The following is a 56,011-nucleotide window of genomic DNA, read 5'->3' as shown; positions in this document are numbered from 1 at the left end:
GCGCCCGCCTCGACCTCGTCATCGTTCGCAAGGTCGGCGCGCCGGGCAATCCGGAACTCGCAGTGGCGGCGATCGTTGACGGCAATCCTCCGGAAGTGGTCCTCAACCGCGAAATCATCGAAGCCTACGGCTTGCAGGATGAGCAACTCTCAGCCTTGATTGCCCGCGAGAGGCCCGAACTGGAACGCCGCCGCGCGGTCTACAGGGCCGAACGGCAACCGCTTTCGGTGAAGGGAAAGACCGTGATCCTGGTCGACGATGGCGCCGCAACGGGCACAACTATGAAGGTTGCCGCGCGTGCCATCCGCCGCCGGTCACCCGCGCGGATCATCCTGGCGCTGCCCGTCGCCTCGCCGGAGGCCGTGTCGGATTTGTCTCGGGAGGCCGATCGGATTGTATGCCTTTCCCAACCGTCGCATTTCCGCGCGCTCGGCTTCCACTATCGGGAGTTCCATCAACTCGATGACGCCGAGGTGCTCGAACTCATGCGAAAATACGAAGGAGAAGGCATGCCAGCCGCCCAAAATGAGATGCTGTCCCGCCGTGCGCGGCCATCAGACTGATCCGCATCATTTCTGGAGCAAAATCATAGCTCGGCAATGATAATGGACGCGGCTGACCGCATTTTCGTTACGCTTTTGAACGGAGACCGCTATGATTATTCGAGAACTTTCCGCAGCCCAATGCACAGCTATTGTCGCAGCCAACCGTCTCGCACGGCTTGCCTGCTCGAGCGACAATCAGCCCTATGCCGTACCGATCTTCTATGCCTATGCCGACGACTGCGCCTATGCATTCACCATGCCCGGCCGCAAGCTGGACACAATGCGAGCCAATCCGAACGTGGCAATTCTGGTCGAGGAGAAAGGCGAAGGGCGGACCTGGCAAAGCGTTGTTGCCGAAGGTCTTTTCGAGGAATTGCCGGATCAGATCGGCCATAAGCGGTTGCGCGAACGCGCTTGGTCGCTACTCTCCAAGCATGTCGACTGGTGGGAACCTGGCGCATTGAAGCCGGCTCTGCCGCCGGCGGCCGACCACGCCCCGCACGTTTTCTTCCGCATACATATCACGCGCATGTCGGGGCGCGACGCTCTGGAGGCGTAAGGGGTTAAGCTCTGCCGGCCGGGAGCGGCGTGCGTAATTACACCATTACCGAGCCATGAAGAGTGGCACCGTAGGTTGATCCAGCATCGACTTGGTGACGCCGCCGAATCACCTCGTCCGACCAGGCGAGTTCCAGGCATTCTGCCGACACGTTGGCCGCAACCGTCCGGTGAGCACCGCGGCGCTGGCTGTTTGATCAGTTGTCGGATTTCGACCGGGTATTCTTGGCCGATCGCGCTATGGCGGCGTTGCGGCGGCGACGACATCGGCAAGCCAGGCTTGCGGGTCGGTTCCGTCAGACCCTCCCGAGTATTCAGGACTGCACGATGCCAGTTAAAGAACTGGGACGGGTGGATGTCCAGACGGCGCGAGATTGCCGAGACATTCGCGCCTGGCTCCAGGTGCCTCGGCCACCGCCCGTGCTTTGAATTCGTCAGACCAGCGTCGGCGTAGCTGCCGAGGCGGTTGCAGATTCAACGAATCCCGCAACCGGCCGGTTCCCATATGGCGTCCCTTATGCCGCCATGTCCTGCAGCGTTTGCCATTTGACGATGTCCACGCCGCGCAGACTTGGCAATCCAATGACACCCTTCTGCCTCAGCCTGGAGAAAACGCGCGAGACGGTCTCGATTGTGAGACCGAGATAATCCGCAATATCGGTCCGCGACATCGGTAGCTCGACCTGCCGCAATCCGCCCTGCCGCTCGCACATTTCAACGAGGAACGCAGCGACCCGTTCGATGGCATTTTGGCGACCGAGCACAAGAAGATGTTCCTGCGCTCGCACGAGACCCCGGAGCGCCATGGGCAGAAGCTCGATCGCACGATCGCCTTGGGATGACGTCGTACGCAGGGTCCGGATGCCGGTAGCGCAAATCGCCTCGGCGAAAAAATGATGGACCGTGTCGGCTTCGAAGCCGAAGACCTCCCCGGAGAGATGAAAGGCCGATATCTGGCGACGGCCATCCGCCAGCAGGCGATAGATCCGCACTGCGCCGAACTCGACCTTGTAAAGGCTTCCGCACGTCTCGCCCTGAGCATAAATCTCGGCGCCGGCCGGGTAGAAGGCTGGAGGCTGAACACCCCGGCCGAACGGCGGACAGGGTAGCTCGCCTGGGACGGGCCCATCATGTGCGTCGTATAGGAACTGCGATGTGTTCGGGCCGGCCATGATTGTCTCCCTCAGGTTGATGAGCAATCATTCGCGCATAATCCGACAGAGCGAAATTCGGTTATGTTCGTAAGGGATACTACGTAGCGGGTCATTGCTGACCTGCAATCACGTTCAACACCGCTTCGATCAACGGTTCACCGAGGAACGGCTTCGTGAGGTGCTTGGCGACGGGAAGATCGGGTGCGGAACGCAAAAGATTCAGCAACAGAATGACAGGTTTCCCAAAGCTGTCGAACAGTTCGCGCGACCGTTTCCAGTCGACAATCGCGTCGTCATCAACGACCGCGCATGCAGCATCGAGCGCGTCCGGCGACACAAAGGCCTCATCCACGTAGCGATGGAGGACGACCTTGAAGCCGCCGCTTTCCAGTGCGAAAGCGATGGAGTGCCCGAATGCTGCATCCGGAGCGACGACCAGTACATTCGCCGTTGCCATATCCACTTTTCCAAAGACCCGGCCCGACAGGGCCACCAATCGTGATTGATCCCATTGTTCGCGGCCGTCTGCATTGAGGTGGATCAAGAAAGGTCGTCTGGGCTAAGCCGTCGCCGCTCCAGAGCAGGGTCAGAGGAAGACGCGCATGGCGATGGTCATGCGCACCAGTTCGGGCAGGTTCCTGGCCTGCATCTTGGCCATGATATTGGCGCGATGGACCTCGACCGTGCGGGGGCTGATGCCAAGATCGTAGGCGATTGCCTTGTTGGGCAAACCAGCGACGACGCCTGACATAACCTGGCGTTCGCGCTCCGAAAGGAGATCAAGCCTGGCGGAAAGGGCAGCGGCGTCTTCGACGGGACGCGCGGTTTGTTCAAGCTGACTTGCGGCGCGTTTGATAGCCTCAATCAGCACCTCGTCTTCAAACGGCTTCTCGATGAAGTCGATGGCGCCGGCTTTCATCGCTGCAACAGCCATGGGAACGTCACCATGCCCGGTGATGACGACGGCAGGGATCATGGTACCGGTCTCGTTCAGCTTATACAAAAGCTCCACTCCGCTCATACCCGGCATCCTCAAGTCAGTAACGAGGCAGGCTTTGCCGATGGCCGGCGCGGAAGCGAGAAAGCTCGTCGCGGACTCGTGCACCCTGACCGTGAAGCCCACCGTGGTCAGGAGGAAGGCAAGCGACTTGCGCACCGGCTCCTCATCGTCGACCACGTGGACCACATAGCTGTCAATGTGCATCGGTAGTCTCTTTTCCTGCGATCGGGAGCGAGAACCGGAACGTGGCGCCGTCCGCGGTATTGCGGGTAACTGATATCTGTCCGCCATGCGATTCTATGATGCGTTTGGATATCGAAAGCCCGATACCCATGCCATTTGCCTTGCTGGTCACGAAAGGTTGGAAAAGGCGAGCCGCTATTTCGTCGGAGATGCCTGGTCCCGTGTCAGCCACCTCGATTATGACATGTCCGGGCCCGTCTTGCACCGTCCGCACTATCAGGTCTTGCTGATTGCTTTCACGCATGGCCTCGATGCTGTTGCGCATGAGGTTGATCAAGACCTGCTGGATTTGAACCTTATCGACCAGGACATTTTGTTCATCCGAAACAAACTCGAAGACTGACCGCACACCCTGCTGCCGTGAGCCGACGAGTGCCAGGGCCGCTGCTTCCTCGATGAGCTTGCGCACGCCTTCCGATGATTTCTCCGTTTCGCCCCGCGTGACGAATTCCCTCAGATGCCGGATGATCCCCCCGGCCCGCAGTGATTGTTTCGCCATCTCCTCCACGGCGTCCCTGATGCGGGTCGCGGTCGTATCATCTACATCCTTGAGGAAGCGGACACAGCCCTGGGCATAATTTGCAATGACAGCGAGTGGTTGGTTGAGTTCATGCGCGAGCGTCGACGCCATTTCACCGAGTTCGTTAACACGGGAGAGGTGCGCCAGCTCATTCTGGATTTGCTGCAATCGCGCTTCGGAGTCTTCGCGCTCGGTGAGGTCACGGATGAAGCCAGTGAAGAAGCGGCCAGCTGCTGATCTCATCTCGCCGACAAAGAGTTTCATCGGAAAGGTGGAGCCGTCCCTCCTGCGCCCTACCACAACACGATCGACGCCGATGATCCGCTTCTCACCGGTGGCCAGATAGCGATGGAGGTAGCCGTCATGCTCGCGGTGGTAGGGCTCCGGCATCAAGATGTGAATGTTTCGGCCAAGCACCTCAGCCTCGGTGTAGCCGAATTGTCGAACGGCGGCAGCGCTGAACGAATTGATAAGCCCATGCTCATCTATCACAACGGTCGCGTCTGGCACGGTGTCGAGGATTGAACGCAGGTGCGCCTCACGGGTCCTCAGCGCCTCTTCGGACTTGTCGAGGGCGCGGCGCGCGTGATGCAGCATTTCGCCCATCCATGCGATTGCCACCCCGACAAGACCGAAAACAAATACCTGTAGCCAGACGATCTGGTCGGCGCCGATAAAATAAACCGCACCCGCTATAGACAGGACGCATGCAAATAGTCCTGGACCGATGCCGCCGGCGATTGCCGCGACAAGAATCATGGGGACGAAGAGAATGAAGGTGGCGGTATTGCCGAAAGTACTCTGTAAGGCCAACCGGAGGATAAAAACGATTACAACCGCGACAACAGCCAGAAGATAGCCGGCCCTTCCTTCAAAGCGGCGGGAAAAGACAACCTGCAGGAAACGCCCCTGAAAGCCTGGCATATCTCTCGCCGGCATTTGCATTCCTTTCGGGGTCGCCACGGGGGCAATGCTTCTTCGCGGCGTGGCGCTTGATAAAGCGTGCGTCCTTCGAAATCGCATTTGATGAATATCAAGGTTACACCCGCAGCCATATGAAAGGAAGCATCTCAATTGCGTCAATGCTGGCAGTTGGCATGGACCGTAAGCTCGGCTTCGACAGCGGCTGTTGTCAGCGGGGCAGAGAACGTGATGCCCGGACTTGGCGTCGCGATCGTCAAGCGATCCGACACCGCCAAGGGTTTTGAGGTTCTGCCGAGGCGCGTGACTTAGCTTTCGTGCTACAATGATCTTGAGCCCGTATTCCCGGATGTGGGTTGCAGTGGCTTTGCGAAAACCAACATGGAAGTGGAGCAACTGATGACTGTTCAGAGGGTGAGAAATGGCCTTGTGGCCTGGACGATCGGCGCTATGATCATCTTCGTCGCGGTCATCTTTCTGGGCTACCGTATGATGTCCAGCGATTGCGCTCCAGTGACCATAGAACTGGGCGTGCTTGTTGTCATTCCAGCGGTCTATCTGGCGCTTATGTTCCTGACTTTGAGAGAGCAGGAATAGGGAAGCTTCGCCATGTCTATCGATAGTTGCGCTGGATCGTTCGCTAGCCGAACTGGGGTACGATGATGTTTTTCCGGGCATTGGCTGCCGATTTTGACGGCACAGTCGCTCTTCATGGCGGCGTCGATGGTTCCACGCTCGATGCACTCCTGCGGCTCAAGAAAACCGGTCGATACCTGATCCTCGTGACCGGGCGAGAAATCAACGACCTAAGACACGCCCTTTCACGACTTGATCTCTTCGATTTGATCGTCGCGGAAAATGGCGGGGTCATCTACGATCCTCAAGCGGATGATGAAGATGCGCTTGCTGCGCCGCCACCTGCCGCATTTGTCCAGAAACTGATGGAGCGGAAGGTTGAGCCGATCTCCATTGGTCGCACGATCGTGGCCACTTGGCATCCCCATGAAGGCGATGTTCTTGCCGCCATTGAGGAACTGGGCCTGGAACTGCAGATCATTTTCAACAAGGGCGCAATCATGGTCCTGCCGGGCGGGATCAATAAGGCGACCGGCCTCGCGGTTGCGCTGCGGCGCCTCGGTTTGTTGCCTCAAAACGTGGTGGGCGTAGGGGACGCTGAGAATGATCATGCGTTTCTGAAGATCTGCGGTTGTTCTGTAGCGGTTGCCAATGCGATACCTTCGCTGAAAACGGCAGTGGACATAGTCCTCGCAAACGACCATGGCGCGGGAATCGTTGAGTTGGTCGATCGTGTCATTGATCAGGACCTTCATTTCGCCCCTCCAGCGCGGCACGGGCTGACGGTTGGTCGAAGCAGCAGCGGGACCGAACCCGTAATCCAGCCGACGGATGTCGTCCTGATCATTGGATCCTCGGGGAGCGGAAAATCTTCCTTTGCAACCTTGCTCATCGAGCAGATGGCGACCCGGCGCCAGCAGTTTTGTATCGTGGACCCGGAGGGTGACTACGAAACCATGGATGACGTCTACACCATAGGCAGTCGAGGGGCCGCTCCATCTCTTGACGCCGCAAGGTCATTGCTGTCGCGTGACTTTGCCGATGTGATCGTAAACATGAGCGGGGTGGTGTTCGAGGGCCGGTCCAATTGCCTGGCTCGCCTCCTCCCCGGCGTCCTGGAACTGAAACAGCGCTACAGCCGTCCGCATTGGATGATCATAGATGAAGCGCATCATTTTGCGGAAGAGAGCTACCATTCCCTTGCGTCGGACGTCAGCGCCTCCGGGATGGTGTTCGTGACGATGAGCCCGGAGGCATTGCCTTGTGCCATCCTTCACAAAGTAACCGCGGTCATTTCGGTTGGACTTGCAGCCCCTGAAAACCTCGCGCGTCTTGCTCGTTGCCTGCACAAGGAGGTTTCGACCCTTTCCGCGATCCAGCCGGGTCAGGCGCTGCTTTGGAGGCCGCTGGAAGGAAAAGGCGTGGAGATGCTCACAGTGAGTGCGCCGACGAAGCCCCACTTCAGACATGGGGGCAAATACGCTGTTGGCGATGTCGGGCACGAGCGCGGCTTCCACTTCGACGTGGCTGGGCCTCGGAGGGTTGCCTGCAATCTTTCGCAGTTTCTGGAGATCGCGAACGACGTCGATGATCGCGCCTGGCAACAACACCTGCGAAACGGGGACTTCACGCGTTGGTTTGAGCATGTGATCCGCGATGAAGGGTTGGCCAGGGCGTCTCAAGAGGCCGCTTCGGCGGAAATCTCACCGGTCGCCAGTCGCCAGGCCATCCGCCAAGCCATCCTCGACAGATACAAGATCACCGCAGAAGCCGACTGAGGCCGCGAGCAAAAGCAGGCATGACCGGAAGACGGCATTGCGCCTTGCGATCTTTCGGGTTCAGTTGAAGGTCTTGTACTGCCTGTTCCGGTCCGCTATCGCCGGTTCCGGTCATCGATGCCGACCACACGCGGCGGCTTGGGCTTCCGCAATACGGACAGCATGGCTCCCGCCCCCCCCCCCCGGCCGTGCCACAAGCACCACCTTGTCGGCCCGCGGAAGCGCCTGGACGATCGAAAGATCCGGCGAAATCAGCGTGCGGAAAGCATCAAGCACCGGCGACTTAAGGCGTCGATTGCAATTTCCACCTTATGAACCCGTTCGGACCTGCCGTGAATACCCCAACCTGCACCAGAAATGCGGAAGAGCCCCAGATTGTTGCGCAATATTCAGGGCCCGGAATCGCAATGCAACCGACTTTATCGTGTTTGCGCGCGTTCCTCGGCCCTGTATCATATCGTGGATACAAAATCTGGGTCATGGCCATCATCCTCAGGCCGGCACTTTGGCTGCATGCAGATAAGCTTCCGGCTTACTGAAAAGCTTCCGTGACAACCCACGACAGACGATAGGGCGGTGCGATGCAGCAAAGGCAGCTTCAACAGGCGAGTTTTATGATAATGGCCGCGATTGCGTCGGTGGCCTTCGTCTGGCTGATACGTCCCTTTTACGGAGCGATCCTGTGGGCCGTGGTGCTTGCAATCCTGTTCCACCCTTTCCAGAAATCGATCACGGCCCGCCTGCAGCCGCACAAAAATATCGCCGCGAGCATCGGTCTGTTTATCTGCATCTGCGTCATCCTGATCCCGTCCGCACTGATTTTCATTGCCGTCGCACGTGAAGCCACGCGATTTTATCGCTGGATGTCCATGCATGATATCGACCTGGCTTCAACCCTGGAGAGCGTCCGTGCGAGAGCGCCTCCCTTCGCCCTCAAGGCATTTGACTTCATTCACATCGGATCGCTGGAGGAACTGCAGGATCGGCTCAACGCCGCGCTGGTGCAGGCCACGCAATGGGCCGCGCCGCAGGCGCTCTGGATCGGCCAGGGCGCGCTTCGGGTGATCGCCAATTGGGGGGTGCTGCTCTATGTCCTGTTTTTTCTTCTGCGCGACGGCGCGGCCTTGTCGGCGACGGTCAGAAAGGCAAGCCCGCTTACCCCTCGCCAGACAGAGCAGTTTCTCGACAAATTCTCCCGCGTGATCATCGCGACAGTCAGAGGCAATGTCGTGATCGCCCTGATCCAGGGAATGATCGGCGGAACCGTCTTCTGGCTTCTGGGAATGGATGGCGCGTTGCTCTGGGGCGTGGTGATGGCGTTTCTGTCGATGCTTCCGGTGGTTGGCGCAGCCGCGGTCTGGCTGCCCGCTGCGACCTATCTCCTGCTTTCAGGAGAAATCGTCAGAGGGCTCATCCTGCTCGCGACGGGGATACTGGTCATCAGCCTCGTCGACAACCTCCTCAGGCCGCCTCTTGTCGGCAAAGGCGCCCGAATGCCGGACTATCTGATCCTGGTGTCGACACTCGGCGGTATCGCGCTCATGGGCGTGAACGGTTTCATCGCCGGTCCGCTGATCGCAGCGCTTTTCGTTACGGTCTGGTCGATGATGTCCGACAGCAATTCCTGGCAATAGGGCACCTTCGCCGATCTGGCCGTCTCGACCGGGTGCGTCAGCGAGCGCCTTTCCGTCGCAGCGCCCCGAAGAGACGCAGGCCGATCTGACCGACGAGAACGGGAAGCAGGCTCACCGCAGCAATCAGGCACCACATCACAGCCGTCGGTGAGGTCAAACCGAGGACGTTCGCGAGTGGCGGCGTCAGCGCGGGTCCGATCAGCAAAACCGAGCACAGGAGAATGGCGCCCCACACCCAGGGATTTCGCGTGACCTCATTGTTCAGCACGCCGGCCGACTTGCCAGCCATGTTGAAGACATGCCAAAGCTGGACAAACCCGAGCGTCAGAAATGTCACGGTCACCGTGGCGTCACGGTCGAGATCGAGTGTCAGGTGGGCCAGCAACAGGGCCATGAATACGCCGGACGTCATCAGCACACTGTGAACGATGATGCTCGTCCATTGCGCTCGCCCCAGAATTGGCTCGTCGGGCCTGCGCGGCGGACGCTTCAAAACAGCGCGGTCACCTTTGCACATGGCCAGAGCGAAAGCCGGAAAGACGTCCGTTATAAGGTTCAGATACAGGATCTGCAGCGGCAGCAGCGGCAACGGCAGCGTCGCGAGCACGGCAAGTCCCACGATCAGGACTTCGCTGAGGTTGCATGAAAGCAGGTAGACAACGAAACGACGGATGTTGTCGAAGATGATGCGGCCCTCACGGATGGCGCGCACGATCGTCGGGAAAGCATCGTCCAGCAAAATCATCGCCGCCGCCTCGCGGGCGACATCGGTGCCGCGCCGCCCCATGGCAACGCCGATATCGGCCTGTCGAAGCGCCGGCGCGTCATTGACACCGTCACCCGTCATCGCGACGATTTCGCCAGCTTCCTGATAGGCGCGAACGAGCGCCAGTTTTTCGGCGGGACTGACACGTGCGAAGATGCCGACCTGCCTGAACCCGCTGTCATCGCCATCGTCCAGCCGGACACCGTCCGCGCCTTCGGCGATCGCGGTTCCATGTTCATAGAGGCCGACCGCCTCGCCGATGCTGCGCGCCGTCACCAGATGGTCGCCGGTGACCATGACGACGCGAATTCCGGCCTCCTGGCACGCCGCAATCGCTTCCGGCACATCGGGCCTTACCGGATCTTCCAGTCCAGCAATACCGAGGAATACCAGGTCCCGGAACGGTTCGCCATCCGGCCGGTCCGTGGGCCTGGTGGCAAAAGCCAGGACGCGAAGGCCGCGCCGGCCGAGTTGCTCGACTTTGTCATGCCAGTCCGCGCGAAGCTTCCCGTCCATCGACAGGCTGCCATTTCCGGAAACGACCCGGGAGGATGCCTGAAGGACCGCCTCCGGAGCGCCCTTGACCGCCCAGAAGGCACCATTTCCCGACCCGTGCAGCGTCGCCATCATCCGCACTTCCGTATCGAAGGGCATCTTGCGCAGAACCGGATACTCACCGGCGAGCGCTGGTTGCACCAAACCGGCGGCGGCCCCGGCCCGCAAAAGGGCCAGTTCCATGGGATCGCCGGAGTCTTCGCTTTGGATCTCCCCGAGCGTAGCGTCGTTGCAAAGGACGGCTGCCCTCAGAAGGCCCGAAACGGCATCGCTGCCGGGTTCTTCCGGAACCGCTTTGCCAGACGCGCTTTCAAGAATGCGCAAGCCAGTGTCCGGGGTGAGGATGACACGCACGGCCATGCGGTTCTCGGTCAGGGTGCCGGTCTTGTCCGTGAGGATCACCGTCGTGGCGCCAAGCGTCTCCACCGCGGAAAGTCTCTCGACCAGAGCATTCTCACGGGCCATGTGCCGCATTCCGCGCGCAAGCACCAACGTGGCTACGATCGGAAGCCCTTCCGGGATAGCGGCCACGGCCAGAGCGATGGCGGCCTCGATCATCAGCATGGGTTCCTTGCCGGAGAAAATGCCAGCCGCCGCGACAAGGACGGCAACAGCAAGGGTTACCCAGATCAACTGGCCGGATAGCCGCGCGAGCCGTTTTTCCAGCGGGGAACGTCCGGTTTCGGCTGTTGCGATCAACTGGGATATGCGACCCAGTTCGGTGGAGAGCCCCGTCCCGACGACGATGCCCGCGCCGCTGCCACCCGCAATAACGGTGCCCTTGTAGAGCATCGAATGGCGGTCGCCGATCGGCGCATCGCGATCAACTGGCTCCACGTCCTTGTCCGTCGGCAGGGATTCTCCGGTCAGGGCGGCCTCGTCCGCGGTCAGGTTCGAGGCCTCGATCAACCGCACATCCGCCGACAGCCTGTCACCGGCCTCGACCAGAAGAATATCGCCGGGCACCAGGTTCTCGGCAGGCACGAGCCGCACGTCCCCGCTGCGGCGAACCCGCGCGGTATGGGTTCCGAGATCGCGGAGGCTTTCGATGGAGCGCAACGCCCTGACCTCCGTGACGAAGCCGATCAGGGCGCTGATCGCGAGAACGACGAGAACGGCCGCCGCTTCCTTCCACTGGTTCAGGGAACCGGCCATGACGGCAGCCGCCACCAGAAGGTAGACAACGGGGCTCTGAAACTGATGAAGGGCAATCCGGAAAATGGACGTCTTGGCATGGACGGCAATAATGTTGGCTCCGAACACCAAGGCGCGTTCCCTGGCTTCCTCGTCGGAGAGACCCACAACGGAAACCGACAGCTCCCGAAACAAACCCTCAACAGAAATGGCGTGTGGATCAGCCGGCAGCGAACCACCGGAATATAGAGGAGAAGCGCCCTCAGAACCGGTCATGGTCGGCCTCGCGATCTACACGGCAAATATCGCCCAGCCGCGACACCCGCCATGGCCACTTCCATTGATAGAGGTCCGAATGCGAAAGGCATTGACGAAGATCAATGCGGGGAGCGTTGCTCCCGCCACTGCCGTCACCACGGCGAACGACTGTCCCCGGCAGCGCCGAAGCGCGATGACGCGCGTCAATGAACACTCGCGGGTATTCGCTGATGATCCCCGCTCGTCGACCTGTTCGCAAACCGTTGGCCAAGAACAGGTGACCTGTCCAGGACCGCTCGACAAAACGCCTGCATACTCGATGCGATAAGGGAACGGAAAGTGGATACAGTGGTCCTCGGCAGCCGCGGCCTTGGAGATGTCGCCGGCCTGCTTCTGGGAAGCGTGTCACACAAGGTCACCCATCTCGCACCGTGCACCTGCATCGTGGTTCGCTAATCCAATTGGAGACGGCGTTGCCTTCGGCACACGCCGCCCCGGCGTTTTCGCGCGCGAGCAACGGATCGATGCTCGCCCGTGAGCCGGCTCAGTGTGCCATCAGAACGGAGATTTCGGACTTTTTCATGATCTCCCGCGTCGCGCCGCCAAGCACCCACTCGCGCAGACGGGTATGACCATACCCGCCCATGACGATCAGGCCGGCGTTGAGCAGATCGGCCTCCTCAAGCAAGGTGGCGCCCACGCCCTTGCCCTCCGGCAGGGGATTGAGCTCGACCGCGACCCCGTGGCGGTCGAGATGGCGCGCGATGTCATTTCCCTGGGTGACACGCTCGATCCGTCCAAGCTCGTCGTCGCCGATCATGCAGACCGACACATTTTCCGCCCGCTTCAGGAACGGCAAGGCCTCGTCGACAGCGCGTGCTGCCTCCCGCGTGTTGCGCCAGCCCAGAACGATGGTCGAGAAATCGAGGGTGGATATGCATTTCGGCGGCACAAGCAATACCGAATGCCCGGCACCGAAAAGCACGGATTCAACAAGCGCCATGGCCTCATGGTCGTCCTCCTGCGGCAGCGTCGAGACGAACAGGTCGTATAGCCTCGCCTCGGCCAGGATGGTCTGCTGCCACCGGGATGAGACGACGTCGAAACGACGCAGTTCGTGGCGGACATCGAGGTCGGAAAGCGGGCCTTCCAGCGCAGCGGCAATCTTGTCGCCCTTGGCGCGCGCCTGACTCTGCATTTCATCGAAGTCAGCCGCGGAATAACCATAGAAGTCCGTCGCCGGCATGTCGGGCAGACGATTGACGAAGACGCCGGAAAGATGAGCATCGAATATCACTGCGATCCGACGCGCGGCTTCAAGGCGGTCCTTGTCGCCACTGCTCCCGTCGAGGTGAACACACAAATCCCTAATCATGTTGGTCTCCATTGTACGCGTCGAACGAACGTATTCGACCACGGTCTGGCGGCAAAGGCGTTGACCTCTGTCAACACATTAAACGACAGACTGCTGACAAAGTCCCTTTTCCGACTCCTCCGTCATGCCGGCCTTGAGCCGGCATCCAGGGCCGCTTGTGGTGAAGTTCAGAAAAGAGTCTTTGCGCGCAATGACTTGCGCTTGCTGGATCCCGGCTCAAGGCCGGGATGACGGCAGAAAGCGAGGCAACGCCGTGATGGCGCACGAGGTTTGTCAACAAACTGAGACGCATGTCTCGCTCAATCAGGGAACAAGAACCGCGGCGCCCTGAAAACGGCCGTGCCGGAGATCATCGAGAGCGCGGTTGGCCGCTTCGAGCGGGTAGCGGTTGACAGTGGTCGATACGCCGGCGGCCCGCGCGATCTCCAGAAATTCATGTCCATCCTGCCGGGTGAGATTGGCCACCGACAGAATGTGCCTTTCTTCCCAAAGCAGGCGGTAGGGAAAGGCCGGAATATCGCTCATGTGAATGCCGCCGCAGACAACCCTGCCACCTTTTCGGGTGGCACGGAGCGCCAAAGGCACGAGCTCACCAACCGGAGCGAAGATGATGGCGGCGTCGAGGGCGTGCGGCGGCTCGTCTTCCGACGCCCCGGCCCAGACGGCGCCGAGGCTCAGCGCATGATCCTGGCTGGCGCGATCGCCGGCGCGCGAAAAGGCATAGACCTCACGGCTCTGCCAGACCAGCACCTGCGCGAGGATATGCGCGGCCGCGCCGAAGCCGTAAAGCCCGATGCGCTTTCCCTCGCCCGCCATCTTCAGCGACCGCCATCCGATCAGGCCGGCGCACATCAGCGGGGCGGCGGCCACCGGATCGTCAAACCCGTCCATGGGAAAGGTGAAATCCGCATTGGCAATCACATCTGTGGCAAACCCACCATCCCTCGTGCAGCCGGTAAACTGAGGATGATCACAGAGGTTTTCGCGGTTTTCAAGGCAATAGGCGCAATGACCGCATGTATGCCCAAGCCAGGGAATGCCGACCCTCTGTCCGACGGCAAGGGTGACCACCCCCTCGCCAAGCTGTTCGACGATCCCGACAATCTCGTGGCCGGGAATGACAGGCAGTCTCACTTCCGGCAGATCGCCGTCGACCACATGCAGGTCGGTCCTGCAGACGGCACAGGCCTCAACCCTTACCCTCACCTCACCGGCGGCAGGTGACGGATCCGGCCTTTCTTCGTAAGCCAGCGGGGTTCGCAACGCCCGCAAAACCATCGCTTTCATGCACTGGCACCAATCTCTGTCTGGTTGGGACGGCGGGCCGGCACCTTGGCCAACCCGCCTCGGCCCTGAAGCATTTCGCAGTCAGGCAGTAGCACCTGGCATCCGCGAAAACGCGTCAAAACAAATAGATAAGGCGGTTCAGCGTTTCCTTAAAACGCTGAACCGTTCTAAAGGACCGTGATGCGGTCATCGACATGCCGGACGCCCGCCGCCGACCACGCCGCACGCTCGGCGGCCTGACGTTCGCGATAGGCTTTCACCTTGCCTTCAAGCGTGACCTTGCCATCCAGGACCTGAACCTTTATCGCATCGGCCTCGATCTGAGCATCCCGCTTGAAGGCATCCTCGATGCGCTTCTTGACGTCCGGAGCGGAAACCTTCGGCACGACTTCAATCAGATTACTGATCCCGGTTATTCCGGCAAGCCCCTTGATCGCGCGCATTGCCGCATCGCGTTCATATTGCCATTCCACCTTGCCGGTCAGCGTCGCCCAGCCCTTCTGGATCGTAACCTGAAGCTTTTCGCCAGGAACGATCTCGTTCCATTCCAGGGCGTTGACCGCCCGCCGGGCAATCTCGTCATCGGCGGTGATGTGGAAGCCTCGCGGACGGACCTCGATCTGTTCTGCGATGCCGCGCACGCCCCGGATGCGCCTGACGGCCGCTTCAACCGTGGTCTTCTGGGTATAGGTCGGAACATGACCGGTAAGGGTGACGATGCCGTTTTCCACCGCCACGCCGATATCCGCAGCATCGATGCTGGGTTCGAATTCCAGTTCATCGATGATGTTCTGGCGCAATGTATTGTCCTGCATGACAACCTCCTTGAGGATTTCCGTTGGATTGCTGATGCCGCAAGCTGCGCGCGGCAGAGGGGCGGGTCATTGACGGCCGTCAATGGTCGCCCGCCGCAACGGCCCGCCGAAACAAGCAATTTCGAGCGGCAGTCCACGTCCGCGTGAATCGCGAGGATTGCGGAAAATGTCGATGGCGCGAGGTTCAAGCGCATCGCCTTGCCCGATGCTCCGCCGCCCGCCGCGCCCGGGATGTTCCCGTGGATGCGTCCGAACGCCGATCATGTCGTCGGCGCGGAAAAGAAGCTGGTCGGCTGAACATTTCAACCGGGCCCTTCATGCGCCGGCGGCCGGAATATCCGGTGGCGCAGGATCGAGGGAAATATTGATGGCCATCAATCCGACGCTCCAAGTCAAACCCAATGCCTCGGCAGCCCTGAGAGTGGAACGGAATCGAATGGTTTATGTGACCAAGAATCCACTTCTTGGGCAAGCCGCGTCTGAAGAGCCACGATCAGATCGACATCCGGTGTGATCCCGGTTGAAAGTGCCTTTTTCACATCAGTGACGAAGGCCGAAGAACATTGCCGTTCCTTGCCGGCCTTTTCATAGAAGAGATTGACGATACGGCAGAACTCCTCAATGTTGTCTTCGACAATGATCGAGGCAGCGGTTGTGACGATCGTGACCAGTCCACGAGAGCGCCAATGCTGGGAAAGCCCGGCGAATTTGCGTGGTCCGACACCCAGATCGTAGCGCCCAGGACAAAAGGCGCCCGTCCGTTCGCCGACCTCGCACTGGACGCCAACGCTCGAAAGCAGCCTGTCGATCAGGCTTGCCAAGGTTCGGTAACCGGCCTCGATATCGCCTTTTCCCGCACTGGCGCGGACGAGCGCGATCTGGAACGTTCCCGGCGAGACAGGACAGGCCGAACCGCCGCTGCGACGGACCAGAACGGGCCAGCCTTCGGCCGCCAATTTCTCCTCTGCGCGCGCGAACCCGGGCAACCGGGCGTCGCTGCGGCCAACGATCAGTGCTCGCGGCGCTTGCCAGGCCATGAGGAGCGGCGCTGTATCGGGCGTGAGATCCGCGTCAAGCCGCTCCTGTTGTTCGAGACCGGATCGAGCCGTCGCAAACGTCCGAATGTCGGCGGCAAAATGAGATGGCGGAAACGTCCTCCCCACCTCCGTCGAAGGGTCAGCGACGATGGGACTAGTCTCCACCGACCGTCCCGATCACCGCCCCGGGCTTCACGACACCGTCTTTGGCGACGCGAATGTGCAACCGCCCATCCGCAGGCGCGGCGATATCGAAGCTCGTCTTCTCCACCATGATCTCGGCGACGGTCACCCCCTTCTTGACGCCGGCGCCTTCGGCAAAAAACCAGTTGGCGACGATGCCTTCCGGGTTGGCGGCGGCGTCCCAGAGATCGGACGGGAGAGTGATATCCGTCGCCATATCAGGTGGCCTTCCGCACATTGCCGAGCGTTGCGCGGACAGCCGCGGCGATCGTGCCGGCATTGGGCAGGACAAACTGCTCCATCGGTCGGCTGTAGGGGATCGGCACATCCGGAACGGCAAGCCGCTGCGGAGCGGCCTTTAGATGCGCCGGATCGTCCTCGACTACCGACGCTATGATTTCCGCGGTCAGACCGAAGCTTTTATAGTCCTCATCGACCACGACCAGCCGTCCCGTCTTGGCGACGGACTCGATAACGGTCTTGCGGTCAAGCGGCACGAGTGTGCGTAGATCAATGACTTCAACGTCGATGCCTTCTCTTTCGAGTTCCGCGGCAGCCTCCAGCGAGCGGTGCACCATCATGCTGAGCGTCACGATTGTGACGTCCTTGCCGGAACGGACGATATTTGCCTCGCCGAAGGGGATCGAATAGGCTTCTTCCGGGAGTTCCGTCGCCGCCGCTTCCGGCGAAGCCATCCAGGCCAAGCCCTGCAAACCCTTGTGAAACATGAACATGACCGGGCTGTCGTCGCGGATCGCCGAGATCATCAGGCCCTTTGCGTCATAGGCGTTCGACGGCGTAACGACCTTCAGTCCAGGAAGGTGAGCAAAGGTGGCATGCAGCGTCTGCGAATGCTGGCCGGCATCGGAATAGCCGCCTCCGGTCGCCGTCATGATCACCATGGGCACCTTGTAGTTACCCCCCGAGAAATAGATATTTTTCGCGGCCAAATTGTAGATCGAGTCCATGCAGACGCCGAAGAAGTCGACGAACATCAGTTCGACAATCGGACGCATGCCGGACATTGCCGCGCCTACGCCGGCGCCTATGAAGCCGGTCTCCGAGATTGGCGTGTCGCGAATCCGCTCTTCGCCAAATTCCGCGAGCAAACCCGTCGTGGCGCCGAAGATGCCGCCATATTTGCCGATGTCCTCGCCCATGACGAAGACCTTCGGATCTGTACGCATTTCTTGGGCGATCGCCTCCGAAATGGCGCGAGAGACAGTCATGATGCGATTGCTGGACATAATTCTCTTCTCCTGAATTCCGAGACGCCGGTCAGGCGAACACGCGTTCGAGGGCTTCTTCCGGGGCTGCATAGGCGGCCGCCTGCGCGAAAGCGAAGGCTTCGTCAACCTCGGCTTTCGCCTTGGCAAGCACCTCATCCGCCTCGGCTTCCGTCACTGTGCCACCCGCGATCATCGCCTCGCGAAGGCGCCGGATCGGATCCATCGCCTTGAGTTTCGCGACTTCATCTTTCGGACGGTAGAGTTCTGGATCACCCTGAAAATGACCGTAATAGCGGTAGGTCTCGACCTCAATCAGCGTCGGGCCTTCACCGCGCCGGGCACGCGCGACCGCCTCGCCGGCCACCTTGAAAAGCTCAAGCGTGTCATTGTCGGCCACGTGAAACCCGGGAATGCCGTAGCCTGCCGCGCGCACCGAATTGTCGGCAACGGCCGTCGACTTCGATTTCGGCACTGAGATGCCCCAAGCATTGTCCTCGATAACGAAGATGACGGGCAGCTTCCATAAGGCGGCGAGGTTCATCGCTTCGTGAAAGCCGCCCTGGTTGGCCGCTCCTTCGCCGAGATAGGACACGGCGACGGCATCGCTGCTGTTGAGCCTGGCGGCCAAGGCCGCGCCGACGGCCGGGCTTGTTCCCTGCGCGATGATGCCGCTGCAGGAAAAGTTCACCTCCGGGTCGAGCAGATGCATATGCCCGCCCCGTCCGCCAGCGAGGCCACTTTCCTTGCCATAAATCTCGGCCGTCATCTTCTTCAGGTCGACGCCCTTGGCGATCGCGACGTGATGAGGCCTGTGGGTGGCGGTGACGGCGTCATCCTTGCGCAGATGAACGCAGACACCGGCGGCACAGGGTTCCTGGCCGGCAGCCAGATGCATCTCGCCCGGCAAGGGCCCGGCGCCGATGTCGAATTTCGGCGTCTTGCCTTCCATATAGGCGACCGCCATCGTGTCCTCGTAGTAGCGGGCCTTTTCCATTATCCCATACATCCACAGGAGCTGCGATTTCGTCGGCATTGCTTTGCCTCCTTCGTGAAGATCGTCGGTATCTTGGCAACCGGGATATTCCGAGCTGGACGCTTCCCTCCCAGCCTCAGTCAGTCGGCCATCTGCAATAGACTAGCAGCGCATTGCCATACGGCTTTGACGTGGATCAAAGCGGTAGTGTCGCGCCAGAACGGTGCAGACGAGACCTGTGACGCCTGAAGTGGCTCGGCAATCCGTTCGCCGAATGCTGGCGGATGAGGCGCGGAGCCTTCAATCAGCATGCATTTCTACGCCGACCTAACTCGACGCGCCAACACAAGGAATCCGGAGCATCGAGCGATGCTCTGGAACGCTGAAGCCGTCAGCGGCACGTCTGGCTTGTCATCCGGTGCATCGCGAAGGAGAGCGATAGGGCGGATGTCCGTATATCGGGGCGGGCGGCGCGGGCCCTGTCGATACGGGTTGAAGGCGGATTGTTGGTGGGGCGTTGACCTCAGTCAATGCGCCGCCGCGGGAAATCGGATCAGGTTCATCATGTAAGGACCCTTCATGGCACAAGCCGGGGGAGTTGCATTTCCAGCCGGAGGACCGCACATGACCGACCAGACCACGCCGCCGGGCGAACCGGCGCCAGAGCTTTCGTCCCGTTTTCCAACGGCCTACACGATCCTGTTTCTTCTGATCGTGCTGGTCGCCGCGCTGACCTGGATCATTCCGGCCGGCCAGTACGACCGGGTCATGAATGAAGAGGTCGGGCGCGAAATTGCCGTCGCCGGCACCTATCACGCGGTCGATCCGAACCCGCAGGGCTTCGTCGACGTGATGCTGGCGCCCGTTGCGGGGTTCTACAATCCCGACAGCTATGTGGCCAACGCCATCGACGTGGCGCTTTTCGTCCTGTTTCTGGGCGGCTTCCTCGGCGTGGTGAATGCCACCGGCGCGATAGACACCGGGATCAGAACGGCGATGTCCGCGATGAAGGGGCACCAGATATGGATCATTCCGATCATGATGGGCCTTTTCGCGCTGGGGGGCACCACCTACGGCATGGCCGAGGAGACGCTGGCCTTCTATGCGATCCTGATCCCGGTCATGATCGCCGCGGGCTATGATGCCGTAACAGGCGTCGCGATCATCCTGATCGGCGCGGGTATCGGCGTGCTCGGGTCGACGATCAACCCCTTCGCCACCGTCATCGCCTCCAACGCGGCAAGCATGCCCTTCACCGACGGGTTGACCCTGCGGCTGGTGATCCTCTTGGGCGGTCTGGTGATCTGCGCTGCCTATGTCATGCGCTATGCGTACCGGGTCAAGGCCGATCCCTCGCGCTCGGTCGTAGCCAAGCAAATCGAGGCGCACAAAAGGGTCTTCCTTCAGGACAGGACCGGCGAAGCGGACGCCGTGGCGCTGAGCGGCATTCAGAAGGTCGTTCTGGTGATTTTCGCTGCCACCTTCGCGGTGATGATCTGGGGCGTCTCCAGCCAGGGCTGGTGGATGGCGAAGATGAGCGCGCTGTTCTTCGGATCGGCCATCGTCATCGGACTGGTGGCGCGGCAGGGGGAAAAGCAGCTCACCGGCAATTTCGTGGACGGCGCGCGTGACCTTCTGGGCGTTGCGCTCGTGGTCGGGCTGGCGCGCGGAATCGTCGTCATCATGGAACAGGGGCTGATTTCCGACACGATCCTGCACGGCGCCGAACAGACGCTCGGCGGGCTCGGCAATCTGGCCTTCATCAACCTGATGTTCTGGATCGAGGTCGGCATGAGCTTCTTCGTTCCGTCCTCTTCCGGCCTGGCTGTGCTGTCGATGCCAATTCTGGCGCCGCTCGCCGATTTCGCCGACGTCGGCCGCGACCTCGTGGTCACGGCCTACCAGTCAGCCAACGGGCTGGTGAACCTGATAAATCCGACCTTCGCCGTGGTTATTGGCGGGCTTGCAATCGGGCGGGTGTCCTATGACCGCTGGATTGTCTTTATCTGGCCGCTGATGCTGATCCTGCTGGTGTTCATCTCGGTCGTGCTGAGTATTGGCGCAATATTATGAATATTATGAAAGAGAGGTCCGTTGTGACCAGTCATGAACTTGGAGTCCATTCCGAAAGCGGCAGATTGCGGCAGGTCATCATCTGCCGCCCCGGTCTGGCGCACCGGCGGCTCACGCCGGACAATTGCGAGCAACTGCTGTTCGACGACGTGTTCTGGGTTAAGCAGGCGCAGAAGGACCATGACGCCTTTGCCGAGGCGATGCGCGGCGAGGGCGTCGAGGTGCTGGAAACCGGGGCGATGCTGGCCGAGGTGCTGGAAAACCCCGAGGCCCGCAAATGGGTGCTCGACCACCGCATTTCGGCAACGCATGTGGGGATCGGCATGCAGCGGGAGCTGCGGGACTGGATGGATACGCTTTCGGGCGCCACGCTTGCGGAATATCTGATCGGCGGACTGACGGTCGCGGACCTTCCGTTCGAGGCCAAAGGCATGTTCGGCAGCTATCTGGGCTATCACGGTTTCATTCTGCCGCCCCTGCCGAATTTCCTGTTCACCCGTGACAACTCGGCGTGGATCTATGGCGGCGTCACGCTGAACCCGATGTATTGGCAGGCGCGCCGCCCCGAAACCCTGCTGACCGCGGCAATCTATCGGTTCCATCCGAAATTCGCGGGCAAGGTCGAGGTGATCTGGGGCGATCCGCTGGCCGATCACGGACTTGCAACGCTTGAGGGCGGCGACCAGATGCCGGTTGGCAACGGTCTGGTCCTGGTCGGCATGGGGGAACGGACCTCGCCGCAGGCCGTGGGACTTCTGGCCGAGGCGCTGTTCAGCCAGGGCCGCGCCGAGCGGGTGATCGCCTGCCAGATGCCGAAGGAGCGTTCCGCGATGCATCTCGACACGGTCTTCACCTTCTGCGGCGGCGATGTCGTGACCAGTTTCAAGGAGGTTGCTGACGAGATGACATGTTACGATCTGCATCCGGGCGAGGGCGGCAAGCCGATCGACATGCGCCATGATACCCGCCCGCTGTTCGAGGTCGTGGCCGACGCGATGGGTTTCAAGCGGCTGAAGGTCGTGCCCACCGGCGGCAGCGATCCGTTCGAGCAGTCGCGCGAGCAGTGGAACGACGGCAACAACGTGCTGGCGCTGCGGCCCGGGCTGGTCATGGGCTATGACCGCAACGACGACACCAATGCGGCGCTCCGCGCCGAGGGCATCGAGGTGATCGAACTGCCCGGCGCGGAACTCGGGCGCGGGCGCGGCGGCAGCCGCTGCATGTCCTGCCCGACAATGCGCGATCCGGTCTGAGGAGCTAACCATATGGCCTACAATCTGAAAAACCGTCATTTTCTGACCCTGCGCGATTTCACTCCGCAGGAGATCGCCTTCCTTCTCAAGCTTGCGGCCGACCTGAAGTCCGCCAAATACGCAGGCACCGAGGTGCCGACGCTCAAGGGCAAGGAAATCGCGCTGATATTCGAGAAGGACAGCACCCGAACCCGTGTCGGCTTCGAGGTCGCGGCGCATGATCAGGGGGCGACCGTCACCTATCTCGGCCCCTCGGGAAACCATATGGGCCACAAGGAAACCGTCAAGGACACCGCCCGGGTGCTCGGCCGCGTCTATGATGCGATCGAGTATCGCGGCTTCGGGCAGGAGGTGGTGCAGACGCTCGCCAAATGGTCGGGCGTACCGGTCTATAACGGGCTGACGGACGAGTTCCACCCGACACAGATCCTCGCCGATTTCCTGACCATGCAGGAACATTCCGAAAAGCATCTGCGCGAGGTCGCCTATTGCTTCATGGGGGATGCGGGCAACAATATGGGCGACAGCCTGCTGATCGGCGGGGCCAAGATGGGCATGGACGTGCGGCTTTGCGCGCCGGAAAGCCTGTGGCCCACGGCGGAAATCCGCAAGGAGGCCGAAGAGGTTGCGGCCCAAACCGGTGCGCGGATCACCCTGACGCAGGATGTGGACGAGGCGGTCAGCGGTGCCGATTTCCTCTACACCGATGTCTGGGTGTCCATGGGCGAGGGCAAGGAGAAATGGGCCGAACGCATCGATCTTCTCAAGCCCTACCAGGTCACGAGACAGGTCATGGAAAAGACCGGCAATCCGCGCACGAAATTCATGCATTGCCTGCCTGCCTTCCATAATACCGACACGAGCGTCGGCAAGGATATCCTGGAACAGTTCGGTCTCGATGCGATGGAGGTCACCGAAGAGGTGTTCGAAAGCCCCGCCTCGATCGTTTTCGACCAGGCGGAAAACCGGATGCACACCATCAAGGCGGTTCTGGTCGCCACGCTGGGAGGTTGAGCATGCTTGTCGTGGCAGCACTTGGCGGCAATGCGCTGCTGAAACGGGGAGAGCCGCTGACGGCGGAAAACCAGCGCGCCAATGTCCGCGATGCGGCACATGCGCTGGCCCACATCGTCCGGGCGGGGCACCGGCTGGTCGTTACCCATGGCAACGGCCCGCAGGTGGGGCTACTGGCGTTGCAGGGCGCGGCCTACAAACCGGACGAGGCCTATCCGCTCGACGTTCTGGGCGCCGAGACCGGCGGCATGATCGGCTACATGATCGAGCAGGAGCTCGAAAACGCGCTGGATCATGGGAAGCCGGTTGCCACGCTGTTGACGCAGGTGGTCGTGGATGGGCGCGACCCGGCCTTCGGCAAGCCCACCAAGTTCATCGGGCCGGTCTATGACCGCGACGAGGCCGAGACGCGCGCCAGGGCCGCAGGCTGGACCATCGCGCAGGATGGCGACAAGTGGCGACGGGTCGTGCCTTCGCCCGCGCCGAAGGAGATACCGGATATCCGGGTGCTGCGGCTGCTGCTGGATCAAGGCGTGATCGTGATCTGCACGGGCGGCGGCGGCATTCCTGTGCTACGCTTGCCCGATGGCAGCATGACCGGCATTGAGGCGGTGATCGACAAGGATGCGGCCAGCGCGCTTCTGGCGCGGGAACTCGGCGCCGATGCGCTGCTGCTTTTGACCGACGTCGACGCAGTCTACCAGGGGTTCGGCAGCGACGGCGCGGCGGCGATTGCCGCGCTCACGCCCGACGAGGCCCGTGCGCTCGACTTGCCAGCCGGGTCGATGGGGCCGAAGATCAGGGCCGCGGCGGATTTCGCGAGCCATGGCGGGTTGGCCGGGATCGGAAGACTCGATCAGGCCACCGCCATTCTGGAGAAGCGGGCCGGCACCCGCATCATTGCCGATACAAGCTGACAAAAGGAAAGAACCATGCCACGCCTGAAAGACAAGATCGCACTCATTACCGGAGGCGCTGCCGGCATCGGGCTTGAGACCGCACGGCTCTTCGTGAAGGAAGGCGCGCGCGTGGCGCTCGTCGATCTGCGCGAGGAGGATCTGAAGAAGGCGGCCGAAAGTCTCGGGGCGGCGGGCGAGGTGCTGACGGTGGCGGCCGACGTGTCCTCGCCTGACGATACCGCGCGCTACGTCCGCGAAACCGTGGAGCGGTTCGGCCGGATCGACATCTTCTTCAACAATGCCGGGATCGAGGGCAAGGTCGCTCCGCTGACCGAGCAGAAGATCGAGGATTTCGACCGGGTCATCGCCGTCAATGTGCGCGGTTCCTTCCTTGGGCTCCAGCATGTGCTGCGGGTGATGATCGAGCGGAAATCAGGCAGCATCATCAACATGTCATCGATTGCCGGGTTGAAGGGCAGCCCCAACGTCGCTCCCTACATCACCTCGAAACATGCGGTGGTGGGACTGACGCGCGCTGCTTCGGTGGAGGCGGCAAGCGCCAATGTGAGGGTCAATTCCATCCATCCCTCGCCGGTAAACACGCGGATGATGCGCTCGCTCGAAGACGGGTTCAGTCCCGGCCATGGCGCCGAGGTCAAGGATCAACTCGCCGCGACCATCCCTTTGGGCCGTTATGGCGAAAGCGCCGATATCGCCAATCTCGCGCTGTTCCTTGCTTCCGACGAGTCCTCCTTCATCACCGGCGCGCAATATCCGGTGGATGGCGGCATGGCTGCAACGTGACGCGGAAATTCCGCCCGGGAGGCCGCTCATGCAGGATGTAGCACCGGATATCGATGTCATGGATGCCGGCGAGGCCTGCGGCCGGATCGTGGCGATCCGCGGCGGGATCGTGGACGTGGCGTTTTCGGGCCGGGTTCCCGGGATCAAGAGTCTTCTTCTGGCTGGCGACGTCCCGATGGAAGTAGCGTCGGTGGTGGGTGGGCGCACCGTGCGCTGTATCGCATTGAGCGTGGTCGGCGGCCTGGCGCTGGGCGCCGCGGTTACCGATACCGGCGCCGGGATCACCGTTCCTGTGGGTGAGGCGGTGCTTGGCCGGATGCTCGACATGTTTGGCGCGCCGCTCGACGGTCTGCCTGCGCCTGAGGCCGAGGACCGCCGCTTCATTCACGCCGCGCCGCCGCAACTGTCGGACCGGGTGCTGCGCGCCGAGGTGCTTGAGACCGGGATCAAGGCGATCGACCTGCTTTCGCCCATCGAACGCGGCGGCAAGACCGGGCTTTTCGGCGGTGCGGGCGTGGGCAAGACGGTTCTCCTGAGCGAGCTTATCCATAACACGGTCGAGCATCATCACGGCGTCAGCCTGTTCTGCGGCATCGGCGAACGCTCGCGCGAGGCTGAGGAACTCTGGCGCGAGATGGGCGAGGCGGGCGTTCGCGACAAGATGGTGATGCTGTTCGGCCAGATGAACGAGGCGCCGGGCGTACGGTTCCTCGTCGGCAAATCCGCGCTGACGATGGCCGAGTATTTCCGGGACACGCGCGGTCAGGACGTGCTGGTGCTGATCGACAACATCTTCCGCTTCGTGCAGGCGGGGTCCGAACTGTCGGGGCTTCTGGGCCGGATGCCGAGCCGCGTGGGCTATCAGCCGACGCTGGCGACGGAGCTGGCGGAGCTGGAAGAGCGGATTTCCTCGACCCGCAAGGGCGCGATCACTTCGATCCAGGCGGTCTACGTTCCGGCCGACGATTTCACCGACCCCGCGGCGGCGCATATCTTCTCGCATCTCTCGGCCTCGGTCGTCCTGTCGCGCAAACGCGCGAGCGAGGGGCTTTATCCGGCGGTCGATCCGCTGGCCTCGACCTCCGTCATGCTGACGCCGAACGTGGTGGGGCAGCGTCATTACGACACGGCGCGCGCGGTGCGCCGGACGCTGGCGGAATACGAGGACCTGCGCGACATCATCGCCATGCTGGGCATCGAGGAACTGTCGGCGCATGATCGCGCCGTCGTCGCCCGCGCCCGGCGGCTTGAGCGGTTCCTGACGCAGCCGTTCTTCACCATTGGCTCCGCCGCCGGGACGGCCGGCCGGCTCGTTCCCATCTCCGAGACGCTGGACGGCTGCGAGGCGATCCTGTCCGAAACCCGCTTCGATCTGCCCGAAAGCGCCTATTACATGATCGGCAGTCTGAAAGAGCTTGGGAAGGCGGCGGCATGAGCGTAGCGTCGGAAATGCAGGTTCATCTGCGCCTGCCCTCCGCGGTGCTGTTCGATGGCGTCGCCACGCGCCTGCGGGCGGAGGCGGAGGATGGCGGGTTCGGCATCCTGCCCAACCATTTGGATTTCGTCACGGCGCTGGTGCCGTCGGTGGTTTTGCTGACGCAGCCGGACGGACGGGAGCGGTTCTTCGGCATGGACGAGGGGGTTCTGGTGAAGAAGGGACATACCGTCGACATCGCGGCGCGCCGCGGGGTCGAAAGCGACGATCTGGAAAGCCTGCGCGACCGCGTGGTCCGCAGCTTTGCCGAACTCGAGGACGAGGAGCGGGTGGCGCGCGCCGCGCTCTCGCGGTTCGAGGCCGAAATGGTGCGGCGTTTCGCCAGCCTGAGGAAAATGCAGCCATGAACGAAGAGGACGACCGCTCCACCAGCGAGATCGGACGCCGCGCCGGCCGGATGAAGCAGGCGCGCGACAACCCCGGACCGAGCCCGCTGCGCGGCTTCGGAACGTTCGGCATGATAGGGTGGTCCATCGCCGTGCCCACGGTGGGAGGCGCGCTTCTGGGGCTCTGGCTGGATCGCGTGGCGCCGCAGGGGTTTTCCTGGACGCTGGCGCTTCTGCTTGGCGGCGTGGTTGTCGGCGCGTTCATCGCCTGGGGCTGGATTGTGAAGGAAGGGAATGGAAATGATCGCTCTTGACTGGACATTGCTCTTGCCCGGCCTGCTGGCCGGAGCCGGGGCGGCAGGCCTGTTTCTGGCCGGTCTGGCGCTCGGCATACGATTTGCCCTGCGCGGCTCGCGTCCGGCTTTGGCGCTGTTTGTCAGCGCCGCGCTGCGCATGGCCGCTTTGCTCGGGCTCGGCTGGTGGGTCGCGGGGCTTGGGGCGCAGGCGCTGGCCGCCTTCGCCCTTGGCTTTGTCATCACGCGAACGCTGGTCGTGGCGGTGGTGCGCGCCACCGAAGCGCGTGAGGCCCCGACATGCAACTGACGCCCGACGACACGATCGTCTTCACCGTTTTCGGCATCGGCATCAACGCCACGATCGTCAATACATGGATCATCATGGCGCTCATCACCGCCCTGTCGGCCCTGATCACCCGCAATCTGCGCCCGGATGTGCCGCCGAACCGCTGGCGCACCGCGCTTGAGGTTGTGGTGAGCGGCATCGTCGGCCAGATCGCCGAGGTGACACAGCGGCGCGATCCGCGCATCCTCTATTTCGTCGGCACGCTGTTCCTGTTCATCGTGACCGCGAACCTTCTGATGGTCGTGCCCGGTTTCGACACGCCGACCGCGTCGCTTTCGACCACGGTGGCGCTGGCGATCTCCGTGCTGGTGGCGGTCCCCGTCTTCGGCATCGGCAGCCGCGGCCTTGGCGGCTACCTGAAGACCTATGCCGAGCCTTCGATCATCATGCTGCCCTTCAACGTCATAAGCGAGGCGTCACGCGGCGTTTCGCTCGCCATCCGCCTTTACGGCAACATCATGAGCGGCGCGGTCATCGCCGCCATCCTGCTGTCGATCGCGCCGTTCTTCTTTCCGGTGGTCATGGACATGCTGGGCCTGCTGACGGGCGTCATCCAGGCCTATATCTTCGCCGTTCTCGCGACCGTCTACATTTCCTCGGCCACCGCCGTGCCCGATGCTCCCGACGACAAAAAGGACATGCCATGACTGACCTTTCCATCATCGCCTTCATCTCGATCCTGACCGCCGGCTTGACGGTTTCGTTCGGCGCGCTCGGACCGGCTCTGGGCGAGGGGCGCGCCGCCTCGACCGCTCTCAGCGCCATCGCGCAGCAGCCCGATGCCGCCTCGACCCTGTCGCGGACGCTGTTCGTCAGTCTCGCGATGATCGAATCGACGGCCATCTATTGTTTCGTCGTCGCCATGATCCTGCTGTTCGCCAACCCGTTCTGGAACGCGGCGCTCGAGGCGGCGGCGCAAGGGGCCGGGGGCTGACGTCATGTCGATCGACTGGATCACGGTCGGCGCGCAGATCGGCAATTTCCTGGTCCTCGTCTGGCTGCTCAAACGGTTCCTGTACCGGCCCATCCTTGACGGGATCGACGCGCGCGAGAGCGAGATCGCCTCGCGCATGGGTGAAGCCGCGCGGGTCGAGGCGGCGGCGCAAAAGCAGAAGGCCGAGTACGAAACCCGGATCGAGGCTCTGCAGGCCGGCCGTGCCGAAGCATTGGAAACCGCCCGGCAGGAGGCCGAGAAGGAACGCCGCGAGATGCTGGCCGAGGCCCGCAAGAAGATCGATCACGAACAGGCCGAGCGTGCCGCGCAGCGCGCCGAGGATGCGCGCGCCTACCGGACCGAGTTGCAGAAATCCGGAGCCGAGGCGCTTTTGTCGCTGACCCGGAAGGCGTTGACCGACCTGGCGGACGAGACGCTGGAGAGCCGCATCGTCGCCCGCGCCGTCGCGCGCCTGCCCGAGGTGGCCGACCGGTTGCATGGCGAACCGCAACAGGCGGTGGCCCTGACACGCGATCCGTTGCCCGAGGATGTGCGCGCCCGCCTGCGCGATGCGCTGAATACCCTCGCCCCGGGCGCCGTCCTGAGTTTCGAGACCGACCGCGCCCGATCGCCGGGACTGAGCCTGAAACTGGGCAGCGCGCAGGTGGACTGGACGATCGGCGATTATCTCGAGGACCTCGAAGCGATGCTGGACGAGGCCATGGACGACCTTCCGGCCGGGGGAGCGCGCGATGCCGAATGAAGGCGCTCCCGAAACCGGTGCGGCCGATCTGATCCGGAAACTCCTGGATACGCCCTCGCCGCTCCCGCGCGTGAGCGAGATGGGCCGCCTGGAGGAAGCCGCCGACGGCGTCGCTATCGTCACCGGTCTTGGCTCGGCGCTGGCTGACGAGGTGCTGGAATTCGCCTCAGGCGTGAAGGGCATCGTGTTCGATCTGGAGCCGGATCGACTGGGCGTCGTTCTGCTTGGCCCCACGGACCACGTGGTGCCGGGAGAGACCGTGCGCCGCACCCGCCGGGTCGTCAGCGTGCCCGTCGGCGCGCCGCTTCTGGGGCGGGTGGTCGATGCGATCGGCCGGCCGCGTGACGGTCAGGGGCCGCTCGAGGCGAGCCATCACCGGCCCATCGAGTGGCCGGCGGCGGGTATTCTCGACCGGCGGGCGGTGTCGCGACCGCTTGCCACCGGGCTGAAGGCAGTGGACGCGGCAGTCCCCGTGGGCATGGGCCAGCGCGAGCTGATCATCGGCGACCGGCAGACCGGCAAGACCTCGATCGCGGTGGATGCGATCCTCAATCAGCGCGATACCGGCGTGCACTGCATCTATTGCGCCATCGGCCAGCGCGGCGATGCTGTCGCCAAGGTCATCGGCGCGATCCGCGAGGGCGGCATGATGGCGCGCACCGTCATCGTGGCGGCGGGCGACGAGGACGCGCCCGGTCTGGTCTATGTCGCGCCCTATGCCGCGATGTCGATGGCCGAAGCCTTCGCGGCCAAGGGGCGCGATGTGTTGCTGGTGCTGGACGACCTGACCCATCACGCCCGCGCCTATCGCGAGCTGTCCCTGCTTCTGCGCCGTCCGCCGGGACGCGAAGCCTTTCCCGGAGATATCTTTTTCATTCATGCCCGGCTTCTGGAGCGCGCGGGTCAGTTCGGCGAGGGGCGGGGGTCGATCACCGCCTTGCCGGTTGTCGAGACGCAGGCCGAGAACCTCTCGGCCTATATCCCGACCAATCTGATCTCGATCACCGACGGGCAGATCTACCTCTCGCCGCGCCTCGTCCGGCGTAACCAGTTTCCGGCGGTCGATCTGGGCGTGTCGGTCAGCCGCGTCGGCGGCAAGGCGCAGGCCCGCGCCTTTCGCGAGGTCGCGGGCAATCTGCGCGTCACGCTTTCGCAGTTCGAGGAGCTGGAGGATTTCGCCCGCTTCGGCACGCGGCTGGACGAGGACACGCGAGCGCGGCTGGCGCGCGGGGCCGCGGTGCGCGCTGCGCTGCGCCAACCCGAGCGTGATCCGATGCCGGCGGCCGAACAGCTCGCCATCCTCATCGCCGCGATCGACGGTCTGCTGGACGGGTTGGACGAGACCCGGACGTTGCGCGCGATGGAGGCGATCCGTCATGTCGTCCGCGACGATGACGTCGGCCTCGCAGCAAGCATCGCGGCAGACGAGCCCCTGACTGACGAGGTGCGCGCCGCGGTGACGGCAAGGGCGCGCGAGGCCGTCGAAGCGATGGGAAAAGCCGATGACGCAGACACTTGAACGCCTGACGCGCCGCGCCGAGACCATGCGCAGCATTCGCGGCATCGTGCGCACGATGAAGACGGTGTCGGCGATCAACGCCGCCCCCTACGAGCAGGCCGCCCGCGCCATCGAGGCCTATCGCGCCACGGTCCTTGACGGGCTGCACGCCTTCATCGCCGCGCACGGCGCGTTGCCGCCGGTCCCCGACGTCGCGGGAGAGCGGATCACGATCGCCTTCGGCTCCGATCACGGGCTTTGCGGCAATTACAACGAGGTGCTGGCGGGCGAGGTGCTGCGCGGCGACGACGCCCCGGCGCGCGTGATCTGCATCGGCGCCCAGATGGAGGATGCGCTCGCGGGGCAGGGCATTGCTTCCGATGCCGCGCTCCTGCCGCCGGCGAATGTCGACGGGCTGGGCCGGCTTGCCGGGCGCCTGATCACCCTGCTCGACGATATCCGGGGCGCCAAGGGCGATGCCGGCATCACCGTGTCGCTGGTGTTCATGCAGCGGGTCGAGCACGGCCGGCAGGCGCCGGTCACGCGCAGGCTCCTGCCTCTCGATCCGGCCATGACCGGGGCGTTGGCGGATCGCCCCTGGGCGTCGCGCAGCCTGCCGAGTTTTTCCCTGCCGCCCGGGCGTATGCTTGCCGCGCTTGTCCGCAGCTTCCTGTTCACCGAACTCTACCTCGCCGCAGCCGAGGCGCTGGTTACCGAGAACGCCGCGCGCCTGGCGCGCATGCAGCAGGCCGAACGTGCTATCGATGACCGACGCGAGGAACTGGCCGGCGAAATGCGTCAGCTGCGGCAGAGCGAGATCACCACCGAACTGCTCGATGTGATCACCGGTTTCGAGGCGCTGAAGTCGCATCGAACCAAACGGCACGACGACGATGATTCCCGTCAGCGCAGTTAGGGTCGGGAGAATAAGTGGAATCCGGTTTTTCGTTAACCCGACGCGTAAAAATAAAGAATCTAGCGCATCGGCCCGAAAATCGGAATCGATCTTCGGAAAGCACGATGCGTAGATTCGGTAAGTTAGAGCGCCGTATCAAGACAGCCAGATCCCCGGTCGTCAAAAGCCTCGACAGCTTCGACTTCGACGCCATACCCGAGCTGAACAGTGAGGCGTGAGCACGCCACCGGTCCGAGTGCCGCACCGAACGCAGGTTCTGGAACTGACACGTTGCGAGTGGATCGAGCGTCGCGAGAACGTCATTGCTCTCGGCCCCAGCGGAACCGGCAAGACGCACATAGCGCTCGCCCTAGGCCTTTCAGCCTGCCAGAAGGGCCTGTCCGTCGGCTTCACCACAGCCGCCGCCATGGTCAGCGAGATGATTGAAGCGCGTGACGAACGGCGTCTCATCCGGCTTCAAAAGCAAATGGCAGGATACAAGCTGCTGATCATCGACGAGTTGGGGTTCGTGCCGCTGTCGAAAACCGGTGCGGAATTGCTGTTCGAGCTGTTCTCTCAGCGCTACGAACGGGGCGCCACCGTGATTACCAGCAATCTGCCCTTCGACGAATGGACGGAATCGGAGCTGTCAGGATGATCGTGCAGGGCGTCACGGGCCGCGACCTACGCCGAACGCACTCGAACGGGCCGTGTTGACATGCTGCCAGTTCGAAAGCCGCCAGAGGGAGATCATCGGCAGCGCACTGCCCGGCAACTATCGTGTGAGGCGATATCCCGACGAGAATTCGAGGAGCAGATCACGCTCTCGCAGTTGGTCGAGGTCGTGGCCAGAACACCCAACCATCCGGTTGGCGCCTTCCGCGGTTTCGTCGGGACGGTGCCGATCCGCTATCTGTGGAAGCAGCGCGCCGCGCAGGCGAAGCAAGCTTGTCGCTGTCGTTCAACGCCCGCTGGCATGCATCTCGTCTGTCACAGTCGCGGGCGGGAATGGCTCCCGCCCGCGACTTTTGCTCCTTGCGATCAGAATTTCACCTGAAGCCGGGCATTCACGCCGTTGTAGGTGACGTCGTCGCCGAACTGGCCCTGGTAGGAAACGCCGAGGGTGGCGGTATCCGACAGGTTGAAATCGAGCCCGGCTTCGACAACGGCGGCATTCTCGGCAACGGCGACGCCGGTAATGGTGAACGGCGTCGAACCCGCAAAGGCCTGCGTGGCGAACGGCGTGGTATCGCCGAAGGCGTGACGCCAGCCGATCATTCCGCTTGCCTTTGTCCGTGTCTGGCCCAGCATGAAGTCCGATGAAACCCGAAGCCCCACGGTGGTGAAGGTCGTGTCGGAGCTGCCGTCGGCGCCGCTGAGTGCCGCCGCGCCGCCGGTCTCCTGATACCCGTCCGTATCGAGATTGACATAGGCAAGGTTGGCGAACGGCTCCAGCTCAGCGCCCGAGAGATCGAACTGATAGCCAAGTTCTCCGAATGCCTGGAAGGTGCCGGCGTCATAGCTGCTGTCGAGCGCATTCGACAGACCCGGGATGAACACCGAGCGACTGGTGTCGATCTGGTGCCACGTGTAGGCGAGACCCGAGCGGAAGCCAAGCCCGCCCCATTGCGAGCCGGCATAGAGGCCGAGCGAATAGTTCTCGCTTGAACCGGACGACGCGCGGTCGTCGCTGTCGAAGCTCGAATGGCTGTAACCGGCGAGCGCGCCGACGCGCCAGTTTTCGAAGACCGGGATGTCGGCGCCCAGCAGCAGGCCGCCGGTCGCACTATCGAGGCTGGCAGCATTGGCGTTGCCGTCGAAGTGGTTCCACGAACCGAAGGCATTGCCCCAGCCGGCGATGCCGTCCGCCTGATCGGGCGCGGCAAGGTTTGCGCCGTCAGGCCCATAGGCCAGCACCGGCGCTTCGGATGCACCGACCGTACCGAAGGCGGAACGGAGGCGATCGGCTTCAGCGCCGCGGACGATGCCGCTTTCCTCGATCAGCGCCGATTTTACCGAGGCATGGATCTCGCCCGAGAGCTGATCGAAGCTGTTGCGGATGAAATCGCCATCGTCCGGCAGCACGACAATCGCATCATAGAGCGCGTTTCCGGCGGTAAAGCCGATCGTCTCGATGCTCCCGGCCACAGCCGCCTGATTGGCGGTTTCAGCCAGCGATGCGAAATCCCGGTCATTGCGCTGAAGTTTGAGGGCGATTTCTCCCGTGCCGTAGATAAAGTCGGGCGTCAGGAACGCGAAATCGGAAGTGACGCTTGCAAATTCGCCTTCGATCTGCCCGGCCGAGAGGATGGTGTAGGTCGAGCGCGGATCGTAGATCCCGTCAAAGCCGACATGCGCGAGCGTCCCGCCCAGAGAGGCCTTGCCGGTCACCGTAACGGCATCGCTGCGGCCGCTTTCCGGGTCGACTTCTACCGCAAAAATCGAGCCGGAGGCGAAGGAAAGGTCGCCGTCGATTGTGAGCATTCCGATGGAATTGCCGGGCGACAGCGTTCCGCCCGAAGCGATTGCGACCAGCGACCCGGCGCCGGAGCCGATCGTGCCGGAGCCGCCCAGAATAGCGCCGTCATTGACGGTCATGCTGCCGCCCAGCGCGCCGACGCCGTTTTCGTCGCCCACCAGCAGCTTGCCCTGGTTGACGAGCGTATTGCCGGCAAAGGCGGAACTGTCGGCCGTCAGAAGCAAGGTGCCCTGTCCGCGCTTTTCAAACGTGCCGTCGCCGGAGAATGCCTTCAGGGCGGTGACGGGAACCGTCGGGTGGGAGACATCGATCCAGCCCCGGCCGTCAAAACGGATGGCCTTGTCGATCTCAGTGATCGGACCCGTCCACTGCGCCCAGTCATCGTCCGGTCCGGCGGTGCGGATACCGCCATTATCGAGCGTGATCAGGCCGTCTGTGGAACCGAGTGCGGCGCTCTCGTCGATGGCCACGGTCTTGCCGGCCGTCACGACGATGTCGCGGAAACGTTCATGATCATCCACGCAAAGCGCGCGTGCGCCCTGAAGCGAGAGATGCTGCGCGTCGGCGCAGTCGAGCGCCAGCTTGAGGGGCGCGAAGGGGTCGTTTTCGAAATCGAGCCCGGTCTGCTGGCTGAGGGCGGCGCGGATGGCGGGGTCATCGAGACCGAGGGTTGCCACAAGCTCGTCCCATGCCGGGTTTTCAGGCTTGGTCTGGAAGGCGAGGTCCTCATCGACATAGTCCATGAGGATGTCGCCCCATTGCTGCCAGCTCATGTCGCCGATGCCGTTGATGCCGGGGAATTCGTCGCGATGCGTGTCGAAATAGTCCTGGATCACGTTGCGGAAGAATTCCGGATTGGAGGTGTCCGTCAGCCGATCGAGATATCCGGCATAAACCGCCTGCTGCTCCGTGGGCACATAAAGGGCGAGTTCGTCCTGGAAGGCTTCGGGATCGTGGCGGTCGTAAACCGCGTTGGCCAGCAGGAAGCCGAGCCGGTCTTCGGAGACTTCCGGCGCCTGCGCGTAGATCGGCCGGCCGTTTTCATCGGAAAGCTGGCCGAGATAGACATCGGTGCGGTGGTTGTTGCGCGACAGCCTGAATTCACCGGCGCGCTTGGCGGAATCGCGCGTTTGCGCATCGAAGACCAGCCGGACCTTGCCGCTTCCGTCGTTGATTTCCTCGACGCCGGGACCCCGCCAGCGTATTTCATGGGCAAGCGGCTCGTGGTCGGAGAGCGCCGTGCCGTCTTCCGTCGTGCTCAGTTCCTGATCGAGAACGCCGCCGACATAGGGGTCGTCTGCCGCATCCGTCAGTTCCCACCATTTGGCGTAAGGCCGGGACGCGATGAAATGGTCGATCTGGGTGCGTCCCCAGGACGGCCATTTGAAGGCCTCGTCATCTTCTTCCACGCTCGGCCATGTCGTGCTGCCATCGGCCAGCTTGTGGGGCGCGAAGCGCTCGCGATCCTCGGGGTTTTGCAGGATCTGATATTGCTTCTTGAGAAGGTTCATCGTGTAGGGCGTGTTGCCCGCCACAGGATAGGTCTCGTCGGTGAACAGGCCCTCCGGCGCGGTATTGGTCTTGCGGTTGATATAGGCTTCGGCGGCGGCGTATTTTTCCGAACCGACGGCGTGATTGCGCGCGACATATTGCAGCGCCCAGGCCTTGTGGTCCTCATTGCCGGTCTCACGCGCGCGCTTCATCATAAATTCCTGCTGAACCACTTCCAGCAGTCCGCGCTCGGAGATGTCACCCGCGTTGAAGTCCCCTGTCATGATGATGGGGCTGGCTTTGCTCGCCGCCCAGTCGTTCAGTTCGTGGGCTTCGCGGTTGCGGTGGAGAAAGGGATCATCGCGGTAATCGAGATGTTCCGTCGCGATAATCGTCTGCGGGCGACCGTTTTCGCCGCCGACAACCACATGAGCCGGTTCGTCGGTATTGCTGAAATCAACGATGGTCTTGTCGCGCCATGCCAGTCCGGTGTCGCCCTTGAAGTGGAGCGCGTAATCGCCCGCGCCGAGATCGGCCATCTTGTCCTGAATGTCGATGCCGTAGCTGTTGTGATACTCCTGAATGGTGATGAAATCGTAATTGCCCGACGACAGCAGGTCGGCCGCTTCGGGAATGAGCGTTCGGGCCCCCCAGGTATTCAGTGAAATAATGCGCAGCGCGTTGTCTTCGGCCTGAGCCGGGGCAGCGGTCACGGCCAGCAGAGAAACGCCACTGAGAAGGCCGAGCATCTTCCCTGAAATCTGCGCGCGGCTTCCCAGCCGCTGAATGATACCATTCATCGGGTATTCCTTTCGTAATCGGAACGCTATGAAATTTTGATTTGCGTCGTCAGGTTAACATGTTTCCAAACCGACACATAACCCCCGTATATGTCATATTTACAACATTTTTATAGATTTCTTGCGTACACGCGCCCGGTGTTTCAAAAAGGGGGCACGGAATCGAAAATGGTGCTGGAGGTGGCGCGGACGTGGAAAATAACGGCGAAGAAAGAAAGAAAGAGAGCCGTCAGTCATCGATATTGCGCCTGATGGAAAAGAACTTCTATATCTCCGTGGAAGAGATTTCCGAGTTCTTCACGGTCACCACGCAGACGGCGCGGCGCGATATCCTGGCGCTTGAAAAGGCCGGTCGCGTGCGCCGCCTTCACGGCGGCGCGGTTCTTGTCGGTCCTCTGGAGGAAACCGTCTACCGGCGGCGGCGCGTCGACAATTCCGCGGAAAAGCAGCGCATCGGCGAGCTGGTTGCCGAGCTGGTACCCGATGGCGCCTCGATCTTCATCGATTCCGGCACCACATGCGAGGCGATCGCCCGCGCGCTGTCGCGCCGCAATCATCTGAGGGTTCTGACCTACAGCCTGCGGGTCGCGACGATCCTGAACGAGAATACCAATTTCACGCTGGCCGTGCCCGGCGGTTTCGTCCGTCCCATCCATGGCGGCATCTTTCAGGAAGAGACGCCCGAATTCATCCGGAACTTCAAGTTCGACAGCGCGATTATTTCGGTGAGCGGCATCGACAATGACGGCGATCTTTGCGACGACGACCATGCAGAAAGCGTTGTCGCGACGGCGGCCATGGCGCAATCGGGCCGCACGGTTCTGGCCGTGGACAGCAGCAAATTCGGCAAGCGCGCCATGGTGCGGCTGGGCTCGATCACCGATGTGAACACCCTTGTCACCGACACGATGCCGGAAGGGGAAATCCGCCGTCTTCTGGATGAAAACGGCGTCGATATCGTTTGCTGACACGCGGTTGACGCGCGCCGCCGCCTGATTTTCCGCTCCCCGTCTCATGGCCCGGAAGCCGGTATATCTTTAAATATGTCGGTCGCGAGCATCTGGATTCCCGGAAGGCAGACATCGCAGAGAGGCTGCAGCACGTCGCGCGTTCCCGTTCCCGTCAGCACGCCGACCCTGAGGCCGGCCCCGCCCGAAATCGCCATGTTCATGTCATGCGGATTGTCGCCGACAACGGCGGTTTGCGAGGGCGCGACCCCCATCGCCTCGCAGAACGCCAGCAACATGCCCGGTTCCGGCTTGATGCCGTAGCCGCTGTCATAGCCGGCGATGAAATCGATCCATGGCGCAAGCGACAGACGCTCCACCAGCCCCTCGATTGCCGACTGGCTGTCGCTGCTGGCGATGCCGAGCCTGAAGCCGCGTTCATGCAGATCGCGAAAAAGGTTGACGAGATTGGTCACCGGCACGGCGTCCGACACGGCGGCGGTAAAGAGCCTGTCGAGCGCGGCGGTCAGTTCGCTGACGCTGAAACGCGCGCCGGCCTCGATCCAGGCTCTGGCGATTTCATCGGTATTTCCGGCCGCCAGCAGGCTGTTGGACGATGTCTGCCCGCTATCCGGGTCCATTCCCCCCACGCGCAGAAAATGCGCGGCAAGCGCCGGATCGCCGACAGCGGCAAGATCTGCCGCCGCCCGGTTGAGGGGCGCCCAGGTGCGCTGGTAATCGAGCAGGGTGCCATCCTTGTCGAAAAGGATGGCTTTGATGGGAGATGAAGGCATGGCGTTTTCCGCTCTTATCGAATGAGATTGACGTTTCTGACGCCGGCCAGCCACATCAGCGTACGCACGACGATCAGGCAGAGCACCACGATCCCCATGATGCAGACCGAGAAGGCTGCGGCCTGATTGAGCGCGCCGCGATCGGACAATTGCAGAACCGAGACGGAAGCGAGCTGGGTGGACGGGGTGACCAGGAAGATCACCGCCGAAAGCGAGACCATCGAGCGCATGAAGTAGAATACGCCGACGCCCAGCAGCGTCGGCCATATCAGCGGCAGCGTGACCTTGCGCAACGTCGTCATCGAGGAGCCGCCGAGCGTCGTCGATGCTTCATCGAATGTCGCGCCGATCTGCTTCAGGCTGGTCGATGAGATCAGGAAGGCGTGGGCGTGGTTGTAATAGACCTCGAGAATGATGATCAGCGCAAAGGTTCCGTAAAGGAAATTGAGCGGATTGGCCGGGGAATTGAAGACCAGAATGTAGCCAAGCCCGAGCACGATGCCGGGCACCGCGGCCGGCAGGATTGCCAGAAAGGAGAGCGGTCCCGTGAGCGCGGTCTTGAACTTGTGCACGACGATGGCGCCGAGGCCGGTGACGACGATGCCGACAATGGCGGTTGCAAAAGCGACAAAAACGCTGTTCCAGAGCGGATCCGTGCCGTTCTGGACATCGAACCGGTAATGGCGCAGCGTGAAGCTCATATTATAGGGCCACAGATGCACGAAGCTGGCGAACACGACGATGCCGACCACGCAGAGAACGAGGCCCGCGACTGCATAGGCATAGAGCGAAAACAACAGGTCGCGACGCGCTGAGGGTCTTACCGTCAGGGGCCGGGATTGCTCGGTCACAAGCGCGTGCTGGCGGGCCGTCAGCCGCTTTTCGATCAGCTTGGCAAACATGGCGGGCACCAGAAGGGCTACGCCGATGACCGCGCCGAGGCCGAACTGGGCCTGGCCGATGACCTGATTGTAGACCTCGGTCGCCAGCACGTTGAAATCGCCGCCGATCACCATCGGATTGCCGAAATCGGTGATTGCCAGCATGAACACGATGAACAGGGTGGCGGCCAGCCCGTAGCGGGTCGCTGGCAGCGTGACGTCGCGGAAAATGCGCAATGGCCCGGCGCCGAGCGCTTCCGCGCTTTCGTAGATCCGCGCATCCGCCACGGCGAGTGCCGCCGACAGGATCAGGAAGGCATAGGGAAAGGCATAGAGCGCGTTGGCGATCGCCACGCCCCAGAAGCCGTAGATATCCAGATCGAAACCGAGATAGCGGTTGAGGATGCCGTTGCGCCCCAGCAGCAGGATGAGGCCCTGCGCCTGAACCAGCGAGGGCGCAAACAGCGGCACCAGAACCACGATCCGCAGCAGCCATTTTCCCGGAATGATCGCGCGTTGAAGCGCGTAGGCATAGCCATAGGCCACGACCACCACCAGCAGGGTGGAAGTCAGCGATACCAGAATGCTGTCGCCGACAAGCCGCCAGAAACGCATGGCCGAGAAGGTGGAGATGAAATTGCCGAGGCCGAGACCGTCGGGGGTCTCCAGGCTGCGCATCAGAATGCCCAGCAACGGCAACAGCAGGAAGATGACGAGAAGGGCTGCGACGAACAGCGTCATCGCCCAGATGCTGGCGCGGTCGGCTATATCCGCGCCGCGCGCCGGGCGGTTTGCGGTCCGTGCGGCGTCGCTCATGAAAGCACCCTCAGGGCCTCGGCCGGGATGACGATGCCAAGGCGTTCTCCCATCCCGGGAACCGCGCTCGCCCCATGCAGTTCAATGGTGATCGGCGTGTCCGGCTGTGCATCGGTGACGGTCTCGATCCGGGTGATATTGCCGAGATAGGTGACGCCGCTGACGGTTGCGGGCAGAATGTTGTCGCCGAGGCTTTCGGCATCGGTCAGCGAGATCATTTCAGGACGAATGCCGAGGGCCCTGGCGTTATCCGTGGCTTTCCCGATATCCGCGACCTTGAGCGAGACGCCGCCGAAACTCGGGTTTCCGCGGTCATGCTCGTCCAGTGCCAATATGTTCATGCGCCCGATGAAATCGGCAACGAAGGTCGTCTTCGGGTCGGCATAGAGTTCGCGCGGGGAGCCGATCTGCTCGATCGCGCCCTTGTTCATGACGACGATGACATCCGCCATCGCCAGCGCCTCTTCCTGATCGTGGGTGACCATGATCGTGGTCAGGTTGAGACGCTGCTGCAGGGCGCGGATCTCGACGCGCAGTTCCTCGCGGACCTTGGCGTCGAGGGCCGACAGCGGCTCGTCGAGCAGAAGCAGGGACGGATCGGGCGCCAGCGCGCGGGCCAGCGCGATGCGCTGCTGCTGCCCGCCCGACATCTGGGCCGGCAGTTTGGCGCGATGATCGGCAAGGTGAACCAGATCGAGCATTTCATCGACGCGGCTGCCGATCTTGGCCTTGTCCCAGCGCCTGCATTCGAGCCCGTAGCCGACATTGCGCGCCGCCGTCATGTTGGGAAACAGCGAATAGGACTGGAAAACGACGCCGAAATTGCGCGCCCGCGTGGGCACCGTCGTCAGGTCCTCGCCGCCGAGCTGAATGGTGCCTTCATCGGCTTCCTCAAGCCCGGCGATGACGCGCAACAGCGTGGTCTTTCCGCAGCCCGACGGGCCGAGAAAGCAGACGAAGTTTCCGTGCGGCACATCGAGCGTGACGTTGTCGAGTGCTGTCAGCCTGTCGAAGCGCTTGACAAGATTGCGGATCGAAAGGTCCATCGCGCGTCTTCTCCTGATGCGGGTTTGCTAGCTGGCGCGGGTCCGGGAAATGGAGGCCGGTTTCCTCCGGACGCACGTAAGAACTAGGGACGGAGCAGGTCAGCCGAAGCTGCCCCCGCCGAAATGCAGTCTGGAAGCAAGCGCCGGCGGACATGACCGCCCGCCGGCTGCGTTGTCGGCTGGCGAATTTAGCGCTCGTAGCGCTCCTGCCACGTATTGACGATCTCCGTGCGGTCTTCCGCCGCGGCGCGGAAGTCGACCGGGAACAGGGCAGCCGGAACGTCCTCGGGCAGGCCTGCGGAGAGGAAGCGCTCGGGCACATCGCCGCCCGGAACGGTCACGATCGTCTTCCAGTCGTAATAGGCATTGGCCGCTTCCGGGCTGAGCGTCCAGTCGAGGAAGAGCTTGGCTGCATCCTTGTGCTTGGAGGAGGCGATGAGCGCGTTGCCCTCGAGCTCGTTGCCGGCGCCCTCGGACGGCACGACCATCGTGATCGGGTAGCCTTCCTCGATATTCTTGATGGCGCGCATCGCATAGGAAGCGCCGACGGTGTATTCGCCCATCGAGGCGACATTGCACGGCCTGGAACCGGACTTGATGTACTGCGCGACATTCTTGTCGAGCTTGTCGAGGAAGCTCCAGCCCTCGTCTTCGCCCATCATCTGGAGAAGCGAGTCGATCTGGATATAGCCGGTGCCCGAACTTGCCGGATTGGGCATGACGATCTCGTCGGCGAAGGCAGGGTCCGTCAGGTCCGCCCACGAGGTCGGCATTTCCAGTCCCTTGTCCTTGAGGCGTTCATTGTTGACGCAAAGCGCCGCCATGTAACCGGTGACGGCAAACCATTTGTTGTCGGGGTCGCGGAACTGCGGGGGAACGGTATCGATGCCCTTCGGCTCATAGGCTTCCAGCGTTTCCTCGATCTGCGGGTTCACCATGGAGGTGATGGCGAAACCCCACAGGACATCATGCTGCGGATTGGCCTTTTCGGCGATGATGCGGGCCGCGAGATCGCCGGTGGAAAGCCGCAGCATGTTCACGTCGATATCGGGAAGAGCGTCCTTGGCCTTTTCAAGGAAAGCTGCCGCTTCGTCTTCTTCATAAGAGGTATAAACGGTGATCGTCTCGGCGAAGGCAGCGCTCGAGATCAGCGCGCCGGTGAGCGCACCAAGCGTCCAAAACCCAAATTTCTTCATCTTCGTTCTCCTTTGTACCTGAAACGACATAAATGTACGTTTGAAGACATTTAGCCATTGAAAATGAACGTTTGATGACAATAGGGCGATTTTCTGTCAGTTACAAGGGTCAATAAGGGAATGCTGTTCCAAGCGGTTTCTGATGGAGATCGATTGCCGGAGAATCGGGCAGCGTTTCTCGCGGCCACGCCGATGAGCGCGATGGGGAGCGCTCCTTGTTTCGGACACCTGATTTTGTCGTTACAGGCAGCCTTCGCCAACCGGCCGAGATCCTATTCTGGGGGCTCATGAGAGGACCGCTGTGCTCTCGTCATCGCAGGAAGGGGCAGCCTGAGCAATGGTGCCGTCGACGCGTTGCCGAAAACGGTCCCGAGGAAATCAGACGAACCGCCGAAGCCTTCAACAGGATGCAGGATCGCCTCAGGCGTTTCGTGGAAGACCGCACCAGGATGCTGGCCGCGATCGGCCATGACCTGCGCACCCCGCTGACCTCGCTGCGCTTGCGGACAGAACTTGTCGAGAACAGCACGACCCGGCGGAAGATGCTGGCGACGATTGACGAATTGCAGGGCACGACAGAGGCTGCGGTCGAATTCGCGCGCGGTCAGTCGGTTGACGAAAAGACGCGCGCGATCGATTTCGATGCCCGTGTCGGCAGCATCTGCGAGGATCACGCGGATATCGACCATCCGGTAACCTATATCGAGAGCGAGAAGACGGTTTATCGCTGCCGACCGGATTCGCTGCGCCGCGCCATCCGCAATCTCATCGAAAACGAGGTCCGTTATGGCGGCGAGGCCAAGGTGTTTCTAGAGTTTGTCAGGGAAAAGTGGAATCCGGTTTTCCCGAAAAGACAAACGAAAACAAATAAATCTAGAGTCTGTCTGGTTCGATTTGAACCTGACAGACTCTAAGAATCGGGGAAGCAACCGTCGATATCGTGATCGAAGGCCTGGCGTTCCCGAAGACATGCGCGTCAAGGACTGACGGGTGGCGTCGGGCTTCGCCTCGTCGCCATTGCCCGCAGGTCAACCGGCGCCACATTGGCTGGCGCTCGCTCCCGGGATGTCAGCGTTCAAGCCGTGCAAGCCCTTTCCGCAGCAGCGGCCAGCAGAGCGTGAGCGCGGTGATGGTGAACAGGAGGGCGGCGATCGGCCGTTCGAAAAAGGCCCAGAAATTGCCATGGGTCAGGATCAGGCCCTGGCGCAGCGACATTTCGATGGTCGGTTGCAGCACCATGCCGATCACGATCGGGGCCACCGGAAAGCGGAAATGGCGCAGCACCACGCCGGCAACGCCCGCGATAAAGGCGACCCAGACATCGAACGGATTGCCATTGACGCCATAGGCGCCGACGGTGGCGATGATCAGGATCAGCCCGATCAGGATCGGTTCAGGAATACGCAACACGCGGGTAAACAGCGAGGCGCCGAGCGCGCCGATCGCAAACATCGCCAGATTGACGATGATCAGGCAGAAGAAGATCGCATAGATCAGATCGAGATGATTGGCGAAAAGCTGGGGGCCCGGCGCAATCCCCTGGACCACCAGCGCGCCGAGCATCACGGCGGTCACCGGGTCTCCGGGAATGCCGAGCGAAAGCGTCGGCACCAGCGCCGAGCCCGTGACCGCATTGTTGGCGCTTTCGCAGGCAACCAGGCCGTCGGGCTCGCCATGGCCGAAATTGTCCTTGCGCTTGGACGCACGGCGGGCCTCCGAATATGCGATGAAGGCGGCGGTCGCCGCGCCCGTGCCCGGCAACGCGCCGACGAAGGAGCCGATTATGGACCCGCGCAGCAGCATGCCGAGCCGGCTCTTCCACTGAGACCATGGCGGCATGCGGAAGCCGACCCGCATCTGTTCGGGCGGCGGTCCGTCGCGATCGATCGTCAGAACCCGCATGAACATCTCGGAAAACGCGAACAGGCCGACGATCACGGGAATGAGGCCGATGCCGGCGGAAAGCTGGAAACTGTCGAAGGTAAAGCGCAGATCGCCGGTGACCGGGTCATTGCCGACGGTCGCAAGCAACACGCCGAACGCGCCGGCGGTCAGTCCCTTCAATAGATTGCCGGAGGAAACGCCGGCGATGCAGGTCATCGCGAACAGGCCGAGCGCGAAATATTCGATCGGCGTGAATTGCAGGGAAAAGGCGGCAAGCGAGGGGCCCGCCAGCACGAACACCAGCACCGAGAACAGCCCGCCGAAGGTGGAGGCGGTCGTCACCCAGCCGATCGCGAGATCGGCCTCGCCGCGCTGCGCCATCGGGAAGCCTTCGAGCGCGGTTGCCGCGGATTGGGGCGTGCCGGGCGTGTTGAGCACGATCGCGGTGATCGAGCCGCCATAGACCGAGCCGCAATAGACGCCGAGCATCAGCGCGATCGCCGGGATCTGCGGCATGGAGAAGGTAAAGGGCAGCACCATTGTCAGCCCGATCACCGAGCCGAGCCCCGGCAAGACGCCGACGATCACGCCGACCAGCGTTCCGGCGATGATGGCAAGAAGCGTGAGCGGTGTCGCGATCTGGGTTGCGGCCGAGACAATGAGATCCATGAAATGTCCCCGGTTATCGGTTGATGAGGGTTACCACGGCCAGGAAAAGCCCGGCAGCAGGATCAGGAAGACCCGCTCGAACAGGAACCAGACGGCGAGCGAATAGCTGGCAGCGACAGCGGCGAGCAGGAGAATGTCGCGCCGGCCCAGAATGGCGGGCACGGCGATCGCGAAGACAATGCTGGAGGCAAGAAACCCGATCACCGGCATCGCGGCGCAATACCCCGCCGTTGCCGCCATCAGGGCCAGCATGCGAAGCGACGGCCGGAGGGCGGGCAGTTCCGTGCCCCGGTGGCGCACGCCCGGCAACAGGAACATGAGAAGCGCGAGCAGCACCGCCATCACGCCGAGAACGAAACGCGGAAAGAAGAACGGCCCCCTGCCTTGGCTCGCCCTGGCAAAGGCGCTGATTTCCTCGAAGGTCTGGATGAAGAAGACAAGGACGACGAGCGCGAGCGCGCCGATGACCGCCGCCTCCGTCACGCGTGCTGCCAGTGATACCTTGCCGTCGCTGATCTCCCGGTCGGTCATGCTTCCTCCAAGCCCGTTTCGGCGTGACAAAGATAATGCCGGCAGGAGCGGGACCAGCCGGGTTCTCAAGATGACAAGTAGCTTATTCCGTGTTGTTCAGAAACTGCGGGTTGATCGGGACGGCTGCCGTGCCGGCACGGCAGCCGTCGGATCGTCAGTTTGCCAGAAGACCGGCCTTTTCGAGCAGTTTGCGGTTGGTTTCGTACTTCTCGTGCACGAAAGCGCCGAAATCAGCCGAATTCATATAGGCGGAGGGCTGTTTCAGGTTTTCCATCTGCGCCTGGAACGGTGCGGAATCGATCGCCGCCTTGCAGGCTGTGTCGAGCCGGGTCACATCGGCATCCTCAAGCCCGGCCGGCGCGACGAGGCCGCCCCAGATCGGGAAATCGAGGTCGTAGCCCTGCTCGGCCGCGGTGGCCAGGTCGGGCTGTTCGGCCAGCTTTTCCTTGGCGAGCAGCGCCAGAGACTTGAGCTGCTCGGAATTGCTGGTGAAGAACGAGACATGCGGAATGAACACGTCGGCGGTGCCGTCAAGCAGCGCCTTGAGCGCCGGGCCGTCGCCGTCAACCGGCAGATAGGTCATCTTGATGCCGGATGCGTCTTCCAGAGCGAGGCCCGCGATATGCGGGATCGAGCCGATCGCCTGCACCGCGAACGTCACCTCTTCCGGGTTCTCCTTGGCAAATTTGACGAGGTCTTCGAGGTTGTTGAAAGGCGAGTCCTGCCTGACCGCGATCACCGTCGGTGCGGAATAGGCAAGGCAGATATAATCGAAACTGTCGACGTCATAGGGCAGCTTGCGCAGATGCGGCTGCGTGGTCAGCGGGCCCACCGGCGCCATGCCGAGCGTGGTGCCATCCGCCCTGGCGCGGGCGACCTCGCCGACGCCGATGGTGCCGCCGGCGCCTGCCGTGTTCTTGACCGCGACATTGACGCCCAGTGACGTGGCCATACCCTCTTGCATGGCGCGGGTGGTGATGTCGGTGCCGCCGCCGGCTGCAAATGGCACGACGATGGTGACCGGACGGTTGGACTGGGCCTCGGCGGCGCCTGTCAGGGTGACAAAGGTCGCAGCGACTGCGATTACCGATACGAGGCGGCCCGCGGCCCCCTTGGTTGATTTCATCATGTTGCTCCTCCCAAATATTCGCGCGCTCCGTCAGGAGCTTTTGCAAAAACCGTTGGCAGAATGTCAAAAGTTCTGCATAGTGGTATTATGTACCATTTTTAATAAGGGTCAATCCCTCATTCAGCGGGGAAGACCGAAGGGAGGAAATATGGAACGCGTGAAGGGCAGAACCGCGCTGGTTACCGGCGCTGCGGACGGGCTCGGCGCCGCGATCGCCGCGAGGCTCGCCGCCGAGGGCGCGCGGATCGGCATCATCGACCGCAGCCCGGAGGCGATCGACAAGGCGCGCGAGATGCCGGCGTTCCGCGATGCCATCTTCATTGCCGGCGATCTGACCGACGGCGACGATATCGCCCGGATGATGGCGGAATTTGCGGAAAAGGGCATGACGTTCGATATTCTGGTCAACAATGCCGGCGGATCGCTGCACACGCCGAAGGCGTTTCTGGAGGAAAGCGATGACGACTGGGAGCGGGTCATGGCGCTCAATGTCACCGCCGCCGTGCGCGTCAGCCGCCTTGTTCTGCCGGGCATGGTCAAGGGTGGTTTCGGCCGGGTGATCAATCTCGGCTCCAAGGCGGGGCGCTACGGCAGCCTGTTCACCGGGGCCAATTATGTAGCCGCCAAGGGCGCGATCCAGTCGATGACGTTGCAGATGGCGCAGGAATTCGGTCCCCACGGCATCACCTGCAACGCCGTCTGCCCCGGCGCGATCCTGACGCCGCGGGTCGAAAGGCTGTTGAGCGAGCGGATGTCGCCGGAGGAACGGCGGAAGACGGTCGAGAGCATTCCCGTGCGCCGCAACGGCCGGGTCGAGGATGTCGCCGCCGCCGTCGCTTTCTTCGCTTCCGACGAGGCCGGTTTCATCACCGGCCAGTTGATGGACGTCAATGGCGGGCAGGGGATGGCATCATGAGCGGGCAGGATGTGCTGCGCACGCCGCTGACGGTGCTGGTCAGCGGCGGTTCCGGGTTTCTGGGGCAGGCGTTGACCGACGCGCTTGCCGAACGCGGCGACCAGGTGGTCGTGTTGGATCTCAATCCGCCGCCTGAGGAAGCCCGTCTGCCGGGCGTCTCCTATATTGAGGGCGATATCACCCAGCCGAGCGCGATCGAGGCGGTGATCGCTGATTTCGGGATCGATGCCATCCTGCATCTGGCGGCTCTTGTTATTCCGGCCTGCCGGGCCAACCCGGTGCTTGGCGCGCAGGTCAATGTCATCGGCCACATCAATATTCTCGAGGCTGCGGTGAAGGCGGGCATAGACCGCGTCGTCTACGCCAGTTCGCTCGCCGCCCGGCCGCGCGGGGCGCTCGCCTCGCCGGCCAATCTCTATGGCGTTTTCAAGCATTGCTGCGAGGAGATATCGAAGGTCTATTTCCTCGATCACGGGCTTGGCTCGGTCGGGCTTCGGCCGAATGTGGTCTATGGTCCCGGCCGCACCAGCGGCGAGACCGCGGCAATCACGAGGGCCATGCAGGCGGCGGCCCGGGGCGACGCTTATGAATTGCCGTTTTCCGGCAAGATGTGTTTCCAGCATGTCGACGAGGTGACGGAGATCTTCCTGCGTTGTCTCGACAAGCCTGCAAACGAACCGGTGATCAGCGACTTGACGACCGAACTCGGTTCGATGGACGATGTGGCCGACGCGATCCGCGCGGTCGTGCCCGGCGCTGCCATCACCGTTGCGAACAATCCGCGCGCCGTGCCGGAGACCATGGACAACGGGCCGCTGCGCGCCTTCCTGGGCGCATGGCCTGCCGTCTCGCTTGTGGAGGGGACACGGCGGACGATCGAGGCGTTTCGCGAAACCGTCGAAAGCTGATAGCCTGAACGGGCCGTCCGCAGGCGCGGGCGCCATTCGGGAGCGACGGGACTGTGGTGACGATCAAGCCGGCCGGCGACCAGGCTGTGACCGTGGAATTTGCCGATACGATTGACGAGGCCGTCAATGCCCGCGTGATCGCGCTCGCCTTCAGCCTGAAGGCGCGGCCGGTGGCGGGCATTGTCGAGACCGTCCCGGCCTACCGTTCGCTGCTTGTCTGTTACGATCCCGCCGTCATTCGCGGGGCTCAACTGGTGCCGCTGCTTTACGAACGGCTCGAACATACCGGCGAAGGCGGGGAGGCCGTCGCCCGCCATTTCCGGGTGCCGGTCTGTTATCAGGGCGATGACGCGCTCGATCTCGCAGACCTTGCCGATATGAAGGGCATAAGCCCCGAAGAGGTGATCGCGCTTCACACCGCAGCCAGCTATCGGGTCTACATGATCGGGTTTGCGCCGGGCTTTACCTATCTCGGCGGTCTGCCGGAGGCGTTGCACACGCCCCGTCTCGCCGTGCCGCGCCAGAAGGTGGCTGCCGGCGCGGTCGGTATTGGCGGCGCGCAGGCGGCGATCAACTCGGTTTCCGGCCCGAGCGGCTGGCGCTATATCGGACGAACACCGCTTCGCCTGTTCGATCCGGAGCGCGCCGAACCCTCGTTCTTCCGTGCCGGCGACCTGATCCGGTTTTTCGAAATCGGTGCCGATGAGATGGCGGCGCTGGAACGCCGCGCGGCGGCGGGCGAGACGATCGTGGAGGCGGCATGAACACGCTGGAAGTCGTCAGGGCAGGGCTCATGGTCTCGGTCCAGGCAAGGCCGCGCAACTTCTATCTTGCCGCCGGGGTCTCGCCGTCGGGGCCGATGGACGCGGCCGCGTTCCGCATTGCGCAGGCGCTTGTCGGCAACGGGGACGGGGTGGCGGCGCTGGAATTCGCCCAGTTCGGCGGCAGCTACCGCGTCACCGCGCCCTGCATGGTGGCCGTCACCGGCGGGGCCGCAGCGATGACGATCAACGGGCGCGCCATGCCGCTTTGGGAAAGCCACGCGCTCAGGCCGGGTGAAACGCTCGAGATCGGTCCGATGAGGGGCGCGGTCTGGGGCTATGTCGCCTTTTCCGGCGGCATTGCCGTGCCGGAACTGCTCGGCTCGCGCGCCACCCATGTCCGAAACGCGATGGGCGGGTTTGAGGGCAGGGTGCTGGCCGATGGCGATGTGCTGCCGCTCGGGGACAGCGAACCCGGCCCGCCGCAAAGACTGACGGCGATTTTCCATTATCCGCAAGGCCCGATCCGGATCGTCGCCGGGCCGCAGGACGACCGCTTCGACGCCCATGCCTGGGCGCTGCTTCTCACCGAGCCGTTTTCCGTTTCCGGCCGCCGCGACCGGATGGCGAGCCTGCTCGACGGGCCGTTCCTGCGCGCCGCGGGCGGCCACGACATCATCTCCGATGCGACCCCCGCGGGCTCGATACAGGTTCCGGGCTCGGGTATTGCCACGGTGCTGACGGCGGAGCGGCAGACGACCGGCGGCTATCCCAAGATCGCCACGGTGATTTCGGCCGACCTGCCGCGGTTTTCGCAGATGCCGACCGGCAAACCGTTCCACTTCGTCCGCATCGGCCAGGACGAGGCCGAGGCGCGGCTTCTGGCGGAACGCGAGCGGATCGAAACGGCGCTCCGCTCGATCGCAACGCCGGGTTGAGTTCAGCAGGTGAGCGAAAGGGAAGTGTTGCTCTCCTTTGGCTGGTCGCCAGAACTATCCTCAGACCGGGTCACCCTCGGGCTTGACCCGAGGGTCCATGCGGCGTTTTCCGCGTGGCCTGGATGCTCGTGTCAAGCACGAGCATGACTCCCGAGAAGTATCAGCAACCTCTCGAGAGCGTGGCTCGCCTTCAGGCGATGCCGCCGAGGCAGATGTATTTCAGTTCGGTATAGTCATCGAGACCGTATTTGGAGCCCTCGCGGCCGAGACCGGACTGCTTGACGCCGCCAAAGGGGGCGACCTCGGTGGAGACCAGGCCGGTATTGACGCCGACAATGCCGTATTCCAGCGCTTCGGCGACCCGGAAGATCTTGGCCACGTCGCGCGAGAAGAAATAGGAGGCGAGGCCGAACTCGGTGTCATTGGCCATGGCGACGACTTCGTCCTCGCTGTCGAACTTGAACAGCGGGGCCACCGGACCGAAGGTTTCCTCGCGCGCGCACTTCATGTCGGGCGTTACGCCGGTCAGAACCGTCGGCTGGAAGAACAGGCCGCCGCGCTCATGCGGCTTGCCGCCGAGCTTGATCGACGCGCCCTTGGCGGTGGCGTCGGCGATATGGTCCTCGACCTTCTCGACAGCCGCCTTTTCGATCATCGGGCCGATCTCGACGCCTTCTTCCATGCCGCCGCCGACCTTGAGACCGGCAACGCGTCTGGAGAGCTTTTCGGCGAATTCATCATAGACGCCCGCCTGCACATAAAGCCGGTTGGCGCAAACGCAGGTCTGCCCGGCATTGCGGAATTTGGAGGCGATCGCGCCTTCGACGGCGGCATCGAGATCGGCGTCGTCAAACACGATGAACGGCGCATTGCCGCCGAGTTCGAGACCCATCTTCTTGATCTGGTCGGCGCCCTGGCGCATCAGAATCCGGCCGACCTCGGTGGAGCCGGTGAAGGTGATCTTGCGGACCCGATCGTCCTCGCTGAAGACCTTGCCGACGGTGGACGAACTGGTGGAGGTCACGACCGAGAGCAGGCCTTTCGGCAGTCCGGCCCGCTCGGCCAGCAGCGCCATGGAGAGCGCCGAAAGCGGCGTCTGCTGGGCCGGCTTGGACACGATCGAGCAGCCGGCGGCAAGCGCCGGGGCCATCTTGCGGGCAAGCATCGCATTGGGGAAGTTCCACGGGGTGATCGCGCCGACGACGCCGACCGGCTGGCGGATGACCATGATCCGCTTGTCGGCCTGATGACCGGGAATGATATCGCCATAGGCGCGCTTGGCCTCTTCACCGAACCATTCGATATAGGCCGCGCCGTAGAGGACTTCCCCGCGCGCCTCGGCAAGCGGCTTGCCCATTTCCGCAGTCAGGATGACCGCCAGATCATCGGCATTTTCGACCATCAGATCGTAGAGCTTGCGCAGGATTGCGGCGCGCTCCTTGCCGGTTTTCTTCGCCCAGGCCTTCTGCGCCTCGTAGGCGGCCGCGACTGCTTCCTCGACCTCGTCTTTGCCGCAGTCGGGCAGGGTGGCGATCACATCGCCCGTCGCCGGGTTCACGACATCGAAGGTCTTGCCGCTTGCGACCTTGTCGCGCCACTCGCCGGCGATATAGGCGCGGGTCTCGGCAAGGTCCGTCTTCTTGAGTTTGTCCGATAACGCTTTTGCGATGGCCATGATGCTAACTCCCTGTTTCCTTCACATGCCGTTCCGTCGTTGCAATGCCGCGGGCGACGCTCACAATGCATATAGACCGGCTGTTTCATTCGCCAAACTAAAATTCTGGTCACGCCAGTTTGAAGAGCATCTAATGCCCTGTCTTCGATGCTCTCTCGTGCCTCCGGACCGAAAACCGGTATCCACTTTTCCCGGAAAGGTTTCGGAGCTCCCGAGAGCAGAAATAACACATAACGGAATTAAGTTTTATTTTTGTGGTAGTCAATGACTCTCATTGAAGTATCTGGCTTCCGTCCGCCGGCTGATGTTATACACGAAGCTGCGATGCGACGATGACGCGTAAAGAGGATCGATACAGCCGATGCAGACGATATTCGTTCAGTTCAAATGCCATCCCGGACAGGCCTATGATGTCGCGGATCTGGTGGTGCGCACGCTTGAGGAAACCTCGGAAATCTATTCGACTTCCGGCGATTACGATCTGCTCGCGAAGTTCTATCTCGCCAAGGACGCCGATATCGGTCATTTCGTTACCAGCAGTCTGCAAACGATCGAAGGCGTGAAGGACACGTTCACCCTGGTGACGTTCAAGGCTTTCAGCTAAAACCCTTTCGGTAAGGCCGGCGCTTGCAACGCGCAGGGCGCGGCCGTCGCCTCAGAAATCCGGTACGGTCATGCCGCTGTCGCGGCAGGCGGCGGTCACGGTGTTGGCCATCAGCATGGTGATCGTCATCGGGCCCACGCCGCCAGGCACGGGCGTGATGGCGCCGGCGATCTTTTCGACAGCGGCATAATCGACATCGCCGATCAGACGGGTTTTGCCCTCGCCGCGTTCCGGCGCCGGTATCCGGGTTATGCCGACGTCGATCACGGTTGCGCCCGGCTTCACCCAATCGGCCTTCACCATTTCGGCCCGGCCGGTGGCGGCGATCAGGATGTCGGCGCGGCTGCAGATATCGGCAAGGTTCGCGGTGCGCGAATGGGCCATGGTCACCGTCGCATTGGCCTGAAGCAGCAATTGTCCCATCGGCTTGCCGAACAGGTTCGAGCGGCCGATCACGACGGCGTTGAGGCCGGAGAGATCGCTTCCGTGGATCGAGCGGATCAGCACCATCGCGCCCGCCGGCGTGCAGGAAATCAGTCCCGTCCTGGTATCGCCGAGCGCGAGTTTTCCGGCATTGACGATCGACAGTCCGTCGACGTCCTTTTCGGGACGGATGAGCTGGATGACGGGGAACTCATCGAGGTGCGCGGGCAGGGGCAACTGCACCAGAATGCCATGGATCGTCGGATCGTCGTTGAGCTCGCGGACCACCTGTTCCAGTTCCTCCTGGCCGGTTTCCGCGGGCAGGGTGATCTGGACGGAGTGAAAACCGCATTCCTTCGCGCGTCTGCCCTTGGCGGCGACATAGGTGTGGCTTGCGGGATCATCGCCGACGATGACGACCGCCAGTCCCGGCACGACGCCCTTTTCCGCCTTGAGCGCTGAACTCGCCGCCGTGACCTTTGCGATCACCTCGGCGGCGATCGCCTTGCCGTCTATCCGCTTTGCCATGTCTGAAACCACCTTCTGCGGCGCGTCAGGTCATCCAACCGGACGCCAGAAACAAAAACGGCAAGCGCCGGAACGCTTGCCAATGACTTTCACTTCGAAACCGGCCGGATCAGTTGAGGCGGGATTTGACCGCGTCGACCGACTGCGAGAACAGCTTGGAGCGAACGGCGGGCGTCGCCTTCTTTTCCAGAACGATACGCGCCGCATCGATGGCGACGTCGACGGCCGCACCGCGCACGGCGGCGACGGCCTCCTGCTCGGCCTGGCGGATCTTCTGTTCGGAGAAGGCGGTCCGGCGCTCGACATATTCTTCCGTCTTGCGGCGGGCTTCTTCCTTGATCGCCTTTGCCTCGCGCTCGGCGGCGGCCACGATATCCTTGGCCTCTTCCTCGGCCTCGCGGCGCTTGCGCTGATAATCGGCAAGCACGTGCTGGGCTTCCTCGCGCAGACGCTTGGCTTCCGCCAGCTCTCCGCGAATTTCGTCGGCGCGCGAATCAAGCGAGCGCAGCAGAATGCCGGGCACCTTGAAATAGGCCACGACGATGAAGAACAGGATCAGACCGACAAACGCGTAAAATGTTGCATCAAGAGACATGGGTTCAGCCTTCCCTGACGGTTGAAACCGCGCTTTCGACATCGCCCTTGGCGACACGGCCGCCAATCAGGTGGGTAACGATCAAAGCGGCTGTTTCCTCGGCGATGCCGCCGACTTCCTGAAGCGCTTCATTACGAACCGCGGCGATGCGCTCATTGGCGGTCGCAAGCTTCTTGCCAAGCTCGGCCTCGAGCTGCTCGCGTTCGGCTTCTGCTTCGGCGCGCGCCTTGTCGGCGGCGGCGGCGGAAATGCTGCGGGCCTCGTTGCGGGCTTCGGCGAGTTCCTTTTCATAGGCCCTGATCGCGGCATCGGCCTCGCCGCGCAGGCGCTCCGCCTCGTCGAGGTCCTGGGCGATCCGGTCGTGACGGTCTTCCAGAATGGAGCCGACGCGGGGAACGATCACCTTCTTCATCACCAGATAGAAGAGACCGAACGTGATGGCCAGCCACAGGATCTGCGACGGGAAGGTCGCAAAATCGAAGGGCGGGAACACCTGCTGTTCGTGCTGCTCCGCTTGGGCCAGCGTGGTTTCCGTGTGCTGTTCTTCTGCACCATGCGACGTCTGGGCCAGAGCCGGGGTCACAAACATGCTCACCTCCAAGGGTCTTCGACAACAAGAGGCGCGGCGCCGGCCTCAGGCCAGACGCCGCAACCGAAAGTCGGACCGTTCAATCAATCAAACGGCGAAGAGCAGGAGCAGGGCAACGAGCAGCGAGAAGATGCCGAGCGCTTCGGTAACGGCGAAGCCGAAAACCAGACGGCCGAACTGGCTGTCGGCGGCGGACGGGTTGCGCAGCGCGCCGGTGAGGTAATCACCGAAGATGCGGCCGAGGCCCATGGAGGTTGCACCCATGCCAAGGCAGGCAATACCGGCGCCGATGAACTTTGCTGCTTCCGCTTCCATATGAGAACTCCTTAGAAGAATTGGGTTGTTGCGGCTTAATAGCGATGCCGGTTCCGCCTGTCCAGACGAAGCCGGCGACTTTTCTATCCTAGTGATCGCCCGCGTTGACGGCGTCGTTGAGATACATGCAGGTCAAGACTGCAAACACATAGGCCTGCAGGAAGGCCACCAGGAATTCCAGCGCCGTCAGCGCCACGGTCATGGCGAGCGGCAGGATTGCGCCGCCGGTGCCGATCGTGCCGATCGCGCTCAGCGAGACCACGAAGCCGGCGAAAACTTTGAGCGTGATGTGGCCGGCCAGCATATTGGCGAAAAGACGGACGGAAAGGCTGACGGGACGCGAGAGAAACGAAACGATCTCGATCAGCGTCACCAGCGGCAGCAGCGCCGCCGGCACCCCGGAGGGCACGAATATCTTGAAGAAATGGATGCCGTGCTTGTAGAGCCCGTAGCCGACGACAACGCCCATCACCATCAGCGCCAGCGAGAACGTCACGACAATCTGGCTGGTGACGGAGAAGAAATAGGGGAACATGCCGATCAGGTTCGCCGTCAGCAGGAACATGAACAGCGTCAGCACGAACGGGAAGAACACCATGCCCTTGGTTCCCGCGCCCTCCCGGAGCATCGAGGCCACGAATTCATAGAGAAGCTCGGCAATCGACTGGGTGCGCGAGGGAATGAGGCCGCGCTTGGCGGTGGCCAGATAAAGGAAGCCCCCAGCGGCGCCAGCGGAAATCACCATGAACAGCGAAGCATTGGTGAAGGACAGGTCCAGCCCGCCGACATTGATCGGCACAATGCTGCTAATCTGAAATTGATGGGTCGGATCGTTTGCCACCTGGTCTCTCTCTTCTCGCCCTGCCTGCAGCCCCGTTCAGCGCCCGGCAACCAAAACTTTACTCGCCGTCTTTCTTCAGACGGTCTTCCGGCTCCGCCACATAACCCACGGAGCGCAGTACATTCAATACCCCGGCGCCAAATCCGAGGAGAATAAATGCAATCAATCCCCAAGGACCTGTCCCGGCGAAGCGATCAAGCAGATAGCCGATCATGAATCCGACGAAAATTGCCGCCATGAATTCGCTTGAAAGCTTCAGCCCCTTCGACATTTCCTTGCGGTCCTTGGCGGAGGCCGCTGTCTTTGCCTGTTCGGAGACCTCGTCCTTGCGCCGCGAACCGAGCTCTGTTTCCAGCCGCTTGCGGCGGGCTTCCAGGTCTTCCCGTCCGTCCTCTGCCATGACATCCCCTCCTTGGGCGCGCTCCCGTCAGGAAGGCTCCGGCCACGCGCTAAAGCGGCAGAAAGGCCCGGTCAAGTGATGCGCACCATAGTTTTCCCGCCAATGCTAGTCAAGCCGAGGTGTGCCTGCAATGCAGCGGCACGCAAATAGCTGATTTCGCTATCAGAAATGCCGGATTTTCACACTCAAAGCCAGCCGCGCCTGCGCAGCCAGTAGACCGCCAGGGCCCCGGTCAGAAACATGAAGCCGAGGGCTGCCGGATAGCCCCAGGACCAGTGCAGTTCCGGCATGCGGTCGAAATTCATGCCGTAGATGCCGGCAATCAGCATCGGCGGCGCGAATACGACCGAGACCACCGAAAACAGCTTCATGATGTTGTTCTGTTCGAGGTTGATCAAGCCGAGCGAGGAGTCGAGCAGGAAAGAGATATTGGAAGCGACGAAACCCGCATGCTCGGACAGGGACTGGATGTCGTGGGAAACGATCCGGCAGAGATCCTTGGTCGCCTTGTCGTCGCGGACCCGGCGCAGGGTCTGCACGTAGGTCGCAAGGCGCGACAGCGTGGTCAGGCTGTCGCGGGTCTTGCTGACGAGGCGGTGATAGGTTGAAATCTCGATCAGGCGCTCCTCCAGTTCCGCCGGCGGGCGTCTGCGTCCGCGCGCGCCCTCGCCGAAGACGGCGATCGAGATATTGTCGACCTTGGCGACCGCCAGTTCCA

54 protein-coding genes and 3 pseudogenes (2 of these 57 running past the window's edge) are annotated in these 56,011 nt (G+C 62.4%); 29 read left to right on the top strand and 28 right to left on the bottom strand.

Annotated features, from left to right (window positions below; genetic code table 11):
• Window positions 1-563 carry the 3' portion of a phosphoribosyltransferase gene (locus HQ843_RS03355; protein WP_371822077.1) on the top strand. Its footprint begins 103 nt before the window's first position, so the window shows 563 of its 666 coding nt (coding positions 104-666); its start codon lies off the left edge, out of view; the stop codon is at window positions 561-563.
• A 91-nt stretch (window positions 564-654) separates the two neighbouring features.
• Window positions 655-1,104 (top strand): pyridoxamine 5'-phosphate oxidase family protein, encoded by a 450-nt coding sequence (locus HQ843_RS03350; RefSeq protein WP_180899836.1) that lies wholly within the window; start codon window positions 655-657, stop codon window positions 1,102-1,104.
• Between the two features lie 514 nt (window positions 1,105-1,618).
• Here the strand turns inward: HQ843_RS03350 and HQ843_RS03340 are convergent.
• From HQ843_RS03340 to HQ843_RS03325, 4 genes are all read right to left on the bottom strand, one after another.
• The gene (locus tag HQ843_RS03340) at window positions 1,619-2,275 is read right to left on the bottom strand and encodes a helix-turn-helix domain-containing protein (RefSeq protein WP_180899837.1); all 657 of its coding nucleotides are present in this window, start codon (window positions 2,273-2,275) and stop codon (window positions 1,619-1,621) included.
• A 91-nt stretch (window positions 2,276-2,366) separates the two neighbouring features.
• On the bottom strand, window positions 2,367-2,801 hold the full coding sequence (locus HQ843_RS03335; RefSeq protein ID WP_180899838.1) for a hypothetical protein: 435 nt from the start codon (window positions 2,799-2,801) through the stop codon (window positions 2,367-2,369).
• Window positions 2,802-2,843: 42 nt separating this feature from the next.
• Window positions 2,844-3,455 carry a response regulator FixJ gene (gene fixJ, locus HQ843_RS03330; protein ID WP_180901976.1) on the bottom strand — a complete coding sequence of 204 codons (612 nt, stop codon included), beginning with the start codon at window positions 3,453-3,455 and terminating at the stop codon, window positions 2,844-2,846.
• Window positions 3,451-4,944: a PAS domain S-box protein gene (locus tag HQ843_RS03325; RefSeq protein ID WP_246716340.1), complete on the bottom strand. Its 1,494-nt coding sequence runs from the start codon at window positions 4,942-4,944 to the stop codon at window positions 3,451-3,453. The genes fixJ and HQ843_RS03325 overlap by 5 nt, the downstream gene beginning before the upstream one ends.
• Window positions 4,945-5,157: 213 nt before the next feature.
• Here HQ843_RS03325 and HQ843_RS29960 point away from each other — a divergent pair.
• The 4 genes and pseudogenes from HQ843_RS29960 to HQ843_RS03310 form a co-directional block, all read left to right on the top strand.
• A pseudogene (locus tag HQ843_RS29960) lies at window positions 5,158-5,244 on the top strand (IS5/IS1182 family transposase); the annotation flags it as partial.
• Window positions 5,245-5,340: 96 nt separating this feature from the next.
• Entirely contained in the window at window positions 5,341-5,538 is a 198-nt protein-coding gene (locus HQ843_RS03320; RefSeq protein ID WP_180899840.1) for a hypothetical protein, read from the top strand.
• 65 nt (window positions 5,539-5,603) lie between these two features.
• The gene (locus HQ843_RS03315; protein ID WP_180899841.1) at window positions 5,604-7,295 is read left to right on the top strand and encodes an HAD family hydrolase; all 1,692 of its coding nucleotides are present in this window, start codon (window positions 5,604-5,606) and stop codon (window positions 7,293-7,295) included.
• A gap of 620 nt (window positions 7,296-7,915) precedes the next feature.
• On the top strand, window positions 7,916-8,929 hold the full coding sequence (locus HQ843_RS03310; protein WP_246710267.1) for an AI-2E family transporter: 1,014 nt from the start codon (window positions 7,916-7,918) through the stop codon (window positions 8,927-8,929).
• 37 nt (window positions 8,930-8,966) lie between these two features.
• Here the strand turns inward: HQ843_RS03310 and HQ843_RS03305 are convergent, their stop codons facing one another.
• Window positions 8,967-11,660: a cation-translocating P-type ATPase gene (locus tag HQ843_RS03305; RefSeq protein ID WP_180899843.1), complete on the bottom strand. Its 2,694-nt coding sequence runs from the start codon at window positions 11,658-11,660 to the stop codon at window positions 8,967-8,969.
• A gap of 231 nt (window positions 11,661-11,891) precedes the next feature.
• On the opposite strand from HQ843_RS03305, the gene HQ843_RS29955 reads away from it, so the two are divergent.
• Complete coding sequence (locus HQ843_RS29955) at window positions 11,892-12,098, top strand: universal stress protein (protein WP_180901977.1); 207 nt, start codon at window positions 11,892-11,894, stop codon at window positions 12,096-12,098.
• A gap of 88 nt (window positions 12,099-12,186) precedes the next feature.
• Here HQ843_RS29955 and HQ843_RS03295 read toward each other — a convergent pair whose 3' ends face one another.
• From HQ843_RS03295 to HQ843_RS03265, 7 genes are all read right to left on the bottom strand, one after another.
• The gene (locus HQ843_RS03295) at window positions 12,187-13,017 is read right to left on the bottom strand and encodes a universal stress protein (RefSeq protein WP_180899844.1); all 831 of its coding nucleotides are present in this window, start codon (window positions 13,015-13,017) and stop codon (window positions 12,187-12,189) included.
• A 303-nt stretch (window positions 13,018-13,320) separates the two neighbouring features.
• The gene (locus tag HQ843_RS03290; RefSeq protein WP_180899845.1) at window positions 13,321-14,304 is read right to left on the bottom strand and encodes a zinc-dependent alcohol dehydrogenase family protein; all 984 of its coding nucleotides are present in this window, start codon (window positions 14,302-14,304) and stop codon (window positions 13,321-13,323) included.
• A gap of 167 nt (window positions 14,305-14,471) precedes the next feature.
• Window positions 14,472-15,119 carry a BON domain-containing protein gene (locus HQ843_RS03285; RefSeq protein ID WP_180899846.1) on the bottom strand — a complete coding sequence of 216 codons (648 nt, stop codon included), beginning with the start codon at window positions 15,117-15,119 and terminating at the stop codon, window positions 14,472-14,474.
• 392 nt (window positions 15,120-15,511) lie between these two features.
• Entirely contained in the window at window positions 15,512-16,282 is a 771-nt protein-coding gene (locus HQ843_RS03280) for a lipoate--protein ligase family protein (RefSeq protein WP_371824612.1), read from the bottom strand.
• A gap of 28 nt (window positions 16,283-16,310) precedes the next feature.
• Complete coding sequence (locus tag HQ843_RS03275; protein WP_180899848.1) at window positions 16,311-16,556, bottom strand: biotin/lipoyl-containing protein; 246 nt, start codon at window positions 16,554-16,556, stop codon at window positions 16,311-16,313.
• 1 nt (window position 16,557) lies between these two features.
• Complete coding sequence (locus HQ843_RS03270) at window positions 16,558-17,586, bottom strand: alpha-ketoacid dehydrogenase subunit beta (RefSeq protein WP_180903397.1); 1,029 nt, start codon at window positions 17,584-17,586, stop codon at window positions 16,558-16,560.
• 31 nt (window positions 17,587-17,617) lie between these two features.
• Window positions 17,618-18,601, bottom strand: a complete 984-nt coding sequence (locus tag HQ843_RS03265; protein ID WP_180899849.1) for a thiamine pyrophosphate-dependent dehydrogenase E1 component subunit alpha — start codon at window positions 18,599-18,601, stop codon at window positions 17,618-17,620.
• A 564-nt stretch (window positions 18,602-19,165) separates the two neighbouring features.
• Between HQ843_RS03265 and HQ843_RS03260 the strand changes: the two genes are divergently transcribed.
• From HQ843_RS03260 to HQ843_RS03190, 15 genes and pseudogenes are all read left to right on the top strand, one after another.
• Complete coding sequence (locus HQ843_RS03260; protein WP_180899850.1) at window positions 19,166-20,614, top strand: YfcC family protein; 1,449 nt, start codon at window positions 19,166-19,168, stop codon at window positions 20,612-20,614.
• Window positions 20,615-20,619: 5 nt separating this feature from the next.
• Complete coding sequence (locus HQ843_RS03255) at window positions 20,620-21,867, top strand: arginine deiminase (protein ID WP_210275329.1); 1,248 nt, start codon at window positions 20,620-20,622, stop codon at window positions 21,865-21,867.
• A gap of 12 nt (window positions 21,868-21,879) precedes the next feature.
• Window positions 21,880-22,881 carry an ornithine carbamoyltransferase gene (argF, locus tag HQ843_RS03250; RefSeq protein WP_180899852.1) on the top strand — a complete coding sequence of 334 codons (1,002 nt, stop codon included), beginning with the start codon at window positions 21,880-21,882 and terminating at the stop codon, window positions 22,879-22,881.
• Window positions 22,882-22,883: 2 nt separating this feature from the next.
• Window positions 22,884-23,798: a carbamate kinase gene (gene arcC, locus HQ843_RS03245; RefSeq protein ID WP_180899853.1), complete on the top strand. Its 915-nt coding sequence runs from the start codon at window positions 22,884-22,886 to the stop codon at window positions 23,796-23,798.
• Window positions 23,799-23,813: 15 nt separating this feature from the next.
• Complete coding sequence (locus HQ843_RS03240) at window positions 23,814-24,584, top strand: SDR family NAD(P)-dependent oxidoreductase (RefSeq protein ID WP_180899854.1); 771 nt, start codon at window positions 23,814-23,816, stop codon at window positions 24,582-24,584.
• Between the two features lie 28 nt (window positions 24,585-24,612).
• A complete protein-coding gene (gene atpD / locus HQ843_RS03235) occupies window positions 24,613-26,019 on the top strand; it encodes a F0F1 ATP synthase subunit beta (protein ID WP_180899855.1) in 1,407 nt (468 codons plus the stop codon).
• Entirely contained in the window at window positions 26,016-26,426 is a 411-nt protein-coding gene (locus HQ843_RS03230; protein ID WP_180899856.1) for an ATPase, read from the top strand. The genes atpD and HQ843_RS03230 overlap by 4 nt, the downstream gene beginning before the upstream one ends.
• Window positions 26,423-26,719 carry an AtpZ/AtpI family protein gene (locus HQ843_RS03225; protein WP_180899857.1) on the top strand — a complete coding sequence of 99 codons (297 nt, stop codon included), beginning with the start codon at window positions 26,423-26,425 and terminating at the stop codon, window positions 26,717-26,719. The genes HQ843_RS03230 and HQ843_RS03225 overlap by 4 nt, the downstream gene beginning before the upstream one ends.
• The gene (locus HQ843_RS03220) at window positions 26,700-27,008 is read left to right on the top strand and encodes an N-ATPase subunit AtpR (protein WP_180899858.1); all 309 of its coding nucleotides are present in this window, start codon (window positions 26,700-26,702) and stop codon (window positions 27,006-27,008) included. The genes HQ843_RS03225 and HQ843_RS03220 overlap by 20 nt, the downstream gene beginning before the upstream one ends.
• Window positions 26,999-27,694: a F0F1 ATP synthase subunit A gene (locus tag HQ843_RS03215; RefSeq protein ID WP_180899859.1), complete on the top strand. Its 696-nt coding sequence runs from the start codon at window positions 26,999-27,001 to the stop codon at window positions 27,692-27,694. Before HQ843_RS03220 ends, HQ843_RS03215 begins: the two co-directional genes overlap by 10 nt.
• A complete protein-coding gene (locus HQ843_RS03210) occupies window positions 27,691-27,981 on the top strand; it encodes a F0F1 ATP synthase subunit C (RefSeq protein WP_180899860.1) in 291 nt (96 codons plus the stop codon). Before HQ843_RS03215 ends, HQ843_RS03210 begins: the two co-directional genes overlap by 4 nt.
• A 4-nt stretch (window positions 27,982-27,985) precedes the next feature.
• On the top strand, window positions 27,986-28,744 hold the full coding sequence (locus HQ843_RS03205; RefSeq protein ID WP_180899861.1) for a F0F1 ATP synthase subunit B family protein: 759 nt from the start codon (window positions 27,986-27,988) through the stop codon (window positions 28,742-28,744).
• A complete protein-coding gene (locus tag HQ843_RS03200; protein ID WP_180899862.1) occupies window positions 28,734-30,263 on the top strand; it encodes a F0F1 ATP synthase subunit alpha in 1,530 nt (509 codons plus the stop codon). Before HQ843_RS03205 ends, HQ843_RS03200 begins: the two co-directional genes overlap by 11 nt.
• Window positions 30,247-31,158 (top strand): F0F1 ATP synthase subunit gamma, encoded by a 912-nt coding sequence (locus tag HQ843_RS03195; RefSeq protein ID WP_180899863.1) that lies wholly within the window; start codon window positions 30,247-30,249, stop codon window positions 31,156-31,158. The genes HQ843_RS03200 and HQ843_RS03195 overlap by 17 nt, the downstream gene beginning before the upstream one ends.
• Window positions 31,159-31,280: 122 nt before the next feature.
• Window positions 31,281-31,780: pseudogene (locus HQ843_RS03190) on the top strand (ATP-binding protein); the annotation flags it as partial.
• Window positions 31,781-32,178: 398 nt separating this feature from the next.
• Here the strand turns inward: HQ843_RS03190 and HQ843_RS29305 are convergent.
• Window positions 32,179-35,907 (bottom strand): autotransporter domain-containing protein, encoded by a 3,729-nt coding sequence (locus tag HQ843_RS29305; RefSeq protein ID WP_246710265.1) that lies wholly within the window; start codon window positions 35,905-35,907, stop codon window positions 32,179-32,181.
• A gap of 191 nt (window positions 35,908-36,098) precedes the next feature.
• Between HQ843_RS29305 and HQ843_RS03180 the strand changes: the two genes are divergently transcribed.
• A complete protein-coding gene (locus HQ843_RS03180; protein WP_371822081.1) occupies window positions 36,099-36,875 on the top strand; it encodes a DeoR/GlpR family DNA-binding transcription regulator in 777 nt (258 codons plus the stop codon).
• Between the two features lie 44 nt (window positions 36,876-36,919).
• On the opposite strand, the gene HQ843_RS03175 is transcribed toward HQ843_RS03180, so the two are convergent.
• The 4 genes from HQ843_RS03175 to HQ843_RS03160 form a co-directional block, all read right to left on the bottom strand.
• Window positions 36,920-37,648, bottom strand: a complete 729-nt coding sequence (locus tag HQ843_RS03175; protein ID WP_180903394.1) for an HAD family hydrolase — start codon at window positions 37,646-37,648, stop codon at window positions 36,920-36,922.
• A gap of 14 nt (window positions 37,649-37,662) precedes the next feature.
• On the bottom strand, window positions 37,663-39,345 hold the full coding sequence (locus tag HQ843_RS03170) for an ABC transporter permease subunit (protein ID WP_180899864.1): 1,683 nt from the start codon (window positions 39,343-39,345) through the stop codon (window positions 37,663-37,665).
• A complete protein-coding gene (locus tag HQ843_RS03165) occupies window positions 39,342-40,391 on the bottom strand; it encodes an ABC transporter ATP-binding protein (RefSeq protein WP_180899865.1) in 1,050 nt (349 codons plus the stop codon). The genes HQ843_RS03170 and HQ843_RS03165 overlap by 4 nt, the downstream gene beginning before the upstream one ends.
• A 188-nt stretch (window positions 40,392-40,579) precedes the next feature.
• Window positions 40,580-41,587: an ABC transporter substrate-binding protein gene (locus HQ843_RS03160; RefSeq protein ID WP_180899866.1), complete on the bottom strand. Its 1,008-nt coding sequence runs from the start codon at window positions 41,585-41,587 to the stop codon at window positions 40,580-40,582.
• Between the two features lie 359 nt (window positions 41,588-41,946).
• Here HQ843_RS03160 and HQ843_RS03155 point away from each other — a divergent pair.
• Window positions 41,947-42,399: pseudogene (locus HQ843_RS03155) on the top strand (histidine kinase dimerization/phospho-acceptor domain-containing protein); the annotation flags it as partial.
• A 256-nt stretch (window positions 42,400-42,655) separates the two neighbouring features.
• On the opposite strand, the gene HQ843_RS03150 reads toward HQ843_RS03155, so the two are convergent.
• From HQ843_RS03150 to HQ843_RS03140, 3 genes are all read right to left on the bottom strand, one after another.
• On the bottom strand, window positions 42,656-44,140 hold the full coding sequence (locus tag HQ843_RS03150; RefSeq protein WP_180899868.1) for a tripartite tricarboxylate transporter permease: 1,485 nt from the start codon (window positions 44,138-44,140) through the stop codon (window positions 42,656-42,658).
• A 30-nt stretch (window positions 44,141-44,170) separates the two neighbouring features.
• The gene (locus tag HQ843_RS03145) at window positions 44,171-44,671 is read right to left on the bottom strand and encodes a tripartite tricarboxylate transporter TctB family protein (RefSeq protein WP_180899869.1); all 501 of its coding nucleotides are present in this window, start codon (window positions 44,669-44,671) and stop codon (window positions 44,171-44,173) included.
• A 154-nt stretch (window positions 44,672-44,825) separates the two neighbouring features.
• Window positions 44,826-45,800, bottom strand: a complete 975-nt coding sequence (locus HQ843_RS03140; protein WP_180899870.1) for a Bug family tripartite tricarboxylate transporter substrate binding protein — start codon at window positions 45,798-45,800, stop codon at window positions 44,826-44,828.
• Window positions 45,801-45,948: 148 nt separating this feature from the next.
• Here HQ843_RS03140 and HQ843_RS03135 point away from each other — a divergent pair, with 148 nt between their 5' ends.
• Genes HQ843_RS03135 through HQ843_RS03120 form a run of 4 tightly spaced genes read left to right on the top strand, consistent with a single transcriptional unit; the run spans window position 45,949 to window position 49,323 of the window.
• Window positions 45,949-46,716, top strand: a complete 768-nt coding sequence (locus tag HQ843_RS03135) for an SDR family NAD(P)-dependent oxidoreductase (RefSeq protein ID WP_180899871.1) — start codon at window positions 45,949-45,951, stop codon at window positions 46,714-46,716.
• Window positions 46,713-47,624: an NAD-dependent epimerase/dehydratase family protein gene (locus HQ843_RS03130; RefSeq protein WP_180899872.1), complete on the top strand. Its 912-nt coding sequence runs from the start codon at window positions 46,713-46,715 to the stop codon at window positions 47,622-47,624. The genes HQ843_RS03135 and HQ843_RS03130 overlap by 4 nt, the downstream gene beginning before the upstream one ends.
• Window positions 47,625-47,680: 56 nt before the next feature.
• Complete coding sequence (pxpB, locus tag HQ843_RS03125) at window positions 47,681-48,388, top strand: 5-oxoprolinase subunit PxpB (RefSeq protein ID WP_246710263.1); 708 nt, start codon at window positions 47,681-47,683, stop codon at window positions 48,386-48,388.
• Window positions 48,385-49,323 (top strand): 5-oxoprolinase subunit C family protein, encoded by a 939-nt coding sequence (locus tag HQ843_RS03120; protein ID WP_180899874.1) that lies wholly within the window; start codon window positions 48,385-48,387, stop codon window positions 49,321-49,323. Before pxpB ends, HQ843_RS03120 begins: the two co-directional genes overlap by 4 nt.
• 190 nt (window positions 49,324-49,513) lie before the next feature.
• Here HQ843_RS03120 and HQ843_RS03115 read toward each other — a convergent pair whose 3' ends face one another.
• Complete coding sequence (locus tag HQ843_RS03115) at window positions 49,514-50,998, bottom strand: NAD-dependent succinate-semialdehyde dehydrogenase (protein WP_180899875.1); 1,485 nt, start codon at window positions 50,996-50,998, stop codon at window positions 49,514-49,516.
• 361 nt (window positions 50,999-51,359) lie between these two features.
• On the opposite strand from HQ843_RS03115, the gene HQ843_RS03110 reads away from it, so the two are divergent.
• On the top strand, window positions 51,360-51,602 hold the full coding sequence (locus HQ843_RS03110) for an Lrp/AsnC ligand binding domain-containing protein (RefSeq protein WP_180899876.1): 243 nt from the start codon (window positions 51,360-51,362) through the stop codon (window positions 51,600-51,602).
• A gap of 51 nt (window positions 51,603-51,653) precedes the next feature.
• Here HQ843_RS03110 and folD read toward each other — a convergent pair whose 3' ends face one another.
• The 7 genes from folD to HQ843_RS03075 form a co-directional block, all read right to left on the bottom strand.
• A complete protein-coding gene (gene folD, locus HQ843_RS03105) occupies window positions 51,654-52,553 on the bottom strand; it encodes a bifunctional methylenetetrahydrofolate dehydrogenase/methenyltetrahydrofolate cyclohydrolase FolD (protein WP_180899877.1) in 900 nt (299 codons plus the stop codon).
• A 109-nt stretch (window positions 52,554-52,662) separates the two neighbouring features.
• A complete protein-coding gene (locus tag HQ843_RS03100) occupies window positions 52,663-53,148 on the bottom strand; it encodes a F0F1 ATP synthase subunit B (RefSeq protein WP_180899878.1) in 486 nt (161 codons plus the stop codon).
• Between the two features lie 4 nt (window positions 53,149-53,152).
• Entirely contained in the window at window positions 53,153-53,737 is a 585-nt protein-coding gene (locus tag HQ843_RS03095; RefSeq protein WP_180899879.1) for a F0F1 ATP synthase subunit B, read from the bottom strand.
• Between the two features lie 87 nt (window positions 53,738-53,824).
• Window positions 53,825-54,052, bottom strand: coding sequence for a F0F1 ATP synthase subunit C (locus HQ843_RS03090; protein WP_018063478.1), 228 nt, complete (start codon window positions 54,050-54,052; stop codon window positions 53,825-53,827).
• Between the two features lie 88 nt (window positions 54,053-54,140).
• Entirely contained in the window at window positions 54,141-54,893 is a 753-nt protein-coding gene (locus HQ843_RS03085) for a F0F1 ATP synthase subunit A (protein ID WP_180899880.1), read from the bottom strand.
• A 58-nt stretch (window positions 54,894-54,951) separates the two neighbouring features.
• A complete protein-coding gene (locus HQ843_RS03080; protein ID WP_180899881.1) occupies window positions 54,952-55,293 on the bottom strand; it encodes an AtpZ/AtpI family protein in 342 nt (113 codons plus the stop codon).
• 185 nt (window positions 55,294-55,478) lie between these two features.
• Window positions 55,479-56,011: the 3' portion of a magnesium transporter CorA family protein gene (locus tag HQ843_RS03075; protein WP_180899882.1), read on the bottom strand. Its footprint extends 445 nt past the window's final position; only the last 533 of its 978 coding nucleotides appear in the window; its start codon lies off the right edge, out of view — the gene reads right to left on this strand; its stop codon occupies window positions 55,479-55,481.

The organism is Martelella sp. NC20 (genome assembly GCF_013459645.1).
Classification (GTDB): domain Bacteria; phylum Pseudomonadota; class Alphaproteobacteria; order Rhizobiales; family Rhizobiaceae; genus Martelella.
Note: the sequence above shows the minus strand (reverse complement) of the source record. Positions and strands in the feature narration are given on the sequence as shown.

Bases quoted from the DNA above. Each gene is read 5' to 3' on its own strand.
- HQ843_RS03100 (WP_180899878.1), bottom strand. From the start codon at position 53,148: ATGTCTCTTGATGCAACATTTTACGCGTTTGTCGGTCTGATCCTGTTC.
- HQ843_RS03110 (WP_180899876.1), top strand. From the start codon at position 51,360: ATGCAGACGATATTCGTTCAGTTCAAATGCCATCCCGGACAGGCCTAT.
- argF (WP_180899852.1), top strand. From the start codon at position 21,880: ATGGCCTACAATCTGAAAAACCGTCATTTTCTGACCCTGCGCGATTTC.
- HQ843_RS03115 (WP_180899875.1), bottom strand. From the start codon at position 50,998: ATGGCCATCGCAAAAGCGTTATCGGACAAACTCAAGAAGACGGACCTT.
- HQ843_RS03290 (WP_180899845.1), bottom strand. From the start codon at position 14,304: ATGAAAGCGATGGTTTTGCGGGCGTTGCGAACCCCGCTGGCTTACGAA.
- HQ843_RS03215 (WP_180899859.1), top strand. From the start codon at position 26,999: ATGCAACTGACGCCCGACGACACGATCGTCTTCACCGTTTTCGGCATC.
- HQ843_RS03265 (WP_180899849.1), bottom strand. From the start codon at position 18,601: ATGCCGACGAAATCGCAGCTCCTGTGGATGTATGGGATAATGGAAAAG.
- HQ843_RS03240 (WP_180899854.1), top strand. From the start codon at position 23,814: ATGCCACGCCTGAAAGACAAGATCGCACTCATTACCGGAGGCGCTGCC.
- HQ843_RS03175 (WP_180903394.1), bottom strand. From the start codon at position 37,648: ATGCCTTCATCTCCCATCAAAGCCATCCTTTTCGACAAGGATGGCACC.
- HQ843_RS03350 (WP_180899836.1), top strand. From the start codon at position 655: ATGATTATTCGAGAACTTTCCGCAGCCCAATGCACAGCTATTGTCGCA.
- HQ843_RS03305 (WP_180899843.1), bottom strand. From the start codon at position 11,660: ATGACCGGTTCTGAGGGCGCTTCTCCTCTATATTCCGGTGGTTCGCTG.
- HQ843_RS03275 (WP_180899848.1), bottom strand. From the start codon at position 16,556: ATGGCGACGGATATCACTCTCCCGTCCGATCTCTGGGACGCCGCCGCC.
- HQ843_RS03225 (WP_180899857.1), top strand. From the start codon at position 26,423: ATGAACGAAGAGGACGACCGCTCCACCAGCGAGATCGGACGCCGCGCC.
- HQ843_RS03260 (WP_180899850.1), top strand. From the start codon at position 19,166: ATGACCGACCAGACCACGCCGCCGGGCGAACCGGCGCCAGAGCTTTCG.
- HQ843_RS03230 (WP_180899856.1), top strand. From the start codon at position 26,016: ATGAGCGTAGCGTCGGAAATGCAGGTTCATCTGCGCCTGCCCTCCGCG.
- folD (WP_180899877.1), bottom strand. From the start codon at position 52,553: ATGGCAAAGCGGATAGACGGCAAGGCGATCGCCGCCGAGGTGATCGCA.
- HQ843_RS03160 (WP_180899866.1), bottom strand. From the start codon at position 41,587: ATGAAGAAATTTGGGTTTTGGACGCTTGGTGCGCTCACCGGCGCGCTG.
- HQ843_RS03095 (WP_180899879.1), bottom strand. From the start codon at position 53,737: ATGTTTGTGACCCCGGCTCTGGCCCAGACGTCGCATGGTGCAGAAGAA.
- HQ843_RS03200 (WP_180899862.1), top strand. From the start codon at position 28,734: ATGCCGAATGAAGGCGCTCCCGAAACCGGTGCGGCCGATCTGATCCGG.
- HQ843_RS03210 (WP_180899860.1), top strand. From the start codon at position 27,691: ATGACTGACCTTTCCATCATCGCCTTCATCTCGATCCTGACCGCCGGC.
- HQ843_RS03150 (WP_180899868.1), bottom strand. From the start codon at position 44,140: ATGGATCTCATTGTCTCGGCCGCAACCCAGATCGCGACACCGCTCACG.
- HQ843_RS03340 (WP_180899837.1), bottom strand. From the start codon at position 2,275: ATGGCCGGCCCGAACACATCGCAGTTCCTATACGACGCACATGATGGG.
- HQ843_RS03140 (WP_180899870.1), bottom strand. From the start codon at position 45,800: ATGATGAAATCAACCAAGGGGGCCGCGGGCCGCCTCGTATCGGTAATC.
- HQ843_RS03135 (WP_180899871.1), top strand. From the start codon at position 45,949: ATGGAACGCGTGAAGGGCAGAACCGCGCTGGTTACCGGCGCTGCGGAC.
- HQ843_RS03130 (WP_180899872.1), top strand. From the start codon at position 46,713: ATGAGCGGGCAGGATGTGCTGCGCACGCCGCTGACGGTGCTGGTCAGC.
- HQ843_RS03205 (WP_180899861.1), top strand. From the start codon at position 27,986: ATGTCGATCGACTGGATCACGGTCGGCGCGCAGATCGGCAATTTCCTG.
- arcC (WP_180899853.1), top strand. From the start codon at position 22,884: ATGCTTGTCGTGGCAGCACTTGGCGGCAATGCGCTGCTGAAACGGGGA.
- HQ843_RS03080 (WP_180899881.1), bottom strand. From the start codon at position 55,293: ATGGCAGAGGACGGACGGGAAGACCTGGAAGCCCGCCGCAAGCGGCTG.
- HQ843_RS03165 (WP_180899865.1), bottom strand. From the start codon at position 40,391: ATGGACCTTTCGATCCGCAATCTTGTCAAGCGCTTCGACAGGCTGACA.
- HQ843_RS03170 (WP_180899864.1), bottom strand. From the start codon at position 39,345: ATGAGCGACGCCGCACGGACCGCAAACCGCCCGGCGCGCGGCGCGGAT.
- atpD (WP_180899855.1), top strand. From the start codon at position 24,613: ATGCAGGATGTAGCACCGGATATCGATGTCATGGATGCCGGCGAGGCC.
- HQ843_RS03195 (WP_180899863.1), top strand. From the start codon at position 30,247: ATGACGCAGACACTTGAACGCCTGACGCGCCGCGCCGAGACCATGCGC.
- HQ843_RS03295 (WP_180899844.1), bottom strand. From the start codon at position 13,017: ATGATTAGGGATTTGTGTGTTCACCTCGACGGGAGCAGTGGCGACAAG.
- HQ843_RS29305 (WP_246710265.1), bottom strand. From the start codon at position 35,907: ATGAATGGTATCATTCAGCGGCTGGGAAGCCGCGCGCAGATTTCAGGG.
- HQ843_RS03145 (WP_180899869.1), bottom strand. From the start codon at position 44,671: ATGACCGACCGGGAGATCAGCGACGGCAAGGTATCACTGGCAGCACGC.
- HQ843_RS03315 (WP_180899841.1), top strand. From the start codon at position 5,604: ATGTTTTTCCGGGCATTGGCTGCCGATTTTGACGGCACAGTCGCTCTT.
- HQ843_RS03285 (WP_180899846.1), bottom strand. From the start codon at position 15,119: ATGCAGGACAATACATTGCGCCAGAACATCATCGATGAACTGGAATTC.
- HQ843_RS03310 (WP_246710267.1), top strand. From the start codon at position 7,916: ATGGCCGCGATTGCGTCGGTGGCCTTCGTCTGGCTGATACGTCCCTTT.
- HQ843_RS03120 (WP_180899874.1), top strand. From the start codon at position 48,385: ATGAACACGCTGGAAGTCGTCAGGGCAGGGCTCATGGTCTCGGTCCAG.
- HQ843_RS03255 (WP_210275329.1), top strand. From the start codon at position 20,620: ATGAAAGAGAGGTCCGTTGTGACCAGTCATGAACTTGGAGTCCATTCC.
- HQ843_RS03090 (WP_018063478.1), bottom strand. From the start codon at position 54,052: ATGGAAGCGGAAGCAGCAAAGTTCATCGGCGCCGGTATTGCCTGCCTT.
- HQ843_RS03320 (WP_180899840.1), top strand. From the start codon at position 5,341: ATGACTGTTCAGAGGGTGAGAAATGGCCTTGTGGCCTGGACGATCGGC.
- HQ843_RS03325 (WP_246716340.1), bottom strand. From the start codon at position 4,944: ATGCCAGGCTTTCAGGGGCGTTTCCTGCAGGTTGTCTTTTCCCGCCGC.
- HQ843_RS03270 (WP_180903397.1), bottom strand. From the start codon at position 17,586: ATGTCCAGCAATCGCATCATGACTGTCTCTCGCGCCATTTCGGAGGCG.
- HQ843_RS03220 (WP_180899858.1), top strand. From the start codon at position 26,700: ATGGAAATGATCGCTCTTGACTGGACATTGCTCTTGCCCGGCCTGCTG.